Genomic DNA, 57671 nt, shown 5'->3' on the forward strand with positions numbered 1-57671 from the left:
GCAGCGAAGTCGAAAAGGCCCGCTCTGATTGGGATGGCGTGGTACTCGAACGGACGATTTACCGCGATTGAAACGTCCATAGACTCAATTGAGGGCATGCTGCTGAGGCTTGAAGAAGTCGATTGATAACGCAAACGCTAAGGCGCACGGCGAGACAGCGGTGCCCGACGCTCTGTGTTGTCGAGCAGGGCTCTTAAGAGTGCACCAGCCGGCATAGGACGCGCCGACCGCCCTTGGATTGCCGAAGGCGAATGTGCGGGCATTCGTCGCCAGACTAGGGCAAGCGCAAAAGCTCGCCCTGTCGTCGCCCGCTTCACAACGCGCTAGTTATTGCCAACTGGAGGTCGGCCGTGCGCGGCGTGTTGGCGTACTTGTCCCGCCAGCGTTTAACTCACCGCGAACTCCTTGGTCGGTGAGCGCGGCGAGTCACCATGGCTCTTCCGCCCCATCATGGCCTGAATTTATTCTCGCCAGTTCGACCCGATGGCGTTCCAGTTAGGTGGTTCTTGCCCGAGAATGTTGCGAACGAAGAAGTCCAGGAGCTTGAGCTTGCTGTAACTGCTTGGTGCTACGTGATCTGCGCCGGGCACCAGAAGCCAGTCGAAGTATTTTCCCGCCCTGATGAGCCGGTCGGCAAGCTGGAGAGTAGAGGACGGATCAACAATGCGGTCCGTTTCGCTCACAATGAGCAGCAGCTTACCTTGCAATCTGAAAGCATTGTCGACGGCGGAGGATTGAGAATATTCGATGCCGACTGGCCAGCCCATCCACTGTTCGCTCCACCAGATCTGGTCCATCCGGTTGTCATAGGAGCCATTGCTCGCGACCGCTACCTTGTAGAAATCAGGATGGAAGAGCAGCGCACTCACAGCGTTCTGCCCGCCGGCGGACCCGCCAAAAATGCCAACGTTCGAGATATCGTACCAGGGATACTTCGCACTCGCCGCCTTGTGCCACAGGATTCTATCGGGAAGGCCGCCGTCCTTCAAGTTTTTCCAAGCAACGTCGTGGAACGCGCGAGAGCGGTTGTTCGTACCCATTCCATCGATCTGAACTACAATAAACCCGAGCTGCGTGAGAGGCTCGACGAAGGCCGAGAAGGACTTGGGAACGAAGGAACCCGTCGGGGCGGCATAGATATGCTCCACGACCGGATATCTCTTGTTTGGATCGAAGTTGATCGGCAGGCGAATGATACCCCATATATCGGTCTGGCCGTCCCGCCCCTTGGCATGGAAGCTGAGTGGCGGTTGCCAGCCGGCCGAGATGAGTTCGGAGATCTCGGCGCGCTCGACCTGCATCAGCTCGGCATTATCGTTGGCTCGGTAAAGCGTCAAGCGCGGCGGGACATCGATGCGAGACCACAGGTCAACATAGTAGCGGCCGTCGGGCGAAAACTCGATGTGATGATTGGCTAGCTCAGGCGTGAGCGCGGTCAGTCCCGTCCCATCGAAGTTGATGCGGAAAGCGTGGACGAAATAAGGGTCCTCCGCTGGGTTCATCCCGCTCGCGCCAAACCAGATCTGGCGCTTGACCGGATCGACGTAATAGACGGTGCGGACCACCCAATCTCCTCTGGTGATCTGGTTTTTGAGTTCCCCGGTCCGGCCATTGAAAAGGTAGAGATGCTCGTATCCATCGCGCTCGGATGCCCAGATGATCTCCTTTCCATCTTCAACATCGTAGCGGAAGGTCTTTCCCGTGTGACGCTGATCCGTTAGATGCTGGTAGTCAATGAACGTTTTGCTCCGCTCATCAATCAGACAGCGCACCTTGCCTGTAGCAGCTTCCACTTCCACAAGGCGATAGACCTGATGTCCGCGCTGATTATATTCGAAGGTGAAGCCGCGGCCATCCTTCCACCAGCGGATCGGCGAAAGACTGTAGGGATTTGGGAACGAAGCATTGTCGATTGCGATCTGGCGCCGGCTGACGATATCAAACAGCACCGGCTGGTGCAGTGCCAAGGTATCACCCGCCTTCGGATACGTCATCGTCCAATGTTTCGGTTGAAGCTGGTCCTTCGGTGATGATTCGAGGTAATGGACCTGCCGTTTGTGCCCTGGACGGATGCGGTAACCCGCGAGGTGACGCGAGTCTGGAGACCATTTCAGCGTCGATAAAGCATAGTAGTTGGATTCAGATCCGTCCCAGGTCAATGGGATGTTTCGAGAGCCATCCTTGCTGCGCAGGAACAAGTTGTAGTTCTTAGAATAGGCCAGCCATTTGCCGTCAGGCGATACGCTTGTCTTCTCTCGATTATTTTCCGCGGGTGGCGTGCGGTCATAGCTGTACTGATAGGCTTGGCGTGGCATGGTATTGCTTGTGCACGCATCGCTTACAAGGTCGCAGCTCCACCGGGTATTCTCGATGTTGAAGGTGATCCTGCCAGCATCTTTGGCCATCTTGAAACCGGCGAAGGGCAGATTGTCGGCCTTATAGTCCTTGTGGCTTGCCCTGTTCAGCGCGGCCGCGAGACGGGTGTGATCAAAAGCCGGCTGCTTTGTGCCCGTGGCAGCATTCACGAGAATGAACTGATGCTTGCCTTTAGTTGTTTGCCGATAGACGAAAGACTCACCATCTGCGAGCCAGAATGGCGCGTCGGGGACATTGGTAGTGAGCTTTGCATATTGATCGCCGATCGTCATCGCTCGCTTGTAATCGGAGAGCTGCAGCTGATTTGCAATGCTGTCCGTCGGACCCGCGGCAGCGGACGCCTGCTGAACCAACAGAACAAGCGTCAAAACGCCGAACTTGTACATGAACGATTACCTCTCCTGTGTGTTTGGGATAAAACACAAGTGTTGACTTCCCGAATGTTGTGCAGCTGCGGTTAGCGTCTACTGCAGAGACCGCACCGGATTTCTGGGCGTAGAGCGCCGTGAACGCTGCTTTCAACTCCGTAACGCTCGTGGTGTGCAGAATCGATGCCAACGGGGCGCGATGCGCATTCCCCGTGTTTCTCGATTACGACGTCATCTAGGCGACAAGAACGTTGAATGTTGAACCAAGCCGCGCGTCTAAGATCAAACACGAAACCCCATGCCAGTTATAGATTACTGTCGACATGAGATCGACCATGCTCGCGTCTACGCCACTTGACTCGTTATTGATATCGCCCAGCTTGTTCTACCAAGCACGCTCGCCTTCAGGCTGGGATCGTCAAGGATGAGAAAGGCGGCGATGGGAAATGGACCTCGTCGAAACAACCAGCATTTCGCCGTGCGGCGGGCGGCGGGCTTGGTGTAGAAATATGGGCATCCGGCCTTCAGTTCTAAAATGAAAACGATCGCCTCGACCGCAATGTATTCGTGCCATTCGGAGAAACGCGCCGGTGGCGAAAACTGCCGAATGGTGATCACGCTGTTTGGGACGACTGAGATGACCCGCGGCACGCGCTGGGCAGTCTTCAGCACGTGGTCAGCAGCAATATTCCCACGAGTCGGCATCACGGCGCGCCAAGCATGGTGACGCGCTGCTCGCGGGTCTGATCCGGTGCAAGGGCTGCGACCGCAAGCTCACACTCCGGTACTCCGGCATGAAGCGCCGTATCCTGCGCTACAGCGGCAGCCGCGCCTGGATGGATAATGTCGGCCCTACTGCATCGTCCTCCAAGGGATTGCACGTCGATGATGCGATCGAGAAAGCGTTGCTCGGCCTCATCGGTCCGGGGCTATCGACGCTGCGATCGCTGCCGCCAAGGAAGCTGGAGAACGGCGCGATCAGGTGCATGCCCTCACTCGCAACCTCGAACGGCGCACTATGCCGCCGACAGGCAATTTCACAGGAACGTATGTGAATAACGCGGCTGGATTTTCTTGCCGGGGACAGCCTTACGCTGCGGGTAACGTCACGGCAAGCAAATAGATTTCTACATCACCTGGATGTCGCCCGCAGCTCCGACCTGCAAAACACTGAAGGTCTGGAATGGCCGTGTAGCTGGTGACAAAATTCCAAGGCGATGGAAGCTGTACTACGTGGGATAGGACTGGAACTTTCACAAAACGACCGGCCGGGACTTCTTTACGAAGAGGAAACCAAACCTGGTTTAAGCCGCGATGGCGACGGCCCGTAACGTCGTCACCGGGCCTGTATTTGCATGATCGTCTGCTCCTGCAATGTTCTGACTGACCAGAACGCGTACTCGGTCGGCGTCCTCCTTTGCATGGAGAGAGAAACGGCCCGTTGATCTTTTCGATGTGGATCCACGGCTGTCCCTCGATGGGCTCGACGGCGCGAGCGAGATCCGTCAGCGCCTGCATGCGGCGTTGCTAATCGTCCGCGTTTATGGCGGCCATGGCAAAATTCAGATTGCTATTTGTCCTCCTTGTCGGAGGTGCACCCTCGACCGAGGGCTGGTTTGAGCACGGCGAGTTGATCGTAGCGGATATACTGGGCGGCACCCGGAGCGTGAGGCTTCAACTTTGCTGATAACTGCAATCAGTGTCGTCCTTCAGGTAATTCAGCATGGTGTTGCAGGCGTCCTCGGCTTCAGCAAAACTTTGGAGGGGCAAGCCGAGAACCCTGATCGCGCCACGGCCCTGGTGGAGCGGACGCCACGACGCGACGTAGCCCAACCTTCCGCGAAAACCGGGACCGGTGGGGCTCTGGAAGCTGATCACGAACGAATAGTGGTCGCTGCTTGCGCTCCATATCTCCATGTCTTCGACGGCACGATGGAATTGCAGGGGCATCAGGGTCCGTTCGCTGGGCCAGGCCGCGAACCAAACTGCTGCGGGTCGGCGCCGGGTAGGGGCAATACAGCGCAGCTCTCGCCGGCAAATTGCGTTTCATGGTCAGCCCACGCCATCGCTTTCTTATGGCCACGGCCGGAAGTAGGAGCATTGACGTCAAACTTTGGCGTACATTTAACGATCGAACTCCACCGACTGCTAGACCGTATGTCTGAAGGAAGGCCGGAGGATGGCCCGTAACGTGGCCACTTCGCCTCCACATTGCACGGCAACTAATATGGATGTCTTGCGGAGGGCGCCTTGCGGTAAATCAATCTGGTTTGAGGGCGACTTAAGAGCTGGGCAAATCCGATCTAAGACCGTACACAGCACTCTGGTGAGAGTGCCGAATGCGGCGCCGGCATCCCAGTTGACCCCCATCAATGACTGCTCTGCACTGGGGGGCACAACGCCACCGCCAATCTCATCGAAGATTGTCCGCCGCCTGACCATAGAACATACCTATGCATCGGGGCGACTTGGATTAAGTGAGGCCGAGGAGCGGGGTCGTTAAAGCGACAAGTGTACGGCGGGCCAATCAACATCAGCGCATTTGGCCGCCGAGGTCATCGAGCCGGCTCGCGAAACGGGCGCTGCCGGTCGGGTGGCCAGGCGGTCGCGAACAGGGCACAATGGAAATCAATGGTGGCCTTCTAGCGCAGAGGCGGCGATCTCACCCGAAGCTGAGTGCGTCCACCGCCCGACACCACTTCTGGCCAGTACGACAGGGGCTGTCCAGCGGCGATACACACGATAGACAGAGACCTGCCACACCGAATTTTTGCAGCGAGCTGTTATCGTTGGTTTCTATTGTGGTGTCATCAGCGTATTTGGCAGCAACAACTGGCTGTCAGCGCAACAGCGGGCGGCCGTACCAGTAATCACCTGGGCACTGAGACGAGACGACCGCCCACGCAGGCGACTAGCGCTTTGGCACGAGCGGACCCGCCAGCTCAAGGCAGTTTTTGCCCTTGAGCAGTGTTAGGAGAGAGCTGGTCCTGAAAGTGGTTGCTGCTTGACGGCAAGAAGAACAGAACGAGCGCACGCGCGATCGATGTAGAGACGCTGCACGCCAAGATCGGGGAGCTGAGACTGGAGATACGATTTTTCAGAAGGCGCACTCAGCAAAGCCCGGCTGCTGAGCGCAAAGCGATGGTCGACGGTGGGCACGACCTGCCGATCACAAAACACACGGAAATTGTCAAGATCAGCCGTAGCAGTGTCTATTATCTATCGTCAGTGGAGTAGGATTCCAGCTGCGGTCTCGCACTAAGAAACGCTGATCTACTATACGCGCGCGAACACGAACCTGCTTGTGACTTAGTTCGCCGCCGGCTCGATGAGCACACGCCCGTACTTGATCATCGTTTCGACCTCTGCGCGAAAAGCTTGGCGCGAGGCGTTGCGTGAATAGAACATGTGACCGCCCGGAAAGACCACGAGTCTGACTCGCGGCGCTGAGGCGTAGGCAGGCAACTGATCGAGCACCATCTTCGAGCCGAAATAGGGCGTGGCAAGATCGAACAGGCCGTGCCCGACCAGTACGCTCATCTTCGCGTCCGTCGCAAGGATCTGGCGCAGCTCCGACAGCGACTGCGGGGGGCTGCCGCCGAAATCCCAGGCCCGCCCGACCGCACCGTTGCGCAGTTCATAGGAGCCGTCCGGCCGCCAGTTGAGCTTGCGCGTCAGGATATCGACGGCGGCACTGGTCAGCGGCGCCTGCAGCGCATCGCCCGAGGGATCGCCGAAGAGGTAGCCATCGGAGTCCGGATAGGGATCGAGGCCGCGCACGGAGGCGTCATAACGGCCGGTCACCTTGCCGCTCTTGCGGTCGAGCTCGCGGCGGAATTCGTTGACATCAAAGCGCCCGGCAAGCCGTCGGCTCACAGCCCGGTCGATTCCGGTCAAGGCAGCGACCTTGTCTGCGAGACGGTTGGTGGCCTCCTTGTCTGCCTCGCCCTTGACGAGGTCGGCCAAGAACTCGCCGAGCGCGTAAGCTTCCACGTCGGCGAGATCGGCCCGCTTCACCGGCCCCCTGGCTTCGCGCTCAGTCGCGACATAGCTCGGCAACGTTGCGACATATTGCAGGATGCTGGTGCCGGTGAACTCGCGGAAGTCGAACACAGGCGAGATCATTATCAGGCCCCTGACGCCAATGCCCTGCTGCATCTGCAACTCGCGCACGACCTTCGGCCCGCGAATGCCGCCATAGCTTTCGCCCGCAACGTATTTTGGCGACAGCAGCCGGTCGTGCTTCTCAAGCCAGCGGCGGATCACCAGCGCAAGTGCGCTGACATCACCGTCGACGGAATAGAACCGCTTGCGGACATCCTCTCCGGTCGCGACGAAACGGCTATAGCCGGTGCCGACGGGGTCGATGAAGACGAGGTCGGTGAAATCGAGCCAGGTCTCCGCATTTGGCTTCACCTCTGCAGAAGTCGATGGCGTGACCTCGTCGGCGTTGATTGGCAGCCGCCAGGGACCCGCACTGCCGAGTTGCAGCCAGGCCGACGATGCGCCGGGTCCGCCGTTGAAGAAGAACGTGACCGGGCGCGTGTCGCGGTCGGTGCCGTCGAGCTGATAGGAGGTGTAGGCGATCTCAGCCTGCGGCTCGCCCTTGTCATCGAACAGACGGATCGAGCCTGCGGTCGCGGCGAAGGCGAGCATCCGCCCAGGGAGCTCGATCGTTTGCCTGGTGGTGGAGTCCGGCGGCAGGCGATGCTGCTCGGACGTAGGCGGATCGTCGGCCCGGGCGGCGCTTCCCATCACGCCGCAGGCAGACAGGGCCAGCGCAAGAGAGGTGAGGCGCAGCGCGGTCAAATCAAACTGCATCGAGTGTCTCCCGTCCCGGCCGCACTTTGCGCGCACGAGGTGCGTCTGCCACAACGGCTCTACTCACCTAGCTGATAGTCGAGGAACAACAAACCTACTAAGTCGGGTAGCATTCGCTATGCTTGGGTCCTTTCGGCGGCAGAAACCTGCCTGGATCGGTCTCGCCGGATGATCTTCGAAGTGATTTGGGCGAGCAGTTCAGTCGTGCTTTCCATGCACTGGCGCCAATTCCTGTGTCCCAGGCGAGTGGCGTGTCGGTCAGCACTGGAACGAATCTTTACGGAATCCAAAAGGTCCATGCCCAAAATAATAATCCCCAGCACATGGCACAGGAGGCTCGCAGAGCATGCCAACTCAGGCGATGCTGGCGTTGATCGCGGTCTGTATCGTTCCGCATCAAACGCGAGTCCTGAGTCTCGGAAACGAAGGCCTGGATTCCACCGTCGAGGGCGGCGGCCTGAACGCGGCTGAGGGGACAAGGTTTGCCCTCTCCTCAAGTTGAGTGCGCAAAATGATATCGCGCGAGGAACTCGGGACCGGGCAAGGCTGCTTCTTGAATATGGTAGCAGCGCAAGTGGCGTCAATTCGCTTATGATCGATTGAACGCGCTCTGAGAATACAAGTTCAAATCCGAAGTCGCCGAAATGCAAGCTCATTCCGGGACTCGTGTCGGGGTAAAGCAAACTCGTACTGTTCACAATTCCAATCAGCCTGCGCTTGCCTTCTGGGCCACTTAGAAGTGCGGCAGCGCCATCCCCAAATATGCTAGTAGCGACAAGATTCTCAGGAGTGAGATCGTTCCGTTGGAATGTAAGCGAATTCAGCTCCACAGTGACGAGTAGAACGCGTTCGTTGCGCGGCAAATCGTTGCTGCCAAACCATTTCCCGATGCTCCCCCCGCACATCCAAGGCCAAAAACGGGCGTCCGTCTTACATCTGATCGCAATCCGAGTTTCAAGATCAGATCTACGTCGAGAATCGGGTAGCTATCCCACTCGATGAGACGAATATGATTCGATCGACTTGCTCGGGCTTCATGCCGGCTCTGTCGAGACAGAGAAGTGTTGCTCTGCACGCCAGCTCTTTTGCCCACTCCAGGTATGTTTCGTTTGTCTTACCTGTGCGATGCTCGCTTAGAAACCACTCGGGCGTAACGCAAAAGAAGCGCTGATCGACTAGCGCATGATCAAACACTGTGAGATATTTCTTAAGCGTCTTTATTCTAGGTCCCTCCCTCGCTAGTATCTTGGCGTCGGTCTGCGAAAGTCGGAAAGGCGGCAATGCCGTTCCGACAGCCAAAATTCTGGAGATCAGTTCCTCTTGTTATTGCGGCCGGGCGCTCGACCAAGCCTCCCAGGTGGGACCTCTCAAATCATAGATCCGAATGACCTTCGTTGGGCCTTAGTGTAGGGCCGCGCAGGTGGATCAGCGGCAGAGGGAGCAGCGGCCATCGCGATGAGGGCTATCGCGCCCGGCAGGACTTTCTTCATCGAACTGAATCACGATTGCCACGCGTCCGTCTTCTCCATCAATTGCTAAAGTTGGTAGTTGACTGGTGCTGCCGCTGCGCTTTGAGGAAGATGAAATCGCCGAACTGCGGGAGATGATAGCCGCACATTTCTACCTAATAAGCGGGCCGCCGAGAGGGACACCTGCACGCCGTCGAGCTCCGCCTGGGAACCTCTCGTGCCCGCCTCTCGCTCCTCTTCGAGGCCAATACCGACGGCGTGATCGAAAGTAATTGTTCGCAAAAAAGACTAGCGCTTGTCGTGGAACAGAGGGCGATCGAAGGAAAGAGTCGATTTCACTGATGGCGACGAAACGCTCTTTACGAGAAAACTGGACGAAGTCCTCGAACGGCTAAGAAGCCCTTCACTTTGCTACTAAAACCCCCAATCCTATTGAACGATGTTCGTTGCTGAAGAAATCACCTCGAACATCGAAGAGGATCGAAAGAGAGGTCGATATCTTCTCGGTAAATTGGTTTCGACGTCTCCGGATCATGCCCTAATGCAGTCCAGCCGCAGCGGTAACGCTGATCGAGGATTCTCGAAGTTCCGCCGCCTGTCGTGCCCCGCGAACGCGGGAGTTCATTTATGCGAGAATCTTCGCCAATCTCTCGGCTTCCTCTAACTGAAGGGCGCCGGCCGGCAATTGACCAATCAATTCCGCATCGTGCCTGGTTCGGGCGTGGGCTTGGAATGCGTCGGTCCACGACACTCGTGGAGCCGTGATTTCATCGCCCTAAAAATTGCCAGATACGGCCTCACGCAATTCGTCGAGCACGTCTAGCAATTGGGACAGCGTCTCGGCGGCACGGCGAATACGCGATCACCAGGGCAGGGCAGATGCTCCAGTCGGTACAACGCAGGAGCATTGATCGACTAAGCCTCCAAGCCCGTTCGCGGTCAAAGGCTCCAGGCGGCGCAGGCCCGTGACCCAAGCTGCTGAAGCAACGCCTCCGCGAGATCCTGAGGCGTTCTGGCGCTTCAATAAGAAGCCGGCATGCAGTTAGAGAAGTCCAGTCGCTGAAGGCGCTGGAGGGCCACGATCTTGTCCTCTCTCTGATGCGAACAACCGGACTCGCCTGCATCGCATGGCGACGGCGGGAGCCTACAAGCGTACGGTAGTGGCGTCGCCGCAAGCTTCGACACTGAGAAGGCCAGAGCAAGTGTACCAGCACGACATTGCCCAGGGCGCAATCGCTTACATGGTCTCGCAAGCCGCTACCGTGGCACACGAGCGCTCTAAGCACATGGCTGAGGTCAGGCCAAGCTTGCCTCCCAAGCCCCAGTCGAAGAAGGAAGGCAATAAATGACCAAACGTCACCCCGATGAGGGCAGGACATCGCCCACATCGAATCGCCGACGACGAAAACCGATCCATGCGTCCATGAGGACGAGCTGATCCTGAAGGAGCGATCCGCGTGGCTCGGTACCGCTTTCCCGCACGATGCAGGAGCCCGCGAGCATACACCGTGCAACCAAAGGACCGAAGTGACGCAACAGCTCAAGTACTCGGGTAATGCCGCCGCCGCTCCGCAGAAAAGCGCTAGAATGAGCAACAAGGCCGGCTTTGCCAACGGCAGCAGCGTGACGCCATACCCCAAGATGGAGCATGGGGCTGACAGAGGCGAGGGCCTTCATGAGAAGACGAAAAGTACAGCGACAAGGCCAAGCCGCGGAAATGATCTGGTGCGGCATATGGTGGCCGATGCCGGCGGCGAGCGGCGATTTGGCGTTACGCTTGCCGATCTCGACATAAACGTTCGTATCGTTCCGTCGCACCGTTTGGATGCTCGACGATTACCTACGTTCAATTGAGCTGCTGAGGGCGTTTATTCTAGGCTGCATCCTGCCCTCCTTGGGCGTTTCCTCCCTAGACTTCGGCCGCTTGTGGCAACGCAGGCGGCCTTTTCTTTGTCAGATACCCGGTGACCGAGATGATGCTCCTGCAATTAGCTCGGAAAACAAATGGTCGGGCTGTAAATGAGCGTCAGAATCGACGCCAAACTGGCCCAACATCTTAAGGCCAAGGCTGATGAGCTGGATAAGTGATCGACGCCATCACGGCGTCTGGCAATCTAACAGCTTGGGGCCGATATCAGCGCAAGGGGCCGGAGGCGCCCGGCGACGCGCGCACGCTGCTCGCTGAGACGGTGGAAGACATCCTGAAAGAGCAAGAGGATTAGGGAAGGGACGCTACGCGTTTCGAAACTGGAACTGCGCTCGAAGTCGGAGGATCAGAAGGCGGAGCTGATAAAGCTCATTGGCGATCTGTGCAGCATCGAGCTGCTAAACAACAAAGATCTTGGTCGGCATCTACGTCGAGCCGGAGAAGACCAAGGGCGGGCTCATCCTGTAGACCGGCGCGATCAAGGAATCAGTCGGGCAGGGCACCCTCGGCCTGGTGCTCAAGAAGGGCAAGACTGCCTTCAAGGGTGAGCCGGAGACCGGCACCTATTTCCACGGCCAGGACGTCAAGTTCGGCGATTGGGTTGTAATCCGGCCCGGCGATGCTCGACGCGTGCAGATCAATGGCGTGGATTGCCCATGGTCGAGGAAACGCCGCTCGACATGGTGGTCGACAACCCCGACGTGATCACACGCCGCTGATAGTGATACGGATTGGCAGAGCCTTCGGGCGCACTGAACGAGAGCGCCCTGTTGTCAGCTTTGAGACCAAAGTCCGCGACTTGACGCTACACACATCCAGTACGAAGCGACTGTAGAACCTCCAACTTTCAAAATCGGCATGCCGCTTGCTTCATTCGGGACACCATCACCGGTCGGAGGCGGGGCGGTGCTGTAGGAGTGGATTCGGCACGTGCGCGGGGCGTCCGGGACCGCCAATTTGCTGTGAGGCGACATGAAACAGCATGTTCGAGCGCCTGCAACTGCGGTTGCAGCCGCTCATGCTCTCCGCCGTAATGTTCTTAACGAGTACGAACACGAAACCACCAACTCGTCTTTCGGCGTTCCCCGATGATGTCCGTCGATCGCTTGGCCACCCGGCTCACGACGCGTCTTGCATTTTTTGTCGCCGGGTTTGGCAATGCGGCCTGGGCGCCGCTGGTGCCGTTCGCGAAGGAGCGGCTGGCGCTCGATGCCCGAGTTCTCGGTTTTCTGCTGCTCTGCCTGGGCATCGGCTTGCTCGTCTCGATGCTTTTGAGCCGTTTGTTGTGCGCGCGCTACGGCAGCAAACCGATTATCCTGATCGGCGGCTTCGGAATTGCGCTCATACTGCCGTGGCTCGCGGTTGCCAGTACGCCTCTGGAGCTCGGGGCCGCGCTGGTTGCCTTCGGCGCCTCGCTAGGCTCGAGCGATGTCGCTGCGAATGTGCATGCTGCCGAACTGGAACGTGCAGCGAAGCGTCCGCTGATGTCCGGCTTTCACGCGCAATTCGGCATCGGCGAATTTGCCGGCTTCGACGCGATGACCGCATTGGCTGGCTGCACGTTAGGCCTTTTTCATCAACCCTAATATCCGTGTCCGGCTTCTGACAGCGGCACGAATCCTGTCACGTTCAAAACACCTGGTTTCATCCGCCAGCTCGCGAATTTTTCAAAGTGTAATCAGAAACTTAAAGAGCGTGGACAGGGTTGGCACGGCGGTTGCTATCAGGATGCAGCAACACTGAATGAGGGCTGAGTGCACGCAGACGCGCAAGACGAGCGCTGCTCTCCTTCCCTTGAACCCGTGTGCCTCGTTTCTGAGAGAGAAACAAGCTCGCGCGCGAGCCAGCGCGCAATCTTTGGCAAATTGGTTGATGGAGAGCAACATGGCTTCACTGAGACAAATCGCGTTCTACGGCAAGGGCGGCATCGGCAAGTCGACCACCTCGCAAAACACGCTGGCGGCGCTGGCCGAGATGGGCCACAAGATCCTAATCGTTGGCTGCGATCCCAAGGCGGACTCGACTCGCCTGATCCTGCACGCCAAGGCGCAGGACACGATTTTGAGCCTGGCGGCGAATGCCGGCAGCGTCGAGGACCTGGAAATCGAGGATGTGATGAAGATCGGCTATCAGGACATCCGCTGTGTAGAGTCGGGTGGTCCAGAGCCGGGCGTCGGCTGCGCCGGCCGCGGCGTCATCACCTCGATTAACTTCCTGGAAGAGAACGGCGCCTATGAGAACATCGACTACGTCTCCTACGATGTGCTCGGCGACGTCGTCTGCGGCGGTTTTGCGATGCCGATCCGCGAGAACAAGGCGCAGGAGATCTACATCGTTATGTCTGGCGAGATGATGGCAATGTATGCCGCCAACAACATCTCCAAGGGCATTCTGAAGTATGCCAACTCTGGCGGCGTGCGGCTCGGCGGCCTCATCTGCAACGAGCGGCAGACCGACAAGGAACTGGAACTGGCGGAGGCGCTGGCCAAGAAACTCGGCACCCAGCTGATCTATTTCGTGCCGCGCGACAACGTCGTGCAGCATGCGGAGCTGCGCCGCATGACCGTGCTGGAGTATGCGCCGGAATCCCAGCAGGCCGATCACTATCGCAATCTCGCGACCAAGATCCACAACAATGGCGGCAAGGGCATCATCCCGACCCCGATCTCCATGGATGAGCTCGAGGACATGCTGATGGAACACGGCATCATGAAGCCGGTTGACGAGGCCATCATCGGCAAGACCGCAGCCGAACTCGCAGCCGAGTAATAGGACAGACCGAGAGAGGCCGGCCTTCCCAATGCTCATTGGGAGGTCGGCGCTCCGGCCTAAGATGTCGTGACCAGCATCACGACGCAGCGGAGCATACGTGATCACTGTGGAAAGGTCAGCAATCCATGTCCGAAGCGCAATTCTTTCCGCTTATGGCCGCCAGAGCGATTGAAGCGAACGATGAGCGGCATAGGGGAATTGCGACCTACCGCCTGCTCACTGGGGCGGACCCCGCAGATGCTGACATAAACAGTGACAGCAATTTCGATCGCCACGTGCTGGCGTCCATTCTGGCGGCCGCCACGATGGATGGTGGTCTGGTGTCAGAGAAGGTCGGTCTGTCCAGCCATGAGCTGGCCGCGGTGCTGGAGCAATACTTCCCGTCGATCCGGATAAGCCGCGAGGAGTTGCCCTTGCGCGTCAAGCGCAATGAGAGCGACGAGGCGGCAATGTTGCGTGATCTCCTGCTCGCACAACGCTCGACCGAAGGGGACGTCGGCAACTGGCTAGCTGCGATGATCGCGCGTCGCGCAATCGAGCCAAATCACTTGTGGGAAGACCTCGGATTGCGCGGTCGTGGCGAACTATCCCGGCTGCTATGCCGCCATTTCGCGCCACTGGCCGCGCGCAATACCAATAATATGCGCTGGAAGCGCTTCTTCTATCGCACGCTGTGCGAGGACGACGGCCTTGTCATGTGTACGACGCCGGTGTGCACGCAATGCAACGACTTCAACCTTTGCTTTGGCGATGAAAGCGGCGAGAGCCGGATGGCCGAGCGTCGGCGCGACGTTCTGCTGCAGGCGGCTGTCCCGGTCGCGGCCGGCACCTGGCCGATGTGAGCGACATCGGATGGATCGGCCGTTGGCCAGACTTCCGACGAGCGACGCCGGGAATCGTGCGGGCCTCGAGGAGGTGCAGTTGGAGCCGGCCTCCGTCCAACTCAGCGGGCAATGTGCCGCCGTCGGCGGCTTGAAGAATGTGTTACTCAAGGCCGGGGTGCGACCGACGCGCCAGCGCCTGATCCTAAGCGAGCTGTTGTTTGCCAGTGGCGCCCGGCATGTCAGCGCAGAGATGCTATTTGCCGAGGCGCGCGAGACCGGGTTTTCGGTCCCATGGTCTACCGTCTACAACACTTTGAACCAGTTCACGCAAGCCGGCCTGTTGCGCCGGTTCTGTCTTGATGGGTCGCGAGCGTTATACGACACCAACACCACACCGCATCCGCATTATTATCTACACTCCGAGGATATGCTGCTCGATGTCCCCAATGCGGATCCCCTGCTTGTGAAGTTGCCGGAGCCGCTGCCAGGCCACGAAGTCTCCTGCGTCGATCTGATCATCCATCTGAGCCGCAAGCGGGTTGATACCATCCAGCGCGTGGTGAGGTAAGCCGACGCCTTGACTTTGCGATGCTGTCGCGTTTGCGACAATCCGGCTGTGCCGAAAAACTGCGCGCTTGTTCAATTGCTTGGGGCCGGGTGCCGGCGTGGCATGCGGGTTGCTCAAGCCTTGCTTTGCCAGGAACAAGGAACCTTCCATGATCGCCGCCATCTCTGCCAAACCGTCATGGTCCAAGACGTCATGGGGAGGTCCAATCGTGCTCAACGACACGACGCTGCGCGACGGCGAACAGGCTCCTGGTGTTGCCTTCACCACCGACGAAAAGGTGACGATCGCGCAGGCGCTGGCGCGCGCCGGTGTCACCGAGATCGAAGTAGGCACGCCTGCCATGGGCAGTGAGGAAATCGCGGCTATCCGAGCCGTGGTCGAGACCGGTCTCCCGATCACCAGCATTGGCTGGTGCCGGATGCGTGAAGTCGACGTCGATGCGGCAATCGAGGCCAAGGTGTCGATGGTCAATGTCTCCATCCCGGCCTCTGACGTGCAGATTGCCGCCAAGCTTGGCGGTGACCGCGAGCTGGCGCTTGAGCAAGTGAGACGGGTGGTAAGTTATGCCCGCGAGCGGGGGGTTGAGGTTGCCGTCGGCGGCGAGGACTCTTCCCGCGCAGATGTCGATTTTCTCACCACGCTGATCGCCACCGCAAAAGCCGCGGGCGCACGGCGCTTTCGCATTGCCGATACGCTCAGCGTGCTTGATCCCGACTCCACCTTTGCGCTGATCGCTCGTTTGCGTGCGACCACCGATCTCGAGCTCGAATTTCACGGCCATGACGATCTCGGGCTCGCGACCGCCAATACGCTCGCCGCCATCAAGGGCGGCGCGAGCCATGCCTCGGTGACTGTCATCGGTCTCGGCGAGCGGGCGGGCAATGCACCGCTGGAAGAAGTCGCGGTCGCTCTCAAACAGCTCTACGGGCGCGACACCGGGATCGTGCTGCCGGAGCTGCAGAACGTCGCGGCCGTTGTGGCAGCCGCGGCTGCACGCACGATTCCCCTGAACAAGGCGATCGTGGGTGAGCATGTGTTCACCCACGAATCCGGCATTCATGTCCATGGCTTAATGAAAGATCAACGCACTTATCAGTCGCTCGACCCCCATTTGCTTGGTCGCTCCAACCGTATTGTGATCGGCAAGCATTCCGGGCTGTCGTCGATCACCACGTTGCTTGACGAATTGCAGCTCGCCGCCAGCGCCGAGGAGGCAAGACAGATCCTGTTGCGGGTGCAAAAACATGCCATGGAGCACAAGCGACCGGTCGCGTGCGAGACGGTGGTGGCGATCTGGCGCGACGTCTGCGAGCGCTTGTTGATCAATGGTGCGTGAGGCGGCCATGGTCCGGCATTATTACAGCCGATCACTTCGAAACTGCCGGCGTGCCACGGAAGCCCTCGCTGATCCACGACGACATAGGCCTGGAGGCCATATGCAGCGCCGCCTGCGCGAAGCAGCGTCGCAAGGAGATGACCAACCGGTGTCGGGTCCCGACCACAGGCCGGCGACATAACCCAAAGGAGATAATTCGATGAGCAACACACAGGCGGCAGTTGGCATCCTGGATCGACTCAACAAGGCCTCCTCGGCCGAAGACTTTTTTGCGCTGCTTGACGTCGATTACGACCCCAAGATCGTCAATGTCGCGCGCCTGCATATCTTAAAGCGCATGGGACAATATCTCGCCAAGGAAGAATTCGAAGGTAGCGCGGAGACCGAGGTCATGGCGCGGTGCAAGGCGGTGCTGGAACAAGCTTATGCTGACTTCGTGGCGTCCTCGCCAATCGACCAGCGGGTGTTCAAGGTCTTGAAGGATGCGGTCGCGGAGCCCAAGAAACCGGCGGCCTTCGTGCCGTTGAGCTCGCTGAAATAGCCTCACACATCAGTTCAGATCTGCCCCAAGCCATGTCGGTGCAGTGCGTTGTGCCATATTCCTCGTCATCCAGATCAACTCCGTACAGTAATGCGCGAAGCGGCGCTGTCGCATTTGCGACGTATGTCGGAGCTGTATGATCGGCGATGCTAGCGGCCCGTCTTTATCGACTTTCTCAAGTCGTTGAATGGACGTCTAATTTTTGATGTCCCCAACTGGTACGACACTTGCTGTTCTCCGGCCAAGTCCGTCATTGGCGCCGACTACACAGAATGTTGCCGTCCGAGATGAGATTTGGAGCAAGACCAATCATGTTGCCGTTACTGCTCGCCGCTCGCGCCGGCATCCTCTTATGGCTCACGCTCGCGCTAATGCCGTTCGAAGTTGCCCTTGACGCCATTGAGGCTGGAATTGACCGGGAGATGACCGCCAATGGGTAATTCGCGATCCACGCTACTCTGGAGAAGATATGCACAGTATCGTTTGCACTAAGCAGGTTCCCGATTCAGCGCAGGTTCGCGTCAATCCCCTGACCAACACTATCGTGCGTCAGGCGGCCAAGCATCATCAACCCTTATGCCTAGTTCGCGCTGGAGGCCGCGCACCAATTTGCGACAAGTTTGGCGGCGAGATCACCACGCTCACCACGGTCGACGCGGAGCGCCGCGCCGAACGCGGCGTGCAGAAGTTGCGCGCAAAGCTGCTGGTCAACCATGGCGGAAGCAACCAGCCAAATTTGCCGCGCCGTGACGAGGGACGCCCTGCGCGCGGCGCTGGGGCCGGTTGTAAAATGGAGCGCGCAGGAGGCCGGCGTCGAGGAGTCTCGAAATGCGTCGTGCTCGGCTCGCCGACCATCGTGAAGCGGGCCTTTGCGCCGTCGCCACGTGCCGAGAAGGCGGGGCTGGTGGAAGCCCCCAAGCAGCCGATGGAGGTGCTGATGAAAGCTATCTTGAAAGGCCAACCCAACCTAGAAACCGATCTTGTGGCGCAGGCGCGCAAGTTCTGAGGGGAATTCAAAGCTATGAGCAACGTCACCAAAGCTCCCACGCCTGCCGCGGCCGGCCGCGCAGGAATAAAAAAAGAATTGCCCGAGCACTTTAAGGCCTACAAGCACATCTGGGTCTTCGTCGAGCAGGAGCGCGGCCAGGTGCATCCCGTCTCCTGGGAACTCATGGGTGCAGGCCGCACGCTTGCCGACAAGCTGAAGGTTGATCTCGCCGCGGTCGTCATCGGCCCGGAGGCCGAGACCACACGCAAGGCCGCGCTCGAATCCTTCTGCTACGGCGCGGATCTAGCCTATCTCGTGAGTGAGAATGTGCTGTCGGAATATCGAAACGAGTCCTACACCAAGGCGCTGACCGATCTCGTCAACACCTACAAGCCAGAGATCCTGCTGTTGGGCGCCACCACGCTGGGTCGCGATCTTGCAGGCTCGGTAGCCACGACACTACTGACGGGTCTCACCGCCGACTGCACAGAGCTCGACGTCGACGCGGATGGTTCGCTTGCCGCCACGCGTCCGACCTTTGGCGGATCGCTGCTTTGCACGATCTACACTTTGAATTACCGGCCGCAGATGGCAACCGTCCGCCCGCGTGTGATGCCGATGCCAGAGCGTGTCGAGCGCGATGCCGCCCGCATTATCATCCATCCGCTCCGCCTGCTCGAAGAAGACATCGTGACCAAGGTGCTGTCTTTTGTGCCCGACCGTGATTCGGCCAAATCCAATCTCGCCTATGCCGACGTCGTCGTCGCCGGCGGGCTGGGGTTGGGTTCGCCGGAGAGTTTCCAGCTGGTACGGCAGCTCGCCGCCGTGCTCGGCGCCGAATATGGCTGTTCGCGTCCGCTGGTACAAAAGGGCTGGGTCACCTCCGACCGGCAGATCGGGCAGACGGGTAAGACCATCCGGCCAAAGCTCTATATCGCCGCGGGCATTTCTGGCGCGATCCAGCATCGGGTCGGCGTGGAGGGCGCCGATCTGATCGTCGCCATCAATACCGATAAGAACGCGCCAATCTTTGACTTTGCTCATATCGGCGTCGTCAACGACGCTATGCACTTGTTACCGGCGCTGACGGCCGCATTTCGTGCACGGCTTTCACCGCATTCGCGCGACCGGATCGCGAGCTAAGGAGGTTGTTGTGATCGAGGAGAAGTTCGATGCAATCGTGGTCGGCGCCGGCATGTCGGGCAACGCGGCGGCGCTGGCCATGGCTAAACGCGGCATGAAGGTGCTGCAGCTCGAGCGCGGTGAATATGCCGGGTCGAAGAATGTTCAAGGCGCAATCCTCTATGCTGACATGCTCGAAAAGCTCATCCCGGACTTCCGCGATGACGCGCCGCTCGAACGTCATCTCGTCGAGCAACGGTTCTGGATAATGGACGATCGCTCCCATTTCGGCGTGCACTACCGCTCCGAAGACTTCAACGAGGAGCGGCCGAACCGGTACACGATCATCCGCGCGCAGTTCGATAAATGGTTCTCCTCGAAAGTGCGCGAGGCCGGCGCGACCGTGCTGTGCGAGACCACGGTCACTGAGCTCGCACGGGACGCCCATGGGAAAGTCATCGGTGTTCGTACTGATCGCCGCGACGGCGAAATCCACGCAGATGTCGTGGTGCTGGCCGAAGGCGTGAATGGCCTTCTCGGTACGCGTGCGCGCCTGCGCGAGCGGCCCAAGCCCGACAAGGTGGCACTCGCGGTTAAGGAAATGCACTTTTTGCCGCGTGAGACCATCGAGGCCCACTTCAATCTCAAGGGCGACGAAGGCGTTGTTGTCGAAGCGGCCGGCACCATTTCCCGTGGCATGACCGGAATGGGCTTCATCTATGCCAATAAGGAGTGCATCTCGATCGGCATCGGCTGTATCGTCGCCGACTTTCAGCGCACCGGAGAGACGCCATATGGGCTGCTCGACTGTTTCAAGCGTCACCCATCCGTGGCGCCCCTGATCGAGGGCTCGGAGGTCAAGGAATACTCCGCGCACCTCATTCCTGAAGGCGGCTACAAGGCGATCCCGCAGCTCTATGGCGATGGCTGGGTGGTGGTGGGCGACGCGGCGCAGCTCAACAATGCCATTCATCGCGAAGGCTCTAACCTCGCGATGACTTCGGGCCGCATCGCGGCGGAAGCGATTGTCCAGGTGAAATCGCGCAGCCATCCCATGACCGCGGCAAATCTGTCAGTCTACAAGAAGATGCTGGACGACTCATTCGTCATTAAGGATCTCAAGAAGCACAAGGATATGCCGATGCTGATGCATACCAACTCGCAAAACTTCTTTCTCACCTATCCGCAGCTCGTCTCCAGGGCGATGCAGAACTATGTACGCGTCGACGGTACGCCCAAGGCTGAGAAAGAGAAGGTGACATTGAAATCCTTTGTCAACGCGCGGTCCTGGACCGGTCTATTTGGCGATGCATTCCGCATCGCCCGTGCCTGGCGCTAACCAGCCAAAATCAAAGCCAAGGAAGCTGAAATATGAATGTCGAGACATCAGTGCGCGTCGAGGACAAGCTGTTCTACAACCGCTATCTCGTTGACGTCGGTCGTCCCCACGTCAAAGTGCGCGCACACACGAAGCCATCCTCGCAGCTGCTCGCACTTTTAAAGGTCTGCCCGGCGCGCTGCTATGAGCTCAACGATAAGGGGCAGGTCGAGGTCACCGTCGACGGCTGCATCGAGTGCGGCACCTGCCGCGTAATCGGCGAGCCCACCGGCGACATCGAATGGAGTTATCCGCGTGGTGGATACGGTGTGTTGTTCAAGTTCGGATGAGAGCTGCACGGCAGGCGTAGTGTGATTGCCCTTTTATTGAGGTGATCTCACGGTAGATCCATGGCTCCGCGCCTCTGCGCGCCGCCCTGCTTGTGCGCAGAGGCAGTATCGATGGCGGTAGCTGGTGACGTGCCCAGCGCTCGGAACGGTCGTGGGAGCTTTGCGTGGCAATCAATCCTAGCTTTTCTGCGCGCCATCATTGGCGCACTGATTAGAAGATCTGGATCTTCCCGCCGCTGCACGCCGGAGGACCTCATGTGCGTTGCTCTCGCCTCGTCAAAGCCTGATCCAACGCGGCAGGCCGCTCTGCGAACGCCGGTTTGGTGGAAGCCGGCGCCGGTAGGCGGCAGCAGCCAATCTATCAAGGAGGGCGGGAGCATCGGGCGAGAATGTCGTCCCTTTGAGAAGAGGGAGCAGTTCGGCGACGGCCGCCATGCCCTTGGTGAAGGATGGCTAGGTCATCCGCGGCGAGGCGCATGTTCGAGGAAAATCCACTTGCACCTACGAACTGCAAACCCCACTAGAGCAGGCGTCCGGCCAAGTCGAAGGACGAACTGATGGAGTACCATCAGGAGTTCTTCTGGAATGATAGGGCGCGCCTGGTTTCGGGCGGCGAGATCGTCAAGGTTGTCCGGTCTAAGCGAGAAAGATGGGCTCGAGCTGATCGCCCCGCTGCACAGCCACTGATCAACGGAGCGAAGCAAGGAACATTTCATGGGACGTGTGAACGAAAAGGTCATTCTGGTAACCGGCGGAGCTCGGGGGATGGGTGCAGCTCATGCGCGCCTGCTTGTAGCTGAAGGCGCCAAGGTCGTAATCACTGATATTCTTCATACAGAAGGAGAGGCTCTCGCGGCCGAACTGGGCACTTCCGCCATCTATGTGCGTCAGGACGTCACCCAGCCGGAGGCGTGGGCCAGGGCGGTCGCGACCGCCGAGAGCAGCTTCGGCGCGCTGCATGGGCTGGTTAACAATGCTGGCATCGCCAGCATGGGCTCGATCGAGCAGTTCCCGCTCGATCAGTGGAATAAGATTATTGCCGTCAATTTAACCGGTGCGTTCCTTGGAATGCAGGCGGCCTTGCCGGCAATCCGGCGCGTAGGTGGAGGTTCGATCGTCAACATCTCGTCCGTCGAGGGGCTGCGGGGCACGGCCGGGCTTCATGCCTATGTCGCTTCCAAGTTCGGCGTGCGGGGCATAACCAAGTCTGCTGCACTGGAGGCCGCGGCCTCGGGCGTCCGCATCAACTCGATCCATCCCGGCTTCATCACCACGCCGATGACCGAGAGCTTCGATCCCTCCATTTTCCCCATTCCACTGGGACGGGCAGGCCAGCCGCAGGAAGTGTCGAAGGCAGTCTTGTTCCTGCTCAGCGACGAGTCCAGTTATCTTACCGGTTCCGAGATCGTCATCGATGGCGGTCTGACGGCCGGCGTCCCGCACAAATGGCTGGCCCCCGAGTATATCTTTTGATGAGCACCAACTGATCGTCCACGCCAGGACAACAAGACGGCGCGGTTTCGTCGTCTCAGCTCTCGGGATCTTCGGAGGTGGTGGTCAGTTTGAAATTAGACCACCCAAGTGCGGTGCCTCTTCTCGGCTTCGACCGAAAAGGCAAGTTTTGTCGGCTCGCAGTCTGCGACTCTGCCGTGAACGAATTTCAGGCAGAAATTGAGCTTGTCCAAAAGCTCTTCGGCGGCCGCCACGACATCCGACATGCCGGATAGTGATCGGTGGTGATAAACCGCATTCCGCGCCTCCCGCACCTTCTCAAATTTGGCGGTGAAGTCGGCTGCACTTAGCGGACGGAATTTTGGGGAGAATACCGCCCAGTGTTCCTCAATAAGCTGCCGTATGTGGGCCAAATGACAATCGTGCATAAACTCGTAGCCGTTCGCCATTGCATCAATCGGCCCATTGGGGAACTGCTTGCCCTCAATGTCCAAGATGACCGTGCCGATTCTAAAGGCCGCATGGCGGGCTAGTGGAACGCCGCCGATCTGGGCAATATTCTTGGCTCTCCCGCCCCTCTTTAGCTCCTCGTAAATGGCGCGCCACCACCGTGGATGCTTGTAGTGCTGCTCTAAGGTCACTGCGACAGTTGAGCGCAAAGCGTTCTCGAAAGAGTGAAAGACCGGGAACAGCTGAGCGTGTTCAGCCACTTTGCGGTTATATACGGAGAAGATCGCCGGTCGCCAATCATTCGGGAGGTATTTGAGTATTTCGCCCTTGGTTCCCTCCTTCACTTCGATCAGGGAGGCCTCAAGCAGGTAGGGACTTACAAGGGTCAAATCGGACTGAAAATCCTCAACTTGGCTGGGCGTTGGGGAGAACGGCAAATAGTCGGTAAAGAACTTCGTTAAAAATTCGTAAGAGATATCTGACATTTAGGCCGGACCGACTATTTTTTCAGGGAACTTGACAGGGGAGCACGAGTTAGCGATAAACCTGACCACTCCGGGAGTGATGGCGCGTTGCGACATTTGCCGTTGGGCCGCTACCTGAGTCTAAACATCTTTGAAAGAGGCTCCCGAGTAGGGGGCCTCTTTCGCCGTTTAAAGCCCTCATGACTTCCCCAACAAACCGAGACAGCCCCCTCAAGGGCTATCTGTGGTATGAGATGAACCGTCGGGGTGAGCCACACGAACGTGCCGCTCTCGTGCATCACAACCAGCACGCTCGATCCAACTTTAGCCGACGCCATACTCGGCCAGCGTATCTTTATCCTGGAAAAGAAACGCCCGTTGATCTTCTCGATTGTCAATCCGGCCGTCTTGGACGGGCTTGACGGCGTGCGCGAGCTCATGAACCTGCGGTGGGCTTTTTCTTCGGGTCGGGGTAGGGCGGTCTGCAGTCAGCTTCATGCAGCAATCTTCATGATCTTTGTAGGCTCCGCGCATAACGATCTTGAGCACATCATCCGGCAGAGGACGCTATAGCGCCTTGTTGCTTGATCCCATGGCGTCCGCATCCAGACGTCACGCTCTTCAGCGGTCGCCAGGATCACGTGCATGGCTTTTGGGTGAATAGGTTCGATAACCGCGTTCGGGCCGTCGTCAGAAAACGTAGATGAGGTGAGGCCCGGGACCGGCTTTGGATTTGGTGCTGCGGTCGCCCTTAAACTCGGTCCCGATGCCAGCGCAGGCACAGAGCGGCCGATCCTCGTTTATCGCGAAACAGACGACATCCTTCTTTGTTTCGGGGGTTCGCTCCTGGGCGCATTCGGCAAAGCCGTTGAAGGGCGCCGGTTGTCCAGCTTGAGCCACACGCGCCAGTGTGGCGACGACGTGTTCCGGATGTTGCTCACTGGCGAGCCGCCGGTCTGGGCCGCTCAAGCCGCAACGGGTCGGAGATGTGGACGAAAGAGCGCTAACGCCTGAAAACTGCGTACGCACGCTCCAAATGAAGGCTTTTCGATTTCGTCCCGTGGCATGATCCCTTTTTTTAACGCGTCGTCGCTCCATACAATCGGCAGCATCGATTCCAAAAAGGACCAAAAATGAAGAATGAGAAGAAGCCGGGAAGTGATCAGGGCGCGGATTTCGTCGAAATCACGATGGTTGTGAACGGTCAGCCTGTCGTCATTAAGGCCGTAGAGCAGCAGCCGCTGCATGTGGCCCGCCAAAAGGCGCTGGAGGAGACCAAGAACCTGGGTCAACCGTCCGAGAATTGGGAGATCAAGAACGAAGCGGGCGAGCTGTTGGATCCGGACAAGAAGCTAGGCGAGTTTGGATTTGGCAAGAAGGTGACGCTGTTCCTGAGTCTTAAGGCTGGCGTGGCCGGTGGCTGATCTCCAAACTGTCGATCCCGAGGTCTCGCGCGTAAAGTTCGAGCGGGAGCTTGCCAACTATTGGAGCATGGAATCGGCCTATCGCAAGAGGGGCTGGATCCTGCTTGACGCACAGTTTCCGGAAATCTTCGTGGTTTTCGCCGCGACTAAGCCGAGACCACCTCCGATCGTCGCTGCCATCGTGCTAAATTTTACGAATTACAATCTGCGGCCGCCCTCCGTCAGGTTCGTGGACCCTTTCACGCGCGAACCGATACCCGCCAGATTGCTCCAGGTGCAAATGCTTCGCCGTGCGGCAATCCCGGGCGCAACTCCCGAAACCATTCTGGCACTGGCCCAGCAGGGAGGGGTGCAAATGACAAACATGATTCAGTACAACAGCCCTGATGATCGGCCATTTATTTGTCTTCCCGGCATTCGCGAATACCACGACAATCCCGCTCACACGGGTGATTCATGGCTGCTGCATCGAAGCTCTGGCGAAGGATCCTTAGCTTTTATCCTCGAAAAGATCTGGCACCACGGGGTAAAGCCGATCGAGCATTACCAGGTACAGGTGCAGGTCCAGATCCCGGCGGTGAACGTGCTGCCCTCATTACTGGCCGTACCGGAATGAATCAGATTGCGGACGTTACGGTCCTCTCGGTACCGCCTGGCTGCGTAGACGAACTCCATGCCCATTTGCGGAAGGTGGGTCGTGAAGGGCATGAAGGTCTCGGGCTTTGGGTAGGCCGTCAGACGGGGCACCATTTTCAGGTACATAGAACGCTCATTCCTGCCCAACGCCACATACGTACTGCCGATGGGGTGTGCGTCGTAATAGGACCTGAAGAGCTGCATCACATAAATGTATGGCTGTACCGGGAGAAGCTTGCGCTCATTGCCCAGATACACAGTCATCCCGGCCGAGCCTATCATTCCAGCACGGACGACGAGTACGCGATCGCCACGACGGTGGGGTGCTTGTCTTTGGTCGTGCCGGACTTCGCGCGGGTGCCCTTCGATCTCAGGAACATCGCATCGTACCGGCTTGACGGGGCTGGAGTGTGGCGCCCCTTGTCAGTTGGCCAGGTTACGCGGATGATTTTAATCAAGGATTGAACCATGGCCATGGCCAACTTCGTGGACCGCGCGGCGTCGGCAGCCTCGCGGGTGCTGACCAATTTCAAGATGTCGGCGTTCGAGGACAGGCTTGCCGCGCAAGTGATCGGAGTGTCTTTCGACGGCGCAGCCGTGCAGTCGCGTGAAGGCAGAGCCAGCCTGGATATGATCATTAGGCTATTGTCACGTCTTTATCCGACGATCGCGCTGCGGCCGCTTGATGCAAAGGCGAAGAATCATGTTCCAATCCTGGAGTTCCTGGCGAAGTCCATAAATCCTGAGATCGAGCTCGCGAAAACCAGGAAGGCCGTCGCGGTTTCCGTGGTCGTTGGAAGCAGTCCGTCGCGCATTAAGTGTCCGACCTTCTTCATCGGCTCGGACGGATGGAGAGCCAAACTTTCTAGCCGCGGTCTGGTTGGCTCCGGCAAGTCGATGAATCCGTTTGGCGCGGGAGCCGCGTCATGCTTCGCGGCAGCCAACGTCTTTCGGACGGTATTTGCCGACCAGCTGGAGCAAGGCGACGCCGACGAGCTTATCGACCTGTCAATGCTGACCTACGCCCAGGGTACCCCTGACTCCGGTCCGGGTTTGGAAGGAACGGATATCGGCGAGACTCACCTCGTCGGGCTCGGCGCGATCGGCAATGGTGCCATTTGGGCTTTGGCTCGCACGGCGAGCCTTAAGGGATCGCTCCGTCTGGTGGACGATGAGGAGGTCGATCTTTCGAATCTACAGCGCTACGTGCTGGCCGGCCAATGTGATGTTGGTTCACCAAAAGTGGATCTGGCGCGTGCCGCGCTCGCGGACACGGCGCTGGAAGTGTCGGCTCATTGTGCCAAATGGGACGTCTATGTGAGCGACCGGAACGATTGGATGTTCGAAAGAGTCGCTGTCGCACTGGACAACGCTCCGGACCGCATTGCCGTGCAGGGGGCGTTACCGAAATGGATCGTAAACGCCTGGACACAGGAGCTTGATCTCGGAGTGTCGCGCCACAGCTTTGATGACGGCCGGGCATGTCTGGCCTGCCTTTACTTGCCTCACGGGAAGATAAAGGACGACGACGAGAAGATGGCTGAGGAGCTGAAGATGCCGGAGGCCCAACAGGAGATCCGGGATCTCCTTCAGACGAACAGGCCGGTGGATGTCGGTTTCGTCGAGCGTGTCGCCAAGGCCTTCGACATCCCGTCCGAAGCCCTTAAAGAGTTTGTCGGCCAGTCCGTCCGATCGTTTCACCAGCGGGCAATCTGCGGGGGGATTGTCATGCGCCTGACGGACGGAGCGCAGCCCGTGAGAGCCGTTGTGCCGATGGCATTTCAGTCGGCTCTCGCTGGCATAATGTTAGCGGCGGATCTCGTGAAGCACGCTTCCGGGCTTCTGAACCTGCAGACCACAAGCACACGGATTAACCTGCTTCGTCCACTCGCGTTGCATCTTCACGATCCCAAGGCAAAAGATACGTCGGGACGGTGCATCTGCGCCGACGAAGACTTCTTAGCTGCATACCGACGAAAGTACCGAAGCTGCAGAGCTCCTTAACTTCGATCTGATCATTATTGGAAGGCCTCGCCTCACGGTAGGCGCCGCGAACGAGCCTCCAGCCGGACGCGCTATTTTCATTTGGTGAGGGCTACCAAGCTATTGAAATTGTTGAGGGGGCGCATCTTCCCAAATGCGCATGTAGTTTGGATTATCAACCGCATTTTGATTCCAGAACGCCCTCGGCAAGAGGGCGAACGGGAGGATCACTCCATCGCCTTGGTCACGCCATGCCGGCCGCCTCGATCGCAACCGCAACCGACTGCACGATCGCGGCAAAGCGGACCGCGGTCTGGATGGCCGCCGAGCTGACGCCGGCTTCCCGCAGCGCCTTCTCATGGGCGTCCATGCAGGCGCCGCAGCCGTTGATAGCGCTTACCGCCAGCGACCACAGCTCGAAATCGGCTTTGTCCACGCCGGGATTGCCGATCACGTTCATGCGCAGCCGCGCCGGCATCGTCTTGTATTCCGGATTGGAGGCGAGGTGAACGAAGCGGTAGTAGACGTTGTTCATTGCCATCACGGAGGCTGCGGATTTCGCCGCCGCGACCGCGGCCGGCGTCATCACGACGGCGGCCTCAGATTCCATTGCGGCGATCACCACGGGATTGCGGGCCGCGATCGCGGTGGCGAGCAACAGCCCGTATTTGCTCTGCGGTGATAGCGTCTCATCCGACATCATCGACGCCAAGTTGAGTCTGACGTCCTTGGCGAAATCGGGAATCTGGTCCTTTAGCTGTTCAATCAACATGATGCCTCAAGCAACTTTCAAGGTTTCGCCGCCGATCTCGCGGTTACAGGCGCAGAGCTCGTCGGTCTGTAGCGCGTCCAGAACGCGCAGCGTGTCCTTCGGGCTGCGGCCGACATTTAGATTATTCGCGTAGACGTGCTGGATCGTATTTTCGGGGTCGACCACGAATGTGTAGCGATAGGCGACGCCGTCGGGCGAACGCACATCAAGGCCATCGACCAGCCCGCCCTTAGTGTCGGCAAACTGCCAGATTGGCAGATGTTGCAGGTCCTTGTGCGAGCGCCGCCAAGCGAGCTTGCAGAACTCGTTGTCGGTCGAACCGCCTAGCACGACCGCATCGCGGTCGGCAAAATCCTTCGATAGCCGGGCAAACTCCGCGATCTCGGTTGGGCAGACGAAGGTGAAATCCTTGGGGTAGAAGAAGATGACTTTCCATTTCCCAGGGAAGCTGTTCTCCGTCAGCGTCTCGAACGCGCTCTGCCCGTTCTCCTCGTGCTGGTGAAAACCGGGCTTGACGCCTGTGATTTCGAACGACGGCAGCTTACTTCCAATTCCAAGCATATTGTCCTCACAAGATTGCTTCGCGCGGAAACCGATGATTCCGGCATCAGCCGAAGCAAGCGATATGCCAGATGATATCGCGATTCAACTGGCGGAAATGCAACAATCGGACGCTCGCTGTGGAGGCAACTCAACATCATGGTTTCCATTGAATGGTCCTGCCTCCCTTTTTCAATGACTGAGTATGTTGCCGTGCTCGACCGGTTGCGCGCCTTTGAACGATTAGCCCAAGTCAACTGTTTGGGTGTGTTATAATGCCAAAAGAATGCGCTTGATAAGATGAACTCAGCGCGCGCGGCAATGTTCCGGCAAGCCACTGGTCATCCTCACTACGCGCACGAGGACCGCTGATGTGAGGTGGAGCGGGAGCTGGGACTGACCTTGTTTTGATCGATGCCGAATCGGGGATAGTAGCCGAGCGAGCTCGAGCCAGATTCGTTGACCAGGATCAACGGCAGCGTAGACGCTTTTAGGCATAAGGAGTGATCTGGAAGAATTGGGAGGCATGGATGTCAGCAACTGAAATCGCGACACGTCATTTTTCCGCCGCCATTGCGGAGGCGGAGGGCGCAGGTCTTGGAACTGACAGCGTTTGCCGCGCACTGCTTAGTTGTGTGGTCACGAAATATCTCGAGAGCCGGCCGGTCGACGACGTTCAGTCGGAGCTGCGCTTCGTCGCCGATAATTGCGATCCAGCGACGGATTTCATGTTCATGCGGCCGTAGCGCGGCTGCGCTCTCTCTTCATCACTGCGAGGAGCGGAGCGACGAACTAATCTATTCTCTCCTTCTGCCGCACGATGGATTGCTTCGCTGCATCAGCGACTTGCCTTCTGGGTGGTCAAGGCTCGCTCATGGCCCTCGTGTGAGAAGAAACTTCACGTTCAACGCGAGCACAGAGATCGATGTCAAGCGCGCCAAGCCCTCCTGTAACATCGCGTCTGTCATTGGCGATGTAACGGCGATCCGGACGGCTTTGGGAATTGAGTCATCGGCGCTCTCCCGAGGACAGCAAACATTTCGGCAGCGGGAATGTGAACAATAAGCCTCGCTGCTATTGCGACGCATGCGCGGGCAGAAATGTTCGACGGTAATTCGAGATCGACGCCGTAGGAGAGACGTACGCCGGCGGGGTCGCCAAAGGCGGTGCCCCAAACTGTTGCAACACAGCGTCCATTAGCAACGCTTTAACTACATCATCGGCGTTGAATTCGCGGCCACGAGCCTTGGCGCGTCGCTGCATTCGCCAAGATCGAGGCCGCGACGGACGTTCTTGGGGGAAAAATTGTGGATGTCCTCCCGCCGTGATCAAGCTGGGATCTGACGATCAGTAAATAGCCGCTAACGGGATGGAATGCGCGCGGATGCGCGGAGGCGCAGGGGCGATGTGGCGCCACCATCCCTCCACGACCTGGCGCTAGCACAGCAGCGTCGTACCGACATCTCCGGTGAAAGTCCGCCACGCGGCATGGTATTTTTCGGGAACAGCAGTGAGGAGCGGCACGCCAGCAATGATCGCATCAGCAAATTCCTCGCAGGCCCTGCCCGGACGCCTCCTTCCTGGAGAATTTGTTGATCACGAGGAGATCGACGTGCCGTTTGATCGCCCGGGACACGACAACTGCGGCATCGGCAAACCCCTTAGCATCGTGTTTGCAGGATATGGCGCCGCTGCCGAGTGGCTGACAGATCGAAATCTCGCGCCCCCTTCGCAACGTCGAGTGCTAGCATGGTTTTTCGTGCCGTTTGCGCCCTTGAAGTTTCGCTGGACGATGCCGCCGACGCGCACGCCTTGCCGCGCGAGATCCTGGGTGAAGTCGGCGAGCAGTATATCCGCGTCTTGTTCCGGCCTGTAAGGATTGCCGCGACGCGCTTGGGATCGATCTCGGCGAGGTTGGCGATCATAGGCTTAATCCTCTTGGCTCGTTTCATACCCGCGGCGCTTGCCTGTCCAGCGTCTGCTACTGGCGTAGAGGCGCGGTGCCCTAGCGGTCAGAGGTCGTGAACCAGCGAGACGACCCTTGACCTGGGCGAATACATCCATGCCATAGTTGAGCCTTAGCGCATGGGCAGCGCCGCATCATGCGCGCCGTGCTGGAGGCCGCCGGCACACCTTTGGCCCGTACACTGAACTGCGCATCGATCGCAAAGCTAGAGAGCCTATTGCTGAAGGCGATTTCAATCCTGTCTGGTGTGGCTGTCCTCACGTGCTTTCCTTGCGATGCGCTTCTCGATCAACGCTGCGGCGAAGATTACCGCAAGCCCGAACGTCACCATGCCGACGGCAAGCCAGCTTGGCCACGGAGGAGTTTGGGAGCGGCTGCACCACGAAAGACAGCCCGCACAAAACCGATCCGACCACAAGCCCGGCAAAGGTGGAGGGGAGCGTGCGTCCGTCCCAGAGAGACGCGCGAATCCCGCGACCAGCTTTGGCTGCGTCGACTCACAGGTGCCGAGCGCTTTCACAGCGTGCTCCGCGGCTGCGCCATAAAGCGCCGCCGCCGGATCGTAGATCGACAGTTTTGCGAAAGTCTCCGCGTCGTTCACAAACTTCTGAGTGCAACTCCACAGCACAAGGTTGCCGATCGCATAGGTGAAGCGGCTTTCCGGAACCGCGAGACGGTTCTCGACCAGTTTGCTCGGGCGGGCATCGTCGGCCGAGAGAAACATCTCAAACGGCGCCCCTTGCGTGATCTGGCCGTAAAACTGTCCGCTCGCGCCAAAGCTCATCGGGGCCTCGCCTAGTCTTCTGCTTAAACGACGCTGCATCTCCTTGGCCTGCATGGTGAAGTTCGCAGCGACAGTCACATCGATCTCTGCCGCTTCTGCATTTCCGACCACAAGCAGCGTCAGAATTGAATTGATCAGGATCAATCGGGTAAGCGTCATCGGGAATTCTTGGGACGGGGCCGCTGCGATGGCTTTGGCCATCGCGGCTCTTTAGCTCCTCATCCCAGCAATCCGCGTGCCGTTCAGGAAAATGGTGCGCGGCCTTGGTTGATGACAGTAAAACGCGCATAGCTGCCAGCGTGCCCTGTCGAATGGCTGGGTCGGCTTGTCGTGCTTCCGATATCGGCGTCTTCAACCGCACATGCGTGGCACGACAAGAGTAGAGGCTTAAGATGATGCCGCTCGCCTCTCGTGCCGAGCTTCTCGTTTCACGCCGCGGCGCTTGCCGGCCAGGATCTGCTGTTGGCGTGGAAGCTGGTATGGTTTGCGGTGGCGGTTCAGAGGCCGAGAGTAGCGAGATGTGCTTGAGCTGGGCGAATACGTCCATTCCATCCTTGAGTCCTAGCGAATCAAAGGAGAAACGCGTGATGCGCGCCAAAATCTCCGCGCCCGAGCCCCCGGTGCCGAGCGCAAGTACCAGCGTGATCTCAGCCGCGCCGAGCGGCAAACAGGCTCTGATGCGCGCCGGAAAGACATTGAGGATGGAGCCTGCGCGCGGCGCTTCGCGGGCGACGCTGACGTCGCAGGCAGCGATGCGCAGCCGTTGGTGCACGCCGGCTGCAAGCGGCGGTGCCGGCACCAACAGGCGCGCACCTTTGAGGCGGAGAATAAGAAGCCCATAGAACGCATCATAGCCGCTCACCACGGCATCAAGGCTGATGGCGGCTTCGCGGCTCGCCGCAAGCGGCAGCGCAGGATCGCTTTGCAAAACATGCAGCGGCCCAGCCGCGGTTACCATGCCGCGCTCCATCATAACGAGATAATCGGCAAAGAGTTCGGTCTCCGCCATGTCATGGCCGATGTAGATCATCGGCAGCGCGAGCTTCGCGGGCAGGCGCTCGACGAACGGCAGAATCTCACGTTTGGCGCAGCTGTCGAGCGCGCCAAGCAGCTCGTCCATCACAAGCAGTCTGGGCTGAGACAGCAGCGCGCGACCCATGGCGACGCGCTGCCGCTCGCTGCCGGAGAGATGCGAGGGAGAGCGGTCGAGCAGCGGCGCCAGGTCGAGCAGTTCGACCACCTCGTCAAACGCGATCGGCCTCGGTTTGGGTTTAGGCGCACCGTAAAGCAAGTTGCGCCTGACCGACAAATGGGGAAAAAGGCTAGCTTCCTGAGACACATAGCCGATGGGACGCAGATGAGGTGGGCGGAAGGTAGTCTCGTCCTGCCATACCTCGCCATCGATGGCGCAGAAGCCGGCCGGCAAACGCTCGAGGCCGGCGATGCAGCGCGCCACCGCAGTCTTGCCGCAGCCTGGCGGGCCGAAAATCGCCGCCACGCCTTTGGCCGGTACGCTGAATTGCGTATCGAGTGGAAAGCTAGCGATACTGCCGCTGAAGGCAATTTCAATCCGGCCCGGTGTGGCTGTCCTCACGTGCTCCTCCTTCTGCTGTATTTGTCGATCAAGGTTAAGGTGAGGACTACCGCAACCGCGAACATCACCATGGCGCCGGCAAGCCAGCTTGCTTCGCGCCAGCGCGACTGTTGGACAAAGTCGAAGAGAAAGGCCGACAGCACCTTGGTGCGCCCAGGTATGTTGCCGCCTATCATCAGCACGACGCCGAACGTGCCGATCGTATGCGCAAAGCCAAGCACGGCGGCTCTCATAGACCCGGTAACGCCAGAGGCACGGCGACCGTGAAGAAGGCATATAATGGCGAGGCGCGCAGAGTGGCCGCGATCTCCAGCGGGCGGTCACCTATGGCAGCGAAGGCGTTGCGGATGGGCTGCACCACCAAAGGCAACGCGGACAAAACCGATCCGACCACGAGCCCTGCGAAGGTGAAGGCCAGCGTGCGCCCGCCCCAGAGAGCGGCGAGAAGGCCGACCGGGCCGTTCGGGCCGAGCAGGGCAAGCAGATAAAAACCGAGTACTGTTGGCGGCAGCACCAGCGGCAATGCGATGATCGTGGCCACGGCCTCAGCCCAAAGGCTCTTCGAGCGTGCTAGCCACCATGCGAGCGGCGTGCCAACGATCAGCAGGATCACGGTCGTCACGCTCGCGAGCTCGATCGTGAGCCGGAGCGACTGCCAGATTTCTGGCGAAAAGCCATCCATGTGCGTCAACTTAAGCGTTCGAGCACAGAGCACATGGTCGTGCTCGCGCAATGATTGCGTAGGCTGGCGGGCCCTTTACGGAAGGCGCGCGTCGCTCGTTTATTGGCGTCAGTCTCCAACCGCACCACGTCTTGCAAGATCGGGTCACAAACTCCTGCGGCACGAGCCAGCGCGAAACGGTCTTGCTGTCTGCGAGTTGCGAATGCGGGGCGGCGCTGAGCTCGGCATTGACCGTCTCGACCAACTGGGTAGGCCTGCGTGATGGTTGCGCTTTCGACTAGCATCGGTTGCATCCCGACATAGACGTCGATCGCCTTCATCGCTTCCACCGCAGCCGCGCCATAGAGCGCCGCGGCGGAGTTGCAGATCGACAATTTTAGGAAAGATGCTGTCCTGAACGTGTCGGAGCCGTTCACGAACTTGGCCATCCTGCTCCAGAGCACCAGGCTGCCCCTAGCGTAGGTGAGCCGGCTTTCACGTACAGCGAGAACATCCTCGACCAATTTCTTCATGCGGGAATCGCCGGCCGAGAGAACCACTTGGCGCAGCCCGTCCTGCGTAATCTGGCTATAAAGCTGTCGGCTCGCGCCGAACACGGCCTTCTGTTTGGATTTCTGCTTGAAGGTTGCGAGGTCCCCAGCCGGCTCGGTGAACTTGGCGGCAACCGCGACATTGATTTTCGCCCGTTCTTCACTTCCGAGCATAAGCGGCATCAGTGCTTTGATCGGGATCAATCGCGCGCGGCTCATCGGGCAGTCCTGAGACGGGGCCGCTGCGAGCACTTTGGCAGCGGCGGGTTTGCTCCTGATCCCAGCAATCGGCGTGCCGCTCGCCGGATCTGGTGAGCGCCTTGCATGGCCAGCGAAAACACGCGTAACTGCCTGCTTTTGGATGATGTTGCCGATCGTCGGACTTCCGACATCGTCGTCTTGAATCGGGCAAGTTGGCCGCTCGTGTTATGTCGGTCGCCTCTCAACGCGCGGCGGCCATATTCGAGTTGGTATTGAGGGAGGAAAATCATCACAAGATCGGAACGGCGGCCGCCGCGTTGGCGTCTCGATCCTGGTACCAGCTCCTTTATATCCAGGTTCTGATCGCGATCCTGATCGGTGTCCTCGTCCGCTGCTGTCGCCGTCTCTCGCGACCAATAACTTGGTAAAGGCGCTCGGCGACGGCTTGATTAAGCCGATCAAGATTGGTGATCGCGCCGATCATCTTCTGTAAGGTGGCTTCCGGCTTCGCTCGCATCCGTCATGCGAAAAAGGTCGGACGCTTATATCCTCCATGAACCAACCATGTGTGTAAGTTCAATGGGTTAGATGTGGTAATCTACCACATGCCGGACGCAGGAAAGCGCTGTAATGAGTTGATGAGATCGCAAGTTTAGGCGCAATTTCAGTCGTTTAGCTCCCTTCGTCTAGCGGTCAGGACGCGGCCTCTCGAGGCTGAACAGGGTTCGATTCCCCCCTCAAAAAGCGGGCGATCGGGACCCGGGCGATGGCGCCGAACGACCGCTGGTCGCTCGACTTCGTGTCGGATCAGCTCACCGATGGCCGCTGCTTCCGTATCCTTACCGTCGTCGATGACTGCACCCGCGAGTGTCTGGCGCTGGTAGCCGACACCTCGCTCTCCGGCGCCCGGGTGGCGCGGGAGCTGGACCGGCTGGTGATCGAGCGCGGCAAGCCCAAGACGGTGGTCAGCGACAACGGCAGCGAACTGACCAGCAACGCCATCCTGACATGGGCCGATCAGAGCCGCGTCGCCTGGCACTACATCGCGCCGGGCAAGCCCATGCAGAATGCCTTCATCGAGAGCTTCAACGGCCGGCTGCGGGATGAATTGTTGAACGAGACGCTGTTTACCTCGCTGGCCCAGGCCCGCGTCGCGCTCGGATGCTGGCGCGCCGATTACAACGATGCACGCCCACACTCGCGGCTCGTATGGAGGACGCCATCCGAGTTCGCCTTCACGTGCCATCCGCGCCGGGATCTGGCGCTGCGCTATGCCGAAGGCTCCGCGCCAGCTCCCGTAGCCATCATCTGGAGCACTGGGAGAGGATGGGGGCATCCATTTTGAGGCGCAGAGCGGCACAAAGAATTCCTCATAAGAATTCCAGATTTTCGCCCTTTCTGTGGAGGAAGACCTACTAGGGGTTGCAATGTCGCACTATGTTCGCAATACCGCGACGAGAGGAGCATGTCACCGCACTCCGTTTCCAAGGTTCGACTGACCGAAATGCGAAGGCCGATTAATCGAAAGGTGCGTCGCCCTGCAGGGGCGCTCGGCTCATTGAAAAATTTCGTTCGAGGTAAGCCGGACAAAGTAACAGCTCTCGACCAAGTGAAGGCAGGTGCACCTGTCGAATTGCTCCCCGAAATGGCAAAGTGGGGAGTTGCAGTCTTAAGATTTGGGCCGCTCAAAATCGTTCCCAGGAGGCTTGCAGACCTCAATGATCTAAGAAGCATCCCGGCCACTGCCTTTGAGCGTGAGCTTTTGTGGTGTGAAGCAATTGTTGCGGGCCAAGCTGACCAAATCCGCGCATTCGTAGTGCACAAGAAAGAGTTAGAGCGCTGCCTGCTAGCCGGAGAGCGCGAATGTTTCCGCGTGTTAGATCGCATCGAGCGTGATTGTGGCCTTTCCTTCTGGTTGATTGCGACAAGAATTGCTCTGTTGCAGGTCTTCAACGGTATCGAAGCGCAAAAGGAATACATTGCGGAGCTGAAGAAATCCGGAGCTAGGCAAAACACCATTTTTCTTGCGTATTGGTGGGGAGTTAGAGCAGAGGATGACACGACGTTTGAGCGGTATACACTTCGTCTCCATAAACTGATGGAGCGGGCAGACCTAGCTCCAGAGATAGGTGCATATATCAACTATCTTCTTGCTGGTTTGATGCCCCCCGTTGGAGCTGAACAAGCCTTACTCGCGCGTTCTAACTACTCAAGCATTGTCGATCTATATCAAATTCTTACAGACCTATTTGTTACGGCTGTTGTGGAAACGCGGCCCGTTGCCGACGTAATGGCGGCAACAATCGTTAGACTAGGACTAGGTTCAATCGATCCAAGAGTGGCGAAAGCCTTAGTTCTGACTGGCCGACGCGAGAATTGCGAAAGCTGCGAACACGCCAGTTTAACAATAAGAGATGCTCGGCTAGCAGCTCTGTCCAATACAACTGGTGGGTTGCCGCTGCGGCCGCAAGAACTCGAAGAGCTTTCTGCTGCCGCAGAGCTAGGTGCAGAAATATCGCTCGATAGTCCATTGCTGCGCGCCATCTTGTTGCTTTTGAAACAAATAGGCCAGCGAAGCTTTGTCGGAATGAAATCGGCAGATGATCTGATGAAGCTCGGATCGATGTTTGACAAGCTCAGTCTGGGTGGGTGGTGCATCGCCAAAGCTCTGCAAGCTCGCAAGCCTAACGTTCTGTCCCCCGACGATTTAGCAAAGCTACGATTGCTAAGTACGAATGCTCTCGAACCGATGTTGCTCACTGCTGTCCCGCCCTCCAACGTAGAGTACTTCCGGGAGAAGGTGCAGGCCGCTTATCAGGGGCGGACAACAATGTTGGCTGCCGAGTTTGCCTCAGGGCTGACTTCGTTTGATTCTGCTTTGCATCTGGGATTGAACGAGCTGTTTGCCTCGGAAATTCAGCTGATCCGGCTAATCAACAGCGGCGACTATGAGGGAGCTCTTCCGATCTCGGCCAAGATGAACAGCAACCTGAAGCTTGCGAGCAAAGTTACTCTTCAAGCTCAAGTCATTTGCTTGATCAGTTTGGATGAGATCGAGGAAGCTCTCCGCATTGCGGTTGACTGGCTTCTTGAGGATTCCGCTCTGGTGATTTGGCTGCCATTAGCGGAACTCGCTTCAGCCTTAGAAAGTAGCTCGCGCTCTTTTGATGAGATGGTTGAAAAGGCGATCTTGTTCGATGCCTTGGCTAAGTACATCGGTGGAGAGTTCGTTTCGCTGCGAGCCTATGCTACTGAAGATTTCGTCACGCATCTGGGGGTTGAGAAGCCGTCGCAAATCGATATCTCGAAGTTGCGCATCGAGCAACACAAGCTTGTATTCTTTTACTCTGAGATATGTACAGCTCCGGTATTGCGGCTATCGATTGCCTATCAGACTGAACGAGAATTGGATGATGAGCTAATCTCCATATGTCGTGTACTGATCAAGCTTGATCCAGAAAACGCCGAAACTTATGAAGACCGCGCCCGCGAGCTGGTTCGAGCTCGTTCGATTAAAGATGCTGTCAAAGAGCTCCAGCGCAGTAAGGTCTCCATTGACCAGGATGCATTAAGAGCCGTCATAAAAAAGCACCTCTCCGAAGACTACAATCGATATATAGCGTTGCTTAAGGCGGGCATGGCGGTCGTTGATGAAAATTATCGGAACGCTTTGCTGAAGGCCGTTTCCTCTGGTGAGATTTCTCCCTCCCTTTTTGAGGTGCCGGAAAACGAGGCAAGCGCGCTGTTCGCGTCAATCGTGCTTTGGATCATGGGCGAGCTCGCATACAGCCCGGAGCATGGGCTTGACTGCTACCTGAGTCTAAGAATCAGACACGGGACCCTTTCGGGCCAGCTACGCGGACCTGCGGAGCGTGAACATATCATCACTCGTCGTGATGCAGCGACAAAGGAGTATCAAGCTAATCAATATTGGGGCCAACGGTTGGAGCATCATCTGTATCCGGATTTCCTTGCCGAAATTCAGCAGGAATTGATGGCCTTCTCCCGCGACTACGACAACCTCATATTCGAATTTACAGACCAGCGAATACAGGTGTTCGGAAAGGAAAAACCAAAGGGGCTGTTTCGGCTTCAGATAACCGATGTGATGGTTAACTCTTTGGCTTCCAATGTGACCGTTGCGACAACGTTCGATGAGCTGATCGACGCTTGTATCGATCACTTTTGGGCGTTGGTCGATCAAAGTCTAGATAGAATTCGTCAATATATCGATGACGAGTTGCGGGCCTCCATAAGAGACAGGTTTGATGCTTTAGACGCAGCTTTACAGGCTGTGCCTGGTCCGCAAATGGCAAGTTTGTCCGATGCTATTAGGAGGGCGCGAACTGAGACCGGGTTGCGATTGGATGCGATGCGGGATTGGTTCGCACTTCCAACACCAAACAGCTCATTGCCATTTGAGATGAAGGAGCTGGTTGACATCGCCCTAACCACGATCAAAGGGTTCAGGCCAGAATTCAATCCGATAGTGTCCCTCACCGCCACCGATATTCCTCCTCTGACCGGAGCGCTCCACTTATTCTCGGATATTTTTTTCATCTTATTTGAGAACATCAGCCTTTATTCGGGCGACTCGATTGCTCCGTCAATTGAGATAGATGCAAAAATACAAGACGATATGATTCTTGTAAGAGTGACCAACAACGTCGAAGCCAATCAAGACATCTTTCGAATTACAACCTCGGTTGATCGCGCTAGGGAGCGCATCGCGAGTGGCGCATATCTGCATGCGGTTCGCAGCGAAGGCGGCACCGGCTTGCCAAAACTTGCTAAACTGATCAGACGGGAGGGCACTTCACCTCACCTTAAATTCGGATTGAGCGACGACAGGAAGATTTTCTCCGTTGAGTTTGGTGTGTCAGTCACCGTCATTGAGGGTCTAACGCAGGAGCATGTCCGATGATGGCTCTAATCGTTGAGGATGATGATAATAAGAGAGAGCAGCTTCTTAGTTTTCTAAACGAGCGTTATCCGCGCCTTGAACTCAAGGAATCGGCCTCTCTGATCGCAGCAGTCCGCGCTCTTAAGCAGCTTAAACCACACTTGGTCATCTTGGATATGACTTTGCCAAATTACGACGTGGTGGAGGGGGAATCCGGTGGCGGTTTACATCCGTTCGGAGGGCAAGAGTTTCTTCGTCAGGTCAGCCGTTTCAAGATCATGACTTCGGTAATCGTGCTAACACAGTTCGAAAGTTTTGGAGAGCCGCCGGATGCAAAGGGCCTCGAAGAACTCGACGGTGAGTTGCGAGAAAACTTCCCAAACACCTATAAGGGCGCAGTTTATTACCACGCATCAATTTATGACTGGACTACTGCTCTCGCGAATACAATTGAGACGAGCGTCCCGGAGATTCTAACATGCCGCTGAGAGCTCTCATCGTGGAGGATGATTCCCAGAAGGCCGAACAAGCAAAGCAGGGGCTGTCAGAAGCGGGATTTGACGAAATCGATCTTGCGGAAAATGCGATTGCCGCGAAGAAGCTACTTAGAGACAAATTCTATCATCTGGTCGTCCTAGATATTGCACTTCCAACTAGAGATGGAGAGGAACCAGATCGACGGGGTGGCATTGCACTCTTCAATGAGGTTACAGCACGGGAACTATATAGGCAGCCGCGTCATTTTATCGGGTTCACGGGGTACGAAGACGTATTCAATGAGGCTCTTTCACAGTTAGGTGCCGAGTCCTGGTCGGTAATACTATATGATAGGACATCATCTGAATGGTTGCAGCAACTTCAGGCAAAGGCCAGCCACATCATCGCTTCGCAAACAGCCGAAGAGCAAGGCGATGAGTTTTTGTGTGACATTGGTGTGGTCACTGCCTTGGGTGATCCTGAGCTGGATGCCGTTTTGGCTTTGAAATGGGATTGGAAGGGCGATTCTGACGAATCAGACGCAACTAGGTATCACTTGGGAGAAGCCTCGTTTAAGGGAAAGCGTCGGACCATCGTTGCGGCAAAAGCTCCGGGTATGGGCATGGCGCAAGCTGCTATCCTCTCAACTAAGCTGATCTTGCGGTATCGCCCGAGATGCATCGTAATGTGCGGCATCTGTGCCGGTGTAAAGTCTGCAGACGTCAGTATCGGGGACGTCCTCGTAGCTAACCCGAGTTGGGACTACGGGAGCGGTAAGAGATTGATTAAGGCTGGCGTTCGAACATTTGAACCCGCCCCGCAGCCATACAGCCTGTCCACTCGTGTGCGGGGCCTAGTAGAACTGCTTCAAGACAGATCAGATCTTTTAAACGATCTTCGCAACGAGTTTCCAGGACGGAAACCCGACAGTGTTGTTCGAGTGCGTATCGGTCCTGTTGCCTCTGGTGCCGCCGTTCTCGCCGACGAACGGGTCATCGAAACTCTTCGGTCTCAACAGAACCGCAAGCTTCTTGGAATAGATATGGAAAGTTATGGAGTCATGGCGGCCGGTTCTGAAGCGTCAGCGCCAAGACCAGAGGCATTAATCATCAAGGGAGTCTCTGATTTTGCCGATTCCTCTAAGAACGACGATTTCAGACACTACGCCGCTCACAACAGCGCGGGGGCCTTGCGGCTTTTGATTGAGCAGTTTGGTCTGTAGGGACCTCTCACTGGCATCGGAACGTATGTCTTTGGGTCGCCGCCCATCGGTGAGGCGTTTGGTGACAGCGCCGGAATGGGGCCTCAGTGACACTCTAGACAACCGAGAGTTTAAGGGTAGGCTCCTGCTCGCACAACGGAAAGCCGTCATGTATTTTGCAAAAATTACCGGGGTGATCCCAAAAGGAATGGATCTGACTGAGCCGCCAGAAGAGATGCGCCTATTCAAGGATTTGACTGAAGCCAAGCAGTGGCTTCTTGGGGAAGCACTGACCGAGTTGCCGACCCCAGTACACATGATTGAGATTACCAAGGATGGAGAATCGGTCTGGCGGGAGTATCACTGGAGCCACGACGCTCTGAAGTCCAAGAATGAGCTTTGGTGGGATGCTCGCGATCCCGGTCGCCACCAGAGGGAAGCCCAAAGGGTAGAGCGTAAGCGCCAGGTCGAAGCCGGGCTTATTCCACACGACCAACTTTCACTGAAAGAGCAGTTCGAGAAAGCCAACCCGCGCTGGCAGGGACCTTACTTCGCGTGGCTTCCGACGAGTACGATGGATGCCGGAACTATCTGGATGAGCGAATACTGGGTACTCTCGACACTAGGTTTGAAGTACAAAAATAAGTTCGTGTTCTACGACAATGACTAGCTCGCTGCGCTTTTGCTGGTTTGATTATCGTTCGCCGTCGTGGATGAAGGAACCGCGACCCCGCGCCTCAGTGGCAATCTCTGATGCTTTATCGGTCAGCTGAGTTAGAGCTAAACCACCGAGCTGCGGGGGGTATGCGGGTTGAGGGCTATCAGAAGTCCCTATTGCCAAGCCGCATAAGGGATACGTCAAGAACACGCCGATGGAATCGATCCCGTTCTGACGCATACTGTGTCGGATACCGATCTGCACACGCGGATCGCACGTGACCTTGCCCCATGGGTGACCTTTCCCTCAAGTTTTATCCAGACCTGAGTTCGCCCCGGCTGTTGGATTTGCCCGGTTGGGCAGTGGTAGCGACGGGAGCTGGCGCGGAGCCTTCGGCATAGCGCAGCGCCAGATCCCGGCGCGGATGGCAAGTGAAGGCGAACTCGGATGGCGTCTTCCATCCGAGCCCCGATGATCTGCTCTTCCGAAAAGCGGCTGCGCTTCATGCTCTGGTCCTTGTTGTGGGCCAGAACGAACTTCAAACTGGATTAAGCCCGTGGGGCAAGGTCATACGCCGTCCTTCCCGTCAGAACGATCCAGGATGTAATAGCTGCTCAGGCGCGAAAAAAAGCGCAGGCGTTAGTCGGTCGGGCAAGCACCCACATGGCGCTCGAGGACCAAGCACTTTCCAATGCCAAGATCGCTGCGGAAGTGGAACGTATAGCAGCTGACCTCATGCGGGAGATGCCGTCCAATTTTTGGAGCGACAAATGACCGGGCTGACAGAATATCCGGAGGGCGCCACACCCCTAGACGCCAACGAGCTTGGGGGCTTGAAATTCAAGCACATCACCACTCGTGAAGAGCTGGACGAACTTGAACAAGCGAATATCGAGTCCGGTTGCAATGGCTTGGCCGCAATCGCGGCGAGGTTCTGACGGATGACTTTGCAGTTAGCCTGCATAAGCGGATGTTTGGCGACGTCTGGGACTGGGCAGGTATGTTCCGAAAGACTGGCAAGAATATCGGCGTCGATCCTCTTCACATCCCCGTTCAATTGCGGACGTTGATGGATGACGCGCAGTACTGGTCACAAAATAAGACATATCCTGAATTGGAGGCAGCGGCACGGTTTCATCATTGGCTGGTTCAAATCCACCCATTTCCAAACGGAAACGGACGGCATTCTCTGATCATGGCGGATACGATGCTTGAGCGGGTCTATGGTGCGAGGCCTATCGATTGGGCGGGTGGATACGACCTTCAAAAAATGAATGATCGGCGCACTACCTATATTGCAGCGCTGAAGGCTGCCGACGCAGCCAATCTCACCCCGCTAATGGCCTTCTGCAATCCTAACGGTGGCCGCTGACAACGACGTGAAAAAGCGATGGTAGGCCCACGAAGGGGGAGCGCATGAGCCGTACCGTCACAATTCCGACCGCCGGCATCGGCAAGGCCATCGCACCCTCACAATAGGCTTCGTCAAGCTTGTCCGACGGCGCGTTGAAGATCGTCGCAACCGGCCAGAAGGAGGTCCCGCAGCGCCGGCATAGCGAACCGGACGCACGAAGCAGGCTGACCGCGATCGCAAGGCGCGCTCTCCTAGAGGTTGCGGGACACGACCATACACGGAGGCCGAATTTGTTCTGCCTTATCGAGCTACCCGAGCAGCCCTCAGGCTACGTCAATCTCTCGACCGCATCCGATTGGGAGGCCTGGATCCGCAAATGTCTCCCGGAGGGGCTCCATCAGGAAGTGCAGCGACGACTGATCTCCAATCTCAAACACGTTCTCGTCGGGTTGAAGATGAAGGCCGCACTGATCGTTTTCGCCGCCGACAGGATGAGCGGCAGCAAGCGGCTCTGGCTGGAGCCGTAACCCGTTGTCGCATTGTCCAAAGCTGTTACGGGCTCCGCGTATTCGCGGCCCGAATTTTGGATGGTGCCGTCTCGGGCATCATCAGCATGGCGCAGAGTCCGGCGGCGGTAGCGACAAGCATGTACCAAGCGGGCGCCAGCGCGTTCCCAGTAACGTGGGTCAGCCAAGCGACGACGAGTTGAGCTGTGCCTCCGAAGGTCGCTATCGCAACAGCGTAGATCGTCGCGAAGGCGCCGCCTCGGATGCACTTGGGCAAGCCTTCGGCCATACCAACATAGAAGGCGCTATACGGAATCATTCCGACGAGGGTGAGCGCGCCGAGACCTCCGAGAAGCGCCATGGGACTGCGGCTCTCTACGATCCACAAGAACACCGGATAGGTCATCAGCAGCGCGGCGATCTGCGGCCATATCATGATGGGCCGGCGTCCGGCCCGATCTGCGAGCCAACCGCCCAGGAGTGCGGCAGCAATCCCTACTGCATTGCTGACGACCGTCGTCGCAAAGGCGAGAGGCGCGGCAACTTGCAGGGTGTTCAGTGCATAAGTCGTCATATATTCCGTGACATAGGTGATAATCGTGCAGCTGGCCAAAATGATCAATCCCAAGCTCATCATGCGGCGGCTGGCACGCAATTTCCTTGCGGGATCAACGGCGAGGGCGGGCGCTTCAGGTCGGTGCAGCGTTTCGGGCAGGGCCCTGCGCAACCAAAGTCCGACCGGCAGCGTACAGGCACCGAGCAGAAACGCGATGCGCCATCCGTACGCATCCAGCGACTCGCTTGACATGGTGAAGGAGAGTATTTCTCCGACCAGCGCTCCGGCCGTTGCAGCTATTTGTTGGCTAGCAGGCTGAAACGAGACGGCAAGGCCCCGGCGCCCGGCCGGGGCCGCTTCCATCAGATAGGCGGTCGTCGGACCGACTTCCCCTCCCAGGGCGAAGCCCTGCACCAAACGCGCGAGAATAACCAATAACGGAGCGGCGATCCCTATCGTGTCGTACGAGGGCGTCACAGCCAACACGAGTATCGCGGCACTCATCATGACAAAACTGGCGGTCATTGCGGGCCGGCGTCCGACTCGATCCGAGTACGACCCGATCACAATGGCCCCGATGGGTCTGGTCACGAAACCTGCTCCGAAGGTCACGAGCGACAGCATGAGGCTGGCGAACTGATCCTTCGCCGGGAAAAACGCGTGACCGATCTGGATGGCGAAAAAGCTATAGGTCCCGAAATCGTAGAATTCGAGCATATTGCCGATCGTCGCGCCCAGCACGGCATGGCTGGTCAAGCCTTCATCTGCCGCAAGGAGGGTTGGCTTCGAGCTTCGCTGATTGAATTGTTTAGCCATGCATGCTTGGATCCGTCTCGAATGCGATCCTAGAACATTTCGGCCAACTATGTGGAGCACCTTGCGCTTCGCATGAGCAAGAAGTGGATTCGCGCGACGCGACGATCAGGGCCGTCCGCTGCTCGGACCTGCCGCGAAGCGAGCGCGCGACCGAGGACTTTCTCCGCAACGCCTGCGCCGACATCCCAGCGGCCGTCGAGGTCTTGCCAATAGTGGATGCCGATCCGCTACGCGCGCGCCCGCGGACATGGGAGCTCATACCGGTTACGCCTCGTCCTCGCCTGGCTGACGCTTCTGTTGCGTCTGATCCTGAACGCCTTCTTGCGGCTTCTCGCCGTCCCGGTCGCGCTCAAACGGGGTCTTAACGGACGACTCGCTACAGCATAAGATAGGGCGGCGTAGACCGGCTCCGATGTTCGGGAGCTGCCCCCGTTCCGCTGGCCCTCCGTTCTGCACGCTATGTGAATTGAAGCGATGCAGCGGTCGCGGGCGTTCGCTTGGCAGTTTTGATCAGTGTGGCACAGGCCAGCCCCGCTTTAGCAGCAGTTTGTATCCGCAATTGCTCATCCACTTCGCCCGCGCGAGATGCGTTTCGTACGCCTGCCTGGCGCGGATCGGCTCGCGCTCGGGATCGATGTGAAGCACGATTTCGGTCACTTCGCGCCAATCGGCGCCTTCAGCATCGGCATCCAGCATGCGCAGATACGTGATCGCATGTTCTTGGTCATACGGCGTCAGGATGTCATCCGCCGGCGCCGTGTCGATCACATTAGGATTGAGCGGCATCTCACGCATTGATCCTCCCTCAGTGGATTCACACGCTGCTTTTCGCACGCCATTTGGGCCGATTGATGCCTCGCAACCAATACGATAGCCGACAACAATGCCGCAACCTGTTCACGGCGAATCCATGCTGGAGCTTCCAGCCAACGATCCGCTTGCGCGCCATCCGGCGTGCAGCGAAAGACGACTTGTCGACGGCTCCATGAACGCAAACCCGTGGCCAAACCAAGGATGATGCTGGATAAAGGGACCTCGCGAAGGGCAGTCCTGTGGGCGTTCTCAAGCTTCGTTCTACAATGAAGTCCGGCCACATAGCGTGATCGGCAACAAGCCGCCGATATCGCTGATCAACAGCTCACCGCGCTTCCGCCGAATGAGCCCTAACCCCGGAAAATTCCAGCGTTGGCTGGCCTAAAGTCGGGGAGCATTTCACCGTGGGCCAGAACGAACTTCAAACTGGATTAAGCCCGTGGGGCAAGGTCGGGACGAGCAGTGAGCCGCCGACATCAGCTGAGTTTCATCAGAGAACTCGCGGCCGGGCGGTAGAAATCTCCGCATGCCCCAACATCAACACGTTGGTGAAGCGGCCCACAAGGCAGCTCTTGCAAAGGGCGGGACGAACAGTTTTGCCCCGTAGCCGCCGAGCGAACCGACGCCGGGATGAGAAATCTATTCGCGCGCGGCGAGTTCAACGATCACCGCCGGGTCGAGGACCCTGCCGGCAAGGTCCTTGGTCAGAACCTCGTTCCCAGATTCGGCGAGTTCATTGGCCTTGGCGAGAGCTTGCTTGGCGGAGGAGGCGACAACCACGATGGCACCGTTGCCGTTTTTTGAATGCACTTGATATCCTACGCCGCTCATCGCCCCTCGCTGACGATGATTTCTAGCGCCGTTCCAGATTGGCGCATAGTGCAAACGAGCCACAGCTCCACACGTCCGGAACAAAACGGGGGGGCACGCGCTTGCCTGCAAAGGATCTCCTGGCCGGCCGTCGTGCGATCGAGCAGGCGCGTCGAAACCTGCGACTCAAAAAATACAGTCCCTCCAAAGAGGATAAGGAAGAGTGACGCCTCCTCAGTGACGGCTTCACGCTTAAATTTTCATTTCGATCGGATCGTTAACGCCGGCCTCGTGGATTTGCAGTGAATGGTGCTGTAGCTGCGCGGAACCGAAGGTCATTATTCTACGGCCCCCAGCCCGCGAGGTGCGGGAAACGATCTTAGTTAAAACAGCAGCAAGGGAAGGAGGCGAGCAAACAAAACCCCGGCATTGCTGCCGGGGTTTTCGCATTTCGCGGTTCGCGTGAGGTGGCAGTATCAGAAGTCCATGCCACCCATACCACCCATGCCGCCGCCAGGAGGCATCGCGGGGCCGGCAGCGGCCTTCTTCGGCAACTCGGCGACCATGGCTTCGGTCGTGATCAGGAGAGCCGCAACCGAGGCTGCGTTCTGGATCGCGGTGCGGACCACCTTGGTCGGGTCGATGATGCCCTTGGTGACGAGGTTGCCGTACTCGCCGGTCTGCGAGTCGAAGCCGTAATTATACTGGTCCTTCTCGAGGATCTTGCCGACGATGACGGAACCGTCTTCACCGGCGTTGACCGCGATCTGGCGGGCCGGCGCGGACAGCGCCTTGCGCACGATCTCGACGCCGGTCTTCTGGTCGTCGTTCTTGGTGCGCAGGCCCTTGAGCTGCTCGGAAGCACGGAGCAGGGCGACGCCGCCGCCCGGCACGATGCCTTCCTCAACCGCCGCGCGGGTCGCATGCATCGCGTCATCCACGCGGTCCTTGCGCTCCTTCACCTCGACTTCGGTCGCGCCGCCGACGCGGATCACCGCGACGCCGCCCGCGAGCTTGGCCAGACGCTCCTGCAGCTTCTCACGGTCGTAGTCCGAGGTGGTTTCCTCGATCTGCGCCTTGATCTGGGCGACGCGGGCCTCGATGTCGGCCTTCTTGCCGGCGCCGTTGACGATCGTGGTATTCTCCTTGTCGATCATCACCTTCTTGGCGCGGCCGAGCATCTGCAGCGTGACGTTCTCGAGCTTGATGCCGAGATCTTCCGAGATCGCCTGGCCGCCGGTCAGGATCGCGATGTCCTGCAGCATGGCCTTGCGGCGATCGCCGAAGCCCGGAGCCTTAACGGCCGCGACCTTCAGGCCGCCGCGCAGACGGTTGACGACGAGGGTGGCGAGGGCCTCGCCTTCCACGTCTTCGGCGACGATGACGAGCGGCTTGCCGGTCTGCACCACGGCTTCCAGCAGCGGCAGCAGCTCGTTCAGCGAGGAGAGCTTCTTCTCGTTGATCAGGATGTAGGCGTCTTCCATCTCAACGCGCATCTTGTCGGCGTTGGTAACGAAGTAGGGCGAGATGTAGCCGCGGTCGAACTGCATGCCCTCGACGACGTCGAGCTCGGTCTCGAGCGACTTGGCTTCCTCAACGGTGATGACGCCCTCGTTGCCGACCTTCTTCATCGCGTCGGCGAGGAACTTGCCGATTTCGGCGTCGCCATTGGCGGAGATGGTGCCAACCTGGGCGATCTCCTCGTTCGAGGTGACCTTCTTGGAGTTCTTCTCGAGGTCAGCGACCACGGCTTCCACTGCCAGGTCAATACCGCGCTTCAGATCCATCGGGTTCATGCCGGCGGCAACCGACTTGGCGCCCTCACGGACGATTGCAGCCGCGAGCACAGTCGCGGTGGTGGTGCCGTCGCCGGCCGCATCGGCGGACTTGGAGGCGACTTCGCGCACCATCTGCGCGCCCATGTTCTCGAACTTGTCGTCGAGCTCGATCTCCTTGGCGACGGTGACACCGTCCTTGGTGATGCGGGGAGCGCCGAACGACTTGTCGAGCACGACGTTGCGGCCCTTCGGACCGAGCGTGACCTTCACCGCGTTGTTGAGAATGTCGACGCCGCGCAGCATGCGGTCGCGGGCGTCGACGCCGAATTTGACTTCTTTGGTTGACATATTGGGTTTCCCTAAGTGTTTACGTCTGTCTCAGCCCTTGGGTGGGCGCCCGGCAGGCGCTCCTCAGGGGTGAGCGGTGCGAGCGGTGGATTAGGCGGCCTTCTTGTTGGAAGACACGTCGGTGAGAACGCCCATGATGTCGGACTCCTTCATGATCAGGAGCTCCTGGCCGTCGATCTTGACCTCGGTGCCCGACCACTTGCCGAACAGCACGCGGTCGCCGACCTTGAGGTCGATCGGGATCAGCTTGCCGCTCTCGTCGCGGCCGCCAGGGCCAACGGCGATCACTTCGCCCTGGGAGGGCTTTTCCTTGGCCGTATCGGGAATGATGATGCCGCCTGCGGTCTTCTCTTCTGCGTCGATGCGCTTGACCACGACGCGGTCGTGAAGTGGACGGAAATTCATGCAGCCCTCCTAAGTAATTGCACGAGTTGACGGTTTCTGAATTGCTAGCAGTCGACCCCCGCGAGTGCCAGCGCAGCTGAAATAGGACAGAGTTTTTCGGTAGCAAGGGTTGGCAGCAAAAAAATTGGCGCCCAGCCGCCCGATCTGAAGCAAATTCTGAAAGCCGCTACGCGGTTCTCGGTGGCGGCCGCCTACTCAGGAGGTTTCAAGTCGGTCGGACACGCCCAATCATCGACGTTGAACGCGGTCCTGCGCCGACGCAGTTTGCGGTCAAGCTCCTCGCGCTTTGGCCCGCGTGGGGTATTCACGAGGCGAGCCTCGATGCGCGCCAGTTCGGCGGCAATCAATTTTTTGAAAGGCGGCGCTCTCGTCGTCACGTCGGTAGCGAGATTCTGTTGGCAGGTGATAGGTGAATGGGTCGGACGGGCCGCATCGAAGCCTCGAACAGCCGCCCGCACAGTGGATGCCTGAAGGCAGCCGCTCATGACGCTGGCGTCAAATATGAGACAACCACGTGTGGGCGGAGCGCGGACTGATTGAGGCCCGTCTCGACGGTAAATGATGGTTTGTTAATCTCGTCAGCCTGAAGGCGCGAGCGCTTCGCGGGTTCAGGCTTGGATAGCAAATCAGACTCGATTGCGAGGGCATCCATCAGCCAAGTCAGGGAAGCCTGATCGACTAAAATCCCACCCTCTTTCTCACCAAGCTGTTGCTACCAACGATATCGTTGTTGGGTCCCGGACCGCGCGTCAAATCATTATAAATGCTTGCCTTAGCTGCGGCGTCCAAGTTCCGAACGGATTGTTGAATAATAAGGACTTGATTTGTCTCCTCGTTATTGTGAGACATTTCGCGTTCTGCTCGAGCACAAGATCATCTTTCTTCCGCGACCAACGTCATCACGATGCCGCCGAGCAGGAGCGATTCGCTGCCCGTTAGGGAAAGCTGGTGCCGCTTCCGACGCTCGGTGTCACCAAGGGAATATCGATCCTAGAGCTTGATCCCGCTCGCGGAGCTGGCTGGGCCAATGTGGCAGACCGGCGGGACCTTCGCCGATGCCTATTCCCTAGGATTTTTGGTGCTGCTAACCGTTGTAATCCCCAATTTGGCGGCGATACCGTCTGGTCAAACACCGCGGCCGCTCATCTCGACCTGCCGCCGCCGCTGCAACGGCTTGCAGATCACAGCAATGTCTCGACGATGCCCGAACGGCCCGTGTCCGCGAGGTCGATAAGAAGCATTTTGACGAGGTCTTCACCAGAACCATCATCGAGACTGAGCATCCCGGAGCGCTCGATTGATCTCAGCGAACTGGTGGAACATGACGAACAGCGCGATCATTCCGGCGCCCAGTTCAGCGATTGCTTGACTGGCCAACAGCCCGTTGAAACCCCATATGACCGGGAATAACAGTACGGCCGGTATGAAGAGAAAGCCCTGCCTAGCCAAGGACACAATCGCACTGAGGCGTGCTCTCCCGAACGACTGAAGCATTGTCGTCACGAAACTCTGAATACCGAAAAGTCCAAAAAAGAGATGGAACACGATGCAGGCCGAGACGGCAATTTCCGTGACCTTATCGCTATCGCTGAACAGCTTGACCAAGGGCCGGGCAAAACTCACAACGGCCGCAGAATACGCAACGGAAAGAGCGACAGTCACGGAGAGTATGAACTTCGCAGCCTTCAATACACGAGCAAAGTCGCGCGCGCCCCAACCAAACCCCAGGACAGCTTGAGAGCCTATACAGAAGCCGGTGATAGGCAGTGCGCCGATCGTCAAGATTCGTACAGCTATTCCCACGGCCGCGATGGAATCGTCGCCGAAGGGCGCAGCAGCCCCGTACAAAAGCATAACGGCAATAGCAGATAGAATACTGGTCATGGTCGCCGGCGCCCCTACCAAAGCGAGCTGTCTGATGCTATCTGCTCGCAACGAGATGTGAGATATCCTGACGAGGACTATCCCGCGAAGCTTCATAAAGTAAGCAATATAAAGGCTAATAGCGGCGATCTGAGATACCAGCGTTGCGAGGGCTGCGCCTCGCACACCGAGGTCCAGTAAGAATATGAAGAAGGGGTCGAGCACAACGTTCAGTATGAAGGCGGTAAACATCGTCCACATGCTCAATCGTGTGTTGCCTTCGGCTCTGACGATGAAGCCGTTGACGATGTTTAGAAGCATCAGGGTGTACCCAAACAAAAGCGTCGCCGCGTAGTCGATCGCTACGGGCATAATGGTTGGAGTGGCCCCGAGCGTTACGAAGATCCCTCGCAGATTTAGAAGCAGAGCGACGGTAAAGAAGATACCGATCGGAGCGGCGAGCGCGAGGGCGGTACTCGCGCCTCGACTCGCCTCCAGGTACTCACCAGCGCCAAGATGACGAGATATGAACGACGCTGTTCCAACACCGATCCCCTGTCCGACTGCCGCGAGCAGGACCACGATCGGCAAGGTCATGCTGACAGCTGCGATCGCTTGCGTGCCAAGTGCGCCAACAAAGATCGCGTTGACGACCTGGTGTAACGCGTTGATGGATACGCCAACAACAGACGGAATGGCGAGCCGCAGGATAAGGCTCGCGAGATTGGAGTCCGATAGATCGATGTGCTGTTTTTTCTTTGGCGAGGCATCGCGATCGCTCTCGATGGCGAATTCCGCATCCGGCTTATTCATGGATGAAAGTGTCGCGAGCTCTTCCGAATTCGTTGATCGTCTGCAAGAGCTCCTGTTGCAACACCGTGCAAAGATTGTGGGTCACCTCATAACCGACCTCGGTTGGATTATACCTCGTTTCGATCTGTAGATGGCCGGCTTGATATCCGACATCGAACCAGAGAAGGCGAATCACGGCAGCTTCATCCCTGTCTTCGCCGATCCAGAGTGGAGAAGGTTCCTTGTCTAGGAGACGGCGTGGAAAATGGCGCTGCAAACCCGCTCGATAATTCAATCCAATTCTGGGTAAGGGGAGGCGATCGATCCGGCTCCGCACGGCTGGATCTCGGTTTAGGAATTTCATGGCCCGAAAGCCTATTCCCTTGCGCGGCAGGGCATTGCGCTGGCGGTATATTGAACGAGCACGATCGGGACGGGGCTCCGTTCCCGTGAGACTCAAGGGAAGCGGAACGAGCTCGCTGATAAAGCCGATGATCTGAGATGGATCGAGATCGTCAAACAGCCGACCTCGAGTTGAGGTAAGGCTATCAATCCAGAGCGAGTAGTTGCCGAAAACGCGTCCAAAGGCGCCAGATAGGGCGGCAAGAAACACATCAAAGTCCTGACAATGCGCCGATCTGGCCGTAATATTGAGGAGATCAGCTGTCGCTTCTTTATCAATCTCAAAATGGTACTTGGCCTGATCTTCCCAAAGGGATCGGAAATTCGCTTCATCCATGCGGCCTTCAAGACGTGCATAGTGAAGCTCTCTCGCGGTCACTTTCGAAAAGCTCGCGCCGCCCGATGAAGTGGCCCTGACGTGTAAATCGAACTGACGGTAGTCAATGCTCTCCCAGTATTTGAGTTCGGCTGGCGCTTCGCTGTTCGCGTAGTGCTCAAGGCGCTTCAACCATGGAGAGAGCATTTGTATGTTCTCAGGACCACTCACGGCGTGGCCTGAGGCAACGGCGTTGTACGCCGCATCCAATGCTTCCAGGAACAGTCGATAGCCTATCCCGTCGGCTACGAAATGATGCATCAGGACCAGCAGATAGTAATCGCCGCTTTGCGATGTGCGGAACACCGTGACGTTAACAAGAGACGTCTGGCCGTCAAACCGAAAGGTATGTTGACGTCTTGCTGAGATGCTCTCGATTGCCTTACGCTGCTGTAGGCCGGTCATTCCGACAAGATCGATCTCCTCCACGAGGCGTTCGGCCTTGGAGGGTCCGCTTGTCAGGCGTAGACCATCGCCGGTTCGGGCAATACGGAGTCTGAGGCCTTCGTGCCTATCCATGACATGGCCAAGGGCGCGCTCCAGGATTCGGATATTCAGGAGGCCGCCGGGCAAGAAGAACAGATCGCCGATGTTGAAATGCTCATCGAAGCCGACAAGACGGTACCAAGATGAGATTGCGGGGGTAACTGGCAATGAGCCATCTGCGGAAGGGAAGCTATCGAGTGTAACCGCCGCTCCGTCTGCCGCCAATTCCCTGATGGTCGGTGTTCGATAGAGTTGGTCGACAGTGAGATTCAGCCCGGCTTTGCGCGCCAACGTGACGCAGCGCACGCTCAGAAGAGAATCTCCGCCGATATCAAAGAAGCTCTGATCGATTCCGACCGACTTGGCGCGTAATAGATCCTGCCAGATCCCAACAAGAATACGCTCCTTCCTCGTGCGGGGCTCAGCAGATGGAACAGGCCCGACCTCGCGGTAAGCAACGGACGACAGGCGAGGACGATCTATCTTTCCGCTCGCCGTAAGGGGGATACTATCAACCAAACGGAAGGCGGCTGGAATCATGTAGGACGGCAATGTGTGGCGCAGGTGGGTGACAATATCTCCAGAGCTTAGACTGTCGCGAGCCGGAACCACGCTGGCGGTCAAGCGACGATGGTCATCCGCGCCTTCTGCGACGACCGCGGCCTTTGCGATTGCCGGATGAGACTCAAGGGCCGCTTCGACCTCCTCCAGCTCGATGCGAAAGCCCCGTACTTTGACCTGGTTGTCCGATCGGCCGCAAATCTCGAGAAGGCCGCTGGTTGAGATGCGTGCGATATCGCCACTTCGATAAAGAACGCTGTATTGTCCGTCATCATACGGATTCGGCACGAAACAGCGGTTGGTCCTATCTTGATCCCGCCAGTACCCAGCGCTCACGCAGCGTCCCGCGATGCAGAGTTCGCCGGCGACTCCGACAGGGACTCTCTTCAAATGTGCATCGAGCACGTACAGTTTGACGTTATCGATTGGGCGCCCAACGGGGATGAGTGACGAGCCGTCGTAGGCATCCGATGTTTCGTAGACTGCTGCATTGGATGCACATTCCGTAGCACCATAGAAGTTCCACAACGGCACGTCCGGGAAATACGCATGCCAGCGAACCGGGAGCGAAGAAGGCATCGGTTCGGCGCTGCTTGTGACCAACCGCAAGGCGGTCGGTCGCGGGTGCCGTTGTTGGGAAGCAATGAGGCCGGATAGGAGCGGCGGCGAGGCAAATAAGTGTGTCACGCGACGTTTCGCCAACGTGCACAACAACAGATCTGGATCGAGCAACTGCTCTTGGGTCAAGATCAGCGTAGGCACACCTCTCAGAAGCCCCCCAAAATACTCCCATGCCGACGCAACAAGTGATGCGGACTTCTGGATAACCATCACGTCGGTACTGTCAAAGGGAAAGCGTCGCCACATCCAGTTCAGTCGATTGAGAATTGCCGATTCCGGTATAAGAACCCCCTTCGCCTTCCCGGTTGAGGACGACGTGTATATGAGGCTCGCAATTTCCTGATCTGATGGTTTGTCGCTGCACTCAAAATCGTGCGCGGGCGCGCCGCGCCCTTCTAGGGTCAATAGACAAATCGACGGCACGTCAAAACCAAGATCAGAGGTACTTGCGTGAACCAAAAGCTTTGCCTGACTATCTCGCAAGATATGTTCGATCCGATCACGCGGATAATCCGGCGATATAGGGACAACAATGGACTGCAAGGCTCGCGCCGCAAGAATAACAGCGGCCACGTCAGGCGACCGGTCGACCAGCATGGCGATCATATCGCCAGTCCCCACGTCAGAAGCCCGCAGTAACGACCTAATAGCTGTTACGCGCTCACGCAGCTGGCCGAATGTGATCTCACCGAAATCACCAAAATATGCTACCTGGCTGCGATTTGAGACGCTGATTTGCTCGAACGCTTCGATAAGCGGACATTCAGTCTCATATGGCTGCGCCGAGCTATTCAGCGAGTCCAGCATAGTGACGTCTGACGCGCTGAGGCAACTCAGATCTTTAATGGGCGCAAGCGGCTTCTCAACGCAGGCTGCAATCAGATAGCGCAGATTGTCGGCCATGCGGAGAATCAGATCGCTGGAAAATATGTCTTCCGCATACGCGAGCTGGAGGGCAATTTCATCGCCCTGATCTTGTGCATACAATGTCAGATCGAATTTTACATAGCCGGTCTCATATTCGCGGAATGTCAGATCCAACTCATGCTGGCCAAGTGGCTCCGCGGCCTCGGAGTACATGTTGAACATGACCTGGAAGATCGGCGATCGTCCCGCTTCGCGATGCAGCCGGGTATCTCTTACCATCCAGCCGAACGGATATGCCGAATTTGCGATGGCATCGCTGACGAGGCCCTGGATGCGCAAGGCATGAACCGCAAAGGACTCGCCGACATCGATCGCGGTGCGGATTGGCAGCATATTCAGGAAAAAGCCAACAATTTCGGCGCTGCCAGGTTGATCCCGTACGACGTGCGGTATGCCAACGATAATATCGTCCTGACCGCTATACGTCCGCAGCAGCAGTTTGAAGCATGCCAGGAGTATTGTCGACGTGGTGCACCTTTGTCGCCGCGCAAACTCACGTACCTGATTGGAGAGCTCGCTGCCAAGCAGAACCGCATGTGAGGCGCCGCGGTAGGAATTTGTTTGCGGCCGCGCTCGTCCCGTTCCAAGCGAAAGCACCGGCGGATCATCGCCAATCTGACGACGCCAATAGCTACGTTGGTTGGCCAGCGCCTCTGCAGTAACGTGTTGTGCTTCCCAGACGGCGTAGGTCGAGAGTGACGCGCGGTTCTCTGGCAAGAACGCCGCGGCATCTACGTACCTTTGTTGAAGGTCCCTGAGTAGAACAGAGATCGACCAGGCATCGATGATAATTTCATGAGCGGTGATCAGTATGAGGTGGTTGTCAGGGCCAAAACGGATCATGCGCGCGCGAAACAGATGGCCTTGGCTAAGATCAAAGCTGCCGTTCAGCTCTGTTCGCCGTAACTCTGCGACCAGCTTCTCAGCTTCCTGCGCCGTGAGATGAGACGCATCAGTCAATTCAAGGCTTGCGTATTGCGGAGCATCAAAAAGCTGAACCGGACCGTCCTCGTCGATAAAGCGTGCCGAAAGTGCCTGATGGGAATGAACGACATCGGTCCAGGCGCGATTGAACGCCGCCAGATCGATGATGCCCCTTATTCGCAGGCCGCCTTGAATGATGTAGTTCTTGGCGGACGGATCGAGCTGCGAGAGAAACCATAGGTGCTCCTGAACTCGCGTCAGAGGCGATCGCATAAGCTTTCCGTACGTCGGGGCTGTGCGCGGTTTGGAGCCGGCCCCGGCCGAGATCGAAGCCGCAAGAGATCGGATTGTTCCATTGAGGACTAGCCTGAAATCCGTTCTCACTCCGAGCCGGGTCTGCAACTGGCCCAATATGAGCATTGCCCGGAGCGAGTCTCCGCCGAGGCTTATGAACTGGTCCTTCACACCAATGTTCTTAATACGCAGAACGCCGGACCAAATTTGACACAGCTGGGCTTCGAGCTCTGTTTGCGGCTCCTCGAAGGGCGTCGACAATGGAGGGCGAACACTGGTCGGGTCCGGCAATGCTCCAAAATCGACCTTTCCGTTCCTGGTCAGTGGAATACTGGCGAGGTGGATGATCCTTTCTGGGAGCATGTAGGTGGGAAGCGCTTCGGCAAGAAAGTTCTGAAGCTCGCCTTCGGTCACTTCAGCCGGAGCTGACACGTACGCGATGAGTCGTCTCGATCCAGTTTCCCCCTCGGCCCTGGTTATATCTCTCGCCATAAGCTTTACGCCTGCGCAGACGGAGGCGACCGCGACGGCGCCACGTACCAAATGATGAGCGGCGAGGCGGGCCTCGATTTCTCCCAGTTCAATTCTGTGGCCGCGGATTTTGACCTGACGGTCCCGTCGACCAAGACATTCCAAAAGGCCATCGGAACGAACGCGCCCGAGATCACCTGTCCTGTATAGGCGCTGGAACGACGGGTTGTTTGAGAACGGGTTTGGCCCAAAGGCATCCTTGGTGCGAACGTCATCATTGACATAACCAGCGGCGACACCAACGCCGCTAACACAGATTTCGCCGATCTCTCCCGTGTTGCACAGCCTCGGTCCGTCGGCGACATAAACCACAAGGTTAGAAATCTGTTTGCCGATCGGCACATAAGGGTCAGCCAGCGCAGGCGCCACGGAAACCAGATGATGCGTAACGCCGTCCGCGCACTCGGTCGGCCCGTAGTGGTTGAGAATGGGGACCCGGGGATATAAGGCAAGCCACGCACGCGCCAGTCCGGGTGTTAGAGGTTCTCCGACCGTTGAAATAATCCGCAAACTGTCCAGAGCTCGCTCAGCAACCGCAAGCGACTGCAGATATTCAACAAATATTGCAAGCATCGACGGAACGAATTGAACAACCGTCACGCCATATCGTTGAATTGCGTTGAGAAGGGATACTGGCGATTTTAGTGTCGCATCATCAATGATCGCTATACAGCCGCCGACGCAAAGCCCTGCCAGAAGCTGCCACAGCGAGATGTCAAAGCAGTGCGATGCCGTCTGCGCGATGCAATCCGTCCGAGTGAGGGTTAGGGCATCAATCTTTGCCACCAAATGATTGTTTAGGGCTGCGCGCTCGATCATTGCGCCTTTAGGCTGGCCCGTCGACCCCGACGTAAACAGAATGTAGGCGAGTCCATCCTCGCACGATGGTGGCACGGCAGGCGAAGTCTGGCTCTCGCGCAGCGCCGCCTCTATCGCTATGAATTGCGTCGTGCCTTTGCTGCTTGCCTGGAACGGGCTGAGCGAATCCACCTGGTCTGGGCCAATAATCAG

Annotated in this window: 45 protein-coding genes and 8 pseudogenes (2 of these 53 cut by a window edge); 32 read left to right on the forward strand and 21 right to left on the reverse strand. The window is 57.9% G+C overall.

Features of this window, described 5'->3' with window-relative positions:
- Positions 1-126: the 3' portion of a hypothetical protein gene (locus tag J6524_RS18825; RefSeq protein WP_225673116.1), read on the forward strand. It extends 114 nt beyond the left edge of the window; the window shows 126 of its 240 coding nt (coding positions 115-240); the start codon falls outside the window, past its left edge; the stop codon is at positions 124-126.
- A 335-nt stretch (positions 127-461) separates the two neighbouring features.
- Here J6524_RS18825 and J6524_RS18830 read toward each other — a convergent pair whose 3' ends face one another.
- Both J6524_RS18830 and J6524_RS18835 read right to left on the reverse strand, forming a co-directional pair.
- A complete protein-coding gene (locus J6524_RS18830; protein WP_225673118.1) occupies positions 462-2762 on the reverse strand; it encodes a S9 family peptidase in 2301 nt (766 codons plus the stop codon).
- Between the two features lie 327 nt (positions 2763-3089).
- Positions 3090-3449 (reverse strand): hypothetical protein, encoded by a 360-nt coding sequence (locus J6524_RS18835; protein ID WP_225673119.1) that lies wholly within the window; start codon positions 3447-3449, stop codon positions 3090-3092.
- A gap of 89 nt (positions 3450-3538) precedes the next feature.
- On the opposite strand from J6524_RS18835, the gene J6524_RS18840 reads away from it, so the two are divergent.
- Complete coding sequence (locus tag J6524_RS18840; protein ID WP_225673121.1) at positions 3539-3799, forward strand: hypothetical protein; 261 nt, start codon at positions 3539-3541, stop codon at positions 3797-3799.
- Positions 3800-4418: 619 nt separating this feature from the next.
- On the opposite strand, the gene J6524_RS18845 is transcribed toward J6524_RS18840, so the two are convergent.
- On the reverse strand, positions 4419-4694 hold the full coding sequence (locus J6524_RS18845) for a hypothetical protein (RefSeq protein ID WP_225673123.1): 276 nt from the start codon (positions 4692-4694) through the stop codon (positions 4419-4421).
- Positions 4695-5753: 1059 nt separating this feature from the next.
- Between J6524_RS18845 and J6524_RS18850 the strand changes: the two are divergent.
- Positions 5754-5966 (forward strand): annotated as a pseudogene (locus tag J6524_RS18850) (IS3 family transposase); the annotation flags it as partial.
- Positions 5967-6053: 87 nt separating this feature from the next.
- On the opposite strand, the gene J6524_RS18855 reads toward J6524_RS18850, so the two are convergent.
- A complete protein-coding gene (locus J6524_RS18855; protein WP_225673125.1) occupies positions 6054-7565 on the reverse strand; it encodes a S10 family peptidase in 1512 nt (503 codons plus the stop codon).
- Positions 7566-10621: 3056 nt separating this feature from the next.
- Between J6524_RS18855 and J6524_RS18865 the strand changes: the two genes are divergently transcribed.
- From J6524_RS18865 to J6524_RS18930, 14 genes are all read left to right on the forward strand, one after another.
- Positions 10622-10888, forward strand: a complete 267-nt coding sequence (locus tag J6524_RS18865) for a hypothetical protein (RefSeq protein WP_225673128.1) — start codon at positions 10622-10624, stop codon at positions 10886-10888.
- A 230-nt stretch (positions 10889-11118) separates the two neighbouring features.
- The gene (locus J6524_RS18870; RefSeq protein ID WP_225673130.1) at positions 11119-11256 is read left to right on the forward strand and encodes a hypothetical protein; all 138 of its coding nucleotides are present in this window, start codon (positions 11119-11121) and stop codon (positions 11254-11256) included.
- Between the two features lie 218 nt (positions 11257-11474).
- Positions 11475-11666 (forward strand): hypothetical protein, encoded by a 192-nt coding sequence (locus J6524_RS18875; RefSeq protein ID WP_225673131.1) that lies wholly within the window; start codon positions 11475-11477, stop codon positions 11664-11666.
- Positions 11667-12049: 383 nt separating this feature from the next.
- A complete protein-coding gene (locus J6524_RS18880) occupies positions 12050-12547 on the forward strand; it encodes an MFS transporter (RefSeq protein WP_376712046.1) in 498 nt (165 codons plus the stop codon).
- Between the two features lie 298 nt (positions 12548-12845).
- The gene (nifH, locus tag J6524_RS18885) at positions 12846-13730 is read left to right on the forward strand and encodes a nitrogenase iron protein (protein ID WP_028350602.1); all 885 of its coding nucleotides are present in this window, start codon (positions 12846-12848) and stop codon (positions 13728-13730) included.
- A gap of 128 nt (positions 13731-13858) precedes the next feature.
- A complete protein-coding gene (locus tag J6524_RS18890; protein WP_225673133.1) occupies positions 13859-14575 on the forward strand; it encodes a nitrogen fixation protein NifQ in 717 nt (238 codons plus the stop codon).
- A 73-nt stretch (positions 14576-14648) separates the two neighbouring features.
- A complete protein-coding gene (locus J6524_RS18895; RefSeq protein ID WP_376712052.1) occupies positions 14649-15125 on the forward strand; it encodes a Fur family transcriptional regulator in 477 nt (158 codons plus the stop codon).
- 148 nt (positions 15126-15273) lie between these two features.
- Complete coding sequence (nifV, locus tag J6524_RS18900) at positions 15274-16461, forward strand: homocitrate synthase (protein ID WP_225673137.1); 1188 nt, start codon at positions 15274-15276, stop codon at positions 16459-16461.
- Between the two features lie 199 nt (positions 16462-16660).
- On the forward strand, positions 16661-17002 hold the full coding sequence (gene nifW, locus J6524_RS18905) for a nitrogenase stabilizing/protective protein NifW (RefSeq protein ID WP_225673138.1): 342 nt from the start codon (positions 16661-16663) through the stop codon (positions 17000-17002).
- A gap of 469 nt (positions 17003-17471) precedes the next feature.
- Positions 17472-18008 (forward strand): adenine nucleotide alpha hydrolase family protein, encoded by a 537-nt coding sequence (locus J6524_RS18910; RefSeq protein ID WP_446479901.1) that lies wholly within the window; start codon positions 17472-17474, stop codon positions 18006-18008.
- 15 nt (positions 18009-18023) lie between these two features.
- Positions 18024-19133: an electron transfer flavoprotein subunit alpha/FixB family protein gene (locus tag J6524_RS18915; RefSeq protein WP_225673140.1), complete on the forward strand. Its 1110-nt coding sequence runs from the start codon at positions 18024-18026 to the stop codon at positions 19131-19133.
- Positions 19134-19143: 10 nt separating this feature from the next.
- The gene (locus J6524_RS18920; protein WP_225673142.1) at positions 19144-20451 is read left to right on the forward strand and encodes an FAD-dependent oxidoreductase; all 1308 of its coding nucleotides are present in this window, start codon (positions 19144-19146) and stop codon (positions 20449-20451) included.
- Between the two features lie 32 nt (positions 20452-20483).
- Positions 20484-20780, forward strand: a complete 297-nt coding sequence (locus J6524_RS18925) for a ferredoxin family protein (protein ID WP_225673144.1) — start codon at positions 20484-20486, stop codon at positions 20778-20780.
- A 714-nt stretch (positions 20781-21494) separates the two neighbouring features.
- Complete coding sequence (locus J6524_RS18930) at positions 21495-22253, forward strand: glucose 1-dehydrogenase (protein ID WP_225673146.1); 759 nt, start codon at positions 21495-21497, stop codon at positions 22251-22253.
- 95 nt (positions 22254-22348) lie between these two features.
- Here the strand turns inward: J6524_RS18930 and J6524_RS18935 are convergent, their stop codons facing one another.
- Positions 22349-23167, reverse strand: a complete 819-nt coding sequence (locus J6524_RS18935) for a hypothetical protein (protein ID WP_225673148.1) — start codon at positions 23165-23167, stop codon at positions 22349-22351.
- A 246-nt stretch (positions 23168-23413) separates the two neighbouring features.
- On the opposite strand from J6524_RS18935, the gene J6524_RS18940 reads away from it, so the two are divergent.
- From J6524_RS18940 to J6524_RS18960, 4 genes and pseudogenes are all read left to right on the forward strand, one after another.
- A complete protein-coding gene (locus J6524_RS18940) occupies positions 23414-23719 on the forward strand; it encodes a hypothetical protein (protein ID WP_225673150.1) in 306 nt (101 codons plus the stop codon).
- A 560-nt stretch (positions 23720-24279) separates the two neighbouring features.
- The gene (locus J6524_RS18950) at positions 24280-24570 is read left to right on the forward strand and encodes a DUF2604 domain-containing protein (RefSeq protein WP_225673151.1); all 291 of its coding nucleotides are present in this window, start codon (positions 24280-24282) and stop codon (positions 24568-24570) included.
- The gene (locus J6524_RS18955) at positions 24563-25186 is read left to right on the forward strand and encodes a putative metal-binding protein (protein WP_225673153.1); all 624 of its coding nucleotides are present in this window, start codon (positions 24563-24565) and stop codon (positions 25184-25186) included. The genes J6524_RS18950 and J6524_RS18955 overlap by 8 nt, the downstream gene beginning before the upstream one ends.
- Positions 25183-25470, forward strand: a pseudogene (locus J6524_RS18960) (Mov34/MPN/PAD-1 family protein); the annotation flags it as partial. The gene J6524_RS18955 and the pseudogene J6524_RS18960, both read left to right, overlap by 4 nt.
- A 14-nt stretch (positions 25471-25484) precedes the next feature.
- Here the strand turns inward: J6524_RS18960 and J6524_RS18965 are convergent.
- The gene (locus J6524_RS18965) at positions 25485-25682 is read right to left on the reverse strand and encodes a hypothetical protein (protein WP_225673267.1); all 198 of its coding nucleotides are present in this window, start codon (positions 25680-25682) and stop codon (positions 25485-25487) included.
- Between J6524_RS18965 and J6524_RS18970 the strand changes: the two genes are divergently transcribed.
- Entirely contained in the window at positions 25675-27210 is a 1536-nt protein-coding gene (locus tag J6524_RS18970; protein WP_225673155.1) for an E2 ligase fold family C protein, read from the forward strand. The two genes, J6524_RS18965 and J6524_RS18970, sit on opposite strands and share 8 nt — an antisense overlap.
- 223 nt (positions 27211-27433) lie before the next feature.
- Here the strand turns inward: J6524_RS18970 and ahpD are convergent, their stop codons facing one another.
- On the reverse strand, positions 27434-27961 hold the full coding sequence (ahpD, locus tag J6524_RS18975) for an alkylhydroperoxidase, AhpD family (RefSeq protein WP_225673157.1): 528 nt from the start codon (positions 27959-27961) through the stop codon (positions 27434-27436).
- A gap of 6 nt (positions 27962-27967) precedes the next feature.
- On the reverse strand, positions 27968-28522 hold the full coding sequence (locus tag J6524_RS18980; protein WP_225673159.1) for a peroxiredoxin: 555 nt from the start codon (positions 28520-28522) through the stop codon (positions 27968-27970).
- A gap of 509 nt (positions 28523-29031) precedes the next feature.
- Between J6524_RS18980 and J6524_RS18985 the strand changes: the two genes are divergently transcribed.
- Positions 29032-29247: a hypothetical protein gene (locus tag J6524_RS18985; RefSeq protein WP_225673161.1), complete on the forward strand. Its 216-nt coding sequence runs from the start codon at positions 29032-29034 to the stop codon at positions 29245-29247.
- A 691-nt stretch (positions 29248-29938) separates the two neighbouring features.
- Here J6524_RS18985 and J6524_RS38005 read toward each other — a convergent pair.
- The 5 genes and pseudogenes from J6524_RS38005 to modA (J6524_RS19015) form a co-directional block, all read right to left on the reverse strand.
- A pseudogene (locus tag J6524_RS38005) lies at positions 29939-30352 on the reverse strand (DUF2478 domain-containing protein).
- A 347-nt stretch (positions 30353-30699) separates the two neighbouring features.
- The gene (gene modA, locus J6524_RS38010) at positions 30700-31305 is read right to left on the reverse strand and encodes a molybdate ABC transporter substrate-binding protein (RefSeq protein WP_376712047.1); all 606 of its coding nucleotides are present in this window, start codon (positions 31303-31305) and stop codon (positions 30700-30702) included.
- A gap of 457 nt (positions 31306-31762) precedes the next feature.
- Positions 31763-32845 (reverse strand): annotated as a pseudogene (modC, locus tag J6524_RS19005) (molybdenum ABC transporter ATP-binding protein); the annotation flags it as partial.
- Positions 32842-33527: pseudogene (gene modB, locus J6524_RS19010) on the reverse strand (molybdate ABC transporter permease subunit). The pseudogenes modC and modB, both read right to left, overlap by 4 nt.
- Before the next feature lie 5 nt (positions 33528-33532).
- Positions 33533-34276: a molybdate ABC transporter substrate-binding protein gene (gene modA, locus J6524_RS19015; RefSeq protein ID WP_225673163.1), complete on the reverse strand. Its 744-nt coding sequence runs from the start codon at positions 34274-34276 to the stop codon at positions 33533-33535.
- Between the two features lie 209 nt (positions 34277-34485).
- Between modA (J6524_RS19015) and J6524_RS19020 the strand changes: the two are divergent.
- The 6 genes and pseudogenes from J6524_RS19020 to J6524_RS19045 all read left to right on the forward strand — a co-directional run.
- Positions 34486-34803: pseudogene (locus J6524_RS19020) on the forward strand (cation:dicarboxylate symporter family transporter); the annotation flags it as partial.
- A gap of 194 nt (positions 34804-34997) precedes the next feature.
- Positions 34998-35603 (forward strand): annotated as a pseudogene (locus J6524_RS19025) (integrase core domain-containing protein); the annotation flags it as partial.
- A 213-nt stretch (positions 35604-35816) separates the two neighbouring features.
- On the forward strand, positions 35817-39182 hold the full coding sequence (locus tag J6524_RS19030) for a hypothetical protein (protein WP_225673165.1): 3366 nt from the start codon (positions 35817-35819) through the stop codon (positions 39180-39182).
- On the forward strand, positions 39179-39649 hold the full coding sequence (locus J6524_RS19035; protein ID WP_225673166.1) for a response regulator transcription factor: 471 nt from the start codon (positions 39179-39181) through the stop codon (positions 39647-39649). Before J6524_RS19030 ends, J6524_RS19035 begins: the two co-directional genes overlap by 4 nt.
- Entirely contained in the window at positions 39640-40860 is a 1221-nt protein-coding gene (locus tag J6524_RS19040) for a phosphorylase family protein (RefSeq protein ID WP_225673168.1), read from the forward strand. The genes J6524_RS19035 and J6524_RS19040 overlap by 10 nt, the downstream gene beginning before the upstream one ends.
- 148 nt (positions 40861-41008) lie before the next feature.
- Complete coding sequence (locus J6524_RS19045; RefSeq protein WP_225673170.1) at positions 41009-41509, forward strand: hypothetical protein; 501 nt, start codon at positions 41009-41011, stop codon at positions 41507-41509.
- A gap of 301 nt (positions 41510-41810) precedes the next feature.
- Here J6524_RS19045 and J6524_RS19050 read toward each other — a convergent pair.
- Positions 41811-41969: pseudogene (locus J6524_RS19050) on the reverse strand (IS3 family transposase); the annotation flags it as partial.
- Between the two features lie 298 nt (positions 41970-42267).
- Here J6524_RS19050 and J6524_RS19055 point away from each other — a divergent pair.
- From J6524_RS19055 to J6524_RS19065, 3 genes are all read left to right on the forward strand, one after another.
- Positions 42268-42435, forward strand: coding sequence for a hypothetical protein (locus tag J6524_RS19055; protein WP_225673172.1), 168 nt, complete (start codon positions 42268-42270; stop codon positions 42433-42435).
- A gap of 32 nt (positions 42436-42467) precedes the next feature.
- Entirely contained in the window at positions 42468-42869 is a 402-nt protein-coding gene (locus J6524_RS19060; protein WP_249789525.1) for a mobile mystery protein B, read from the forward strand.
- A gap of 272 nt (positions 42870-43141) precedes the next feature.
- Positions 43142-43378, forward strand: a complete 237-nt coding sequence (locus J6524_RS19065) for a hypothetical protein (protein ID WP_225673175.1) — start codon at positions 43142-43144, stop codon at positions 43376-43378.
- Positions 43379-43403: 25 nt separating this feature from the next.
- Here J6524_RS19065 and J6524_RS19070 read toward each other — a convergent pair whose 3' ends face one another.
- From J6524_RS19070 to J6524_RS19100, 7 genes are all read right to left on the reverse strand, one after another.
- On the reverse strand, positions 43404-44729 hold the full coding sequence (locus tag J6524_RS19070) for an MFS transporter (RefSeq protein ID WP_225673177.1): 1326 nt from the start codon (positions 44727-44729) through the stop codon (positions 43404-43406).
- Positions 44730-45239: 510 nt separating this feature from the next.
- On the reverse strand, positions 45240-45524 hold the full coding sequence (locus tag J6524_RS19075) for a DNA -binding domain-containing protein (protein ID WP_225673179.1): 285 nt from the start codon (positions 45522-45524) through the stop codon (positions 45240-45242).
- A gap of 657 nt (positions 45525-46181) precedes the next feature.
- Positions 46182-46352, reverse strand: coding sequence for a hypothetical protein (locus J6524_RS19080; protein ID WP_225673182.1), 171 nt, complete (start codon positions 46350-46352; stop codon positions 46182-46184).
- Positions 46353-46828: 476 nt separating this feature from the next.
- On the reverse strand, positions 46829-48478 hold the full coding sequence (groL, locus tag J6524_RS19085; RefSeq protein ID WP_225673184.1) for a chaperonin GroEL: 1650 nt from the start codon (positions 48476-48478) through the stop codon (positions 46829-46831).
- A gap of 90 nt (positions 48479-48568) precedes the next feature.
- Positions 48569-48883 carry a co-chaperone GroES gene (gene groES, locus J6524_RS19090; RefSeq protein WP_225673186.1) on the reverse strand — a complete coding sequence of 105 codons (315 nt, stop codon included), beginning with the start codon at positions 48881-48883 and terminating at the stop codon, positions 48569-48571.
- A gap of 1266 nt (positions 48884-50149) precedes the next feature.
- Positions 50150-51559 carry an MATE family efflux transporter gene (locus tag J6524_RS19095; protein ID WP_225673187.1) on the reverse strand — a complete coding sequence of 470 codons (1410 nt, stop codon included), beginning with the start codon at positions 51557-51559 and terminating at the stop codon, positions 50150-50152.
- Positions 51552-57671, reverse strand: partial view of a non-ribosomal peptide synthetase gene (locus J6524_RS19100; protein ID WP_225673189.1) — the 3' portion only. 348 nt of this gene lie beyond the right edge of the window; 6120 of the gene's 6468 nt are visible here — the last part of the coding sequence; its start codon lies off the right edge, out of view; the stop codon is at positions 51552-51554. The genes J6524_RS19095 and J6524_RS19100 overlap by 8 nt, the downstream gene beginning before the upstream one ends.

Source organism: Bradyrhizobium hereditatis (assembly GCF_020329435.1).
GTDB lineage: Bacteria > Pseudomonadota > Alphaproteobacteria > Rhizobiales > Xanthobacteraceae > Bradyrhizobium > Bradyrhizobium hereditatis.

What these genes read in the sequence shown, in the direction of transcription:
- J6524_RS18830 (WP_225673118.1), bottom strand. Translation starts at nt 2,762, where the DNA reads ATGTACAAGTTCGGCGTTTTGACGCTTGTTCTGTTGGTTCAGCAGGCG.
- J6524_RS18835 (WP_225673119.1), bottom strand. Translation starts at nt 3,449, where the DNA reads ATGCCGACTCGTGGGAATATTGCTGCTGACCACGTGCTGAAGACTGCC.
- J6524_RS18840 (WP_225673121.1), top strand. Translation starts at nt 3,539, where the DNA reads ATGAAGCGCCGTATCCTGCGCTACAGCGGCAGCCGCGCCTGGATGGAT.
- J6524_RS18845 (WP_225673123.1), bottom strand. Translation starts at nt 4,694, where the DNA reads ATGCCCCTGCAATTCCATCGTGCCGTCGAAGACATGGAGATATGGAGC.
- J6524_RS18855 (WP_225673125.1), bottom strand. Translation starts at nt 7,565, where the DNA reads ATGCAGTTTGATTTGACCGCGCTGCGCCTCACCTCTCTTGCGCTGGCC.
- J6524_RS18865 (WP_225673128.1), top strand. Translation starts at nt 10,622, where the DNA reads ATGAGCAACAAGGCCGGCTTTGCCAACGGCAGCAGCGTGACGCCATAC.
- J6524_RS18880 (WP_376712046.1), top strand. Translation starts at nt 12,050, where the DNA reads ATGATGTCCGTCGATCGCTTGGCCACCCGGCTCACGACGCGTCTTGCA.
- nifH (WP_028350602.1), top strand. Translation starts at nt 12,846, where the DNA reads ATGGCTTCACTGAGACAAATCGCGTTCTACGGCAAGGGCGGCATCGGC.
- J6524_RS18890 (WP_225673133.1), top strand. Translation starts at nt 13,859, where the DNA reads ATGTCCGAAGCGCAATTCTTTCCGCTTATGGCCGCCAGAGCGATTGAA.
- nifV (WP_225673137.1), top strand. Translation starts at nt 15,274, where the DNA reads ATGATCGCCGCCATCTCTGCCAAACCGTCATGGTCCAAGACGTCATGG.
- nifW (WP_225673138.1), top strand. Translation starts at nt 16,661, where the DNA reads ATGAGCAACACACAGGCGGCAGTTGGCATCCTGGATCGACTCAACAAG.
- J6524_RS18910 (WP_446479901.1), top strand. Translation starts at nt 17,472, where the DNA reads ATGCACAGTATCGTTTGCACTAAGCAGGTTCCCGATTCAGCGCAGGTT.
- J6524_RS18915 (WP_225673140.1), top strand. Translation starts at nt 18,024, where the DNA reads ATGAGCAACGTCACCAAAGCTCCCACGCCTGCCGCGGCCGGCCGCGCA.
- J6524_RS18925 (WP_225673144.1), top strand. Translation starts at nt 20,484, where the DNA reads ATGAATGTCGAGACATCAGTGCGCGTCGAGGACAAGCTGTTCTACAAC.
- J6524_RS18930 (WP_225673146.1), top strand. Translation starts at nt 21,495, where the DNA reads ATGGGACGTGTGAACGAAAAGGTCATTCTGGTAACCGGCGGAGCTCGG.
- J6524_RS18935 (WP_225673148.1), bottom strand. Translation starts at nt 23,167, where the DNA reads ATGTCAGATATCTCTTACGAATTTTTAACGAAGTTCTTTACCGACTAT.
- J6524_RS18950 (WP_225673151.1), top strand. Translation starts at nt 24,280, where the DNA reads ATGAAGAATGAGAAGAAGCCGGGAAGTGATCAGGGCGCGGATTTCGTC.
- J6524_RS18970 (WP_225673155.1), top strand. Translation starts at nt 25,675, where the DNA reads ATGGCCATGGCCAACTTCGTGGACCGCGCGGCGTCGGCAGCCTCGCGG.
- J6524_RS18965 (WP_225673267.1), bottom strand. Translation starts at nt 25,682, where the DNA reads ATGGCCATGGTTCAATCCTTGATTAAAATCATCCGCGTAACCTGGCCA.
- ahpD (WP_225673157.1), bottom strand. Translation starts at nt 27,961, where the DNA reads ATGTTGATTGAACAGCTAAAGGACCAGATTCCCGATTTCGCCAAGGAC.
- J6524_RS18980 (WP_225673159.1), bottom strand. Translation starts at nt 28,522, where the DNA reads ATGCTTGGAATTGGAAGTAAGCTGCCGTCGTTCGAAATCACAGGCGTC.
- J6524_RS18985 (WP_225673161.1), top strand. Translation starts at nt 29,032, where the DNA reads ATGTCAGCAACTGAAATCGCGACACGTCATTTTTCCGCCGCCATTGCG.
- modA (WP_376712047.1), bottom strand. Translation starts at nt 31,305, where the DNA reads ATGCAGGCCAAGGAGATGCAGCGTCGTTTAAGCAGAAGACTAGGCGAG.
- modA (WP_225673163.1), bottom strand. Translation starts at nt 34,276, where the DNA reads ATGAGCCGCGCGCGATTGATCCCGATCAAAGCACTGATGCCGCTTATG.
- J6524_RS19035 (WP_225673166.1), top strand. Translation starts at nt 39,179, where the DNA reads ATGATGGCTCTAATCGTTGAGGATGATGATAATAAGAGAGAGCAGCTT.
- J6524_RS19040 (WP_225673168.1), top strand. Translation starts at nt 39,640, where the DNA reads ATGCCGCTGAGAGCTCTCATCGTGGAGGATGATTCCCAGAAGGCCGAA.
- J6524_RS19045 (WP_225673170.1), top strand. Translation starts at nt 41,009, where the DNA reads ATGTATTTTGCAAAAATTACCGGGGTGATCCCAAAAGGAATGGATCTG.
- J6524_RS19055 (WP_225673172.1), top strand. Translation starts at nt 42,268, where the DNA reads ATGACCGGGCTGACAGAATATCCGGAGGGCGCCACACCCCTAGACGCC.
- J6524_RS19060 (WP_249789525.1), top strand. Translation starts at nt 42,468, where the DNA reads ATGTTTGGCGACGTCTGGGACTGGGCAGGTATGTTCCGAAAGACTGGC.
- J6524_RS19070 (WP_225673177.1), bottom strand. Translation starts at nt 44,729, where the DNA reads ATGGCTAAACAATTCAATCAGCGAAGCTCGAAGCCAACCCTCCTTGCG.
- J6524_RS19075 (WP_225673179.1), bottom strand. Translation starts at nt 45,524, where the DNA reads ATGCGTGAGATGCCGCTCAATCCTAATGTGATCGACACGGCGCCGGCG.
- groL (WP_225673184.1), bottom strand. Translation starts at nt 48,478, where the DNA reads ATGTCAACCAAAGAAGTCAAATTCGGCGTCGACGCCCGCGACCGCATG.
- groES (WP_225673186.1), bottom strand. Translation starts at nt 48,883, where the DNA reads ATGAATTTCCGTCCACTTCACGACCGCGTCGTGGTCAAGCGCATCGAC.
- J6524_RS19095 (WP_225673187.1), bottom strand. Translation starts at nt 51,559, where the DNA reads ATGAATAAGCCGGATGCGGAATTCGCCATCGAGAGCGATCGCGATGCC.